Origin of the sequence: Aureimonas sp. N4 (assembly GCF_001463925.1) — a bacterium.
Taxonomy (GTDB): Bacteria; Pseudomonadota; Alphaproteobacteria; order Rhizobiales; family Rhizobiaceae; genus Aureimonas; species Aureimonas ureilytica_A.
Window position 1 is genome coordinate 1 of the sequence record NZ_BBWS01000051.1, and the last position, 57,255, is coordinate 57,255.

At 61.1% G+C, this 57,255-nt stretch carries 51 protein-coding genes, 3 pseudogenes and 1 riboswitch (1 of these 55 only partly in view); of the genes and pseudogenes, 19 read left to right on the top strand and 35 right to left on the bottom strand.

Annotation, left to right across the window (positions count from 1 at the left end; translation table 11 throughout):
* Both AUL28_RS16785 and AUL28_RS16790 read left to right on the top strand, forming a co-directional pair.
* The coding region (locus tag AUL28_RS16785; RefSeq protein ID WP_156420042.1) for an HAD-IC family P-type ATPase at positions 1-446 on the top strand (446 nt) is incomplete at its 5' end.
* 499 nt (positions 447-945) lie between these two features.
* A complete protein-coding gene (locus tag AUL28_RS16790) occupies positions 946-3,066 on the top strand; it encodes a diguanylate cyclase (protein ID WP_192843480.1) in 2,121 nt (706 codons plus the stop codon).
* 138 nt (positions 3,067-3,204) lie between these two features.
* On the opposite strand, the gene AUL28_RS16795 is transcribed toward AUL28_RS16790, so the two are convergent.
* From AUL28_RS16795 to AUL28_RS16810, 4 genes are all read right to left on the bottom strand, one after another.
* Positions 3,205-3,582, bottom strand: a complete 378-nt coding sequence (locus tag AUL28_RS16795) for a response regulator (protein ID WP_062234770.1) — start codon at positions 3,580-3,582, stop codon at positions 3,205-3,207.
* Positions 3,579-5,027, bottom strand: a complete 1,449-nt coding sequence (locus AUL28_RS16800) for a sensor histidine kinase (protein ID WP_062234774.1) — start codon at positions 5,025-5,027, stop codon at positions 3,579-3,581. The genes AUL28_RS16795 and AUL28_RS16800 overlap by 4 nt, the downstream gene beginning before the upstream one ends.
* A gap of 444 nt (positions 5,028-5,471) precedes the next feature.
* Positions 5,472-5,915, bottom strand: coding sequence for a GNAT family N-acetyltransferase (locus tag AUL28_RS16805; protein ID WP_062234776.1), 444 nt, complete (start codon positions 5,913-5,915; stop codon positions 5,472-5,474).
* Positions 5,912-6,313 carry a rhodanese-like domain-containing protein gene (locus AUL28_RS16810; protein WP_062234779.1) on the bottom strand — a complete coding sequence of 134 codons (402 nt, stop codon included), beginning with the start codon at positions 6,311-6,313 and terminating at the stop codon, positions 5,912-5,914. Before AUL28_RS16810 ends, AUL28_RS16805 begins: the two co-directional genes overlap by 4 nt.
* An 87-nt stretch (positions 6,314-6,400) precedes the next feature.
* Here AUL28_RS16810 and ftrA point away from each other — a divergent pair, with 87 nt between their 5' ends.
* Complete coding sequence (gene ftrA, locus AUL28_RS16815) at positions 6,401-7,387, top strand: transcriptional regulator FtrA (RefSeq protein ID WP_062234780.1); 987 nt, start codon at positions 6,401-6,403, stop codon at positions 7,385-7,387.
* Between the two features lie 18 nt (positions 7,388-7,405).
* Here the strand turns inward: ftrA and AUL28_RS16820 are convergent, their stop codons facing one another.
* The 6 genes and pseudogenes from AUL28_RS16820 to AUL28_RS22765 all read right to left on the bottom strand — a co-directional run.
* Positions 7,406-7,639 (bottom strand): hypothetical protein, encoded by a 234-nt coding sequence (locus AUL28_RS16820; protein WP_062234783.1) that lies wholly within the window; start codon positions 7,637-7,639, stop codon positions 7,406-7,408.
* The gene (locus AUL28_RS22760) at positions 7,636-7,806 is read right to left on the bottom strand and encodes a hypothetical protein (RefSeq protein WP_156420044.1); all 171 of its coding nucleotides are present in this window, start codon (positions 7,804-7,806) and stop codon (positions 7,636-7,638) included. The genes AUL28_RS16820 and AUL28_RS22760 overlap by 4 nt, the downstream gene beginning before the upstream one ends.
* Positions 7,803-8,003 (bottom strand): hypothetical protein, encoded by a 201-nt coding sequence (locus AUL28_RS16825; RefSeq protein WP_062234786.1) that lies wholly within the window; start codon positions 8,001-8,003, stop codon positions 7,803-7,805. Before AUL28_RS16825 ends, AUL28_RS22760 begins: the two co-directional genes overlap by 4 nt.
* 48 nt (positions 8,004-8,051) lie before the next feature.
* Positions 8,052-8,270, bottom strand: coding sequence for a hypothetical protein (locus AUL28_RS16830; RefSeq protein ID WP_062234789.1), 219 nt, complete (start codon positions 8,268-8,270; stop codon positions 8,052-8,054).
* A gap of 392 nt (positions 8,271-8,662) precedes the next feature.
* Complete coding sequence (locus AUL28_RS16835; RefSeq protein ID WP_062234791.1) at positions 8,663-9,301, bottom strand: LysE family transporter; 639 nt, start codon at positions 9,299-9,301, stop codon at positions 8,663-8,665.
* Positions 9,302-9,321: 20 nt separating this feature from the next.
* A riboswitch (ZMP/ZTP riboswitch) is annotated at positions 9,322-9,406 on the bottom strand.
* 252 nt (positions 9,407-9,658) lie between these two features.
* Positions 9,659-10,284 (bottom strand): annotated as a pseudogene (locus tag AUL28_RS22765) (IS5 family transposase); the annotation flags it as partial.
* A 203-nt stretch (positions 10,285-10,487) separates the two neighbouring features.
* Between AUL28_RS22765 and AUL28_RS16845 the strand changes: the two are divergent.
* Together AUL28_RS16845 and AUL28_RS16850 are read left to right on the top strand one after the other, a co-directional pair.
* Positions 10,488-11,363, top strand: a complete 876-nt coding sequence (locus AUL28_RS16845; protein WP_062234796.1) for an SDR family oxidoreductase — start codon at positions 10,488-10,490, stop codon at positions 11,361-11,363.
* 192 nt (positions 11,364-11,555) lie between these two features.
* Positions 11,556-12,044 (top strand): CreA family protein, encoded by a 489-nt coding sequence (locus AUL28_RS16850; RefSeq protein WP_058601720.1) that lies wholly within the window; start codon positions 11,556-11,558, stop codon positions 12,042-12,044.
* Between the two features lie 171 nt (positions 12,045-12,215).
* On the opposite strand, the gene AUL28_RS16855 is transcribed toward AUL28_RS16850, so the two are convergent.
* A complete protein-coding gene (locus AUL28_RS16855; RefSeq protein ID WP_062234798.1) occupies positions 12,216-13,001 on the bottom strand; it encodes an NAD(P)H-dependent oxidoreductase in 786 nt (261 codons plus the stop codon).
* Between the two features lie 123 nt (positions 13,002-13,124).
* On the opposite strand from AUL28_RS16855, the gene AUL28_RS16860 reads away from it, so the two are divergent.
* Positions 13,125-14,012, top strand: a complete 888-nt coding sequence (locus AUL28_RS16860) for a LysR family transcriptional regulator (protein ID WP_306302767.1) — start codon at positions 13,125-13,127, stop codon at positions 14,010-14,012.
* A 415-nt stretch (positions 14,013-14,427) separates the two neighbouring features.
* Here the strand turns inward: AUL28_RS16860 and AUL28_RS16870 are convergent, their stop codons facing one another.
* Both AUL28_RS16870 and AUL28_RS23055 read right to left on the bottom strand, forming a co-directional pair.
* Positions 14,428-15,063, bottom strand: a complete 636-nt coding sequence (locus tag AUL28_RS16870; protein WP_062234804.1) for a GIY-YIG nuclease family protein — start codon at positions 15,061-15,063, stop codon at positions 14,428-14,430.
* Between the two features lie 156 nt (positions 15,064-15,219).
* Positions 15,220-15,564, bottom strand: a pseudogene (locus AUL28_RS23055) (integrase core domain-containing protein); the annotation flags it as partial.
* Between the two features lie 348 nt (positions 15,565-15,912).
* Here AUL28_RS23055 and AUL28_RS16880 point away from each other — a divergent pair.
* Together AUL28_RS16880 and AUL28_RS16885 are read left to right on the top strand one after the other, a co-directional pair.
* Positions 15,913-16,194: a type II toxin-antitoxin system RelE/ParE family toxin gene (locus tag AUL28_RS16880; protein WP_062234810.1), complete on the top strand. Its 282-nt coding sequence runs from the start codon at positions 15,913-15,915 to the stop codon at positions 16,192-16,194.
* Between the two features lie 47 nt (positions 16,195-16,241).
* Positions 16,242-16,544: a HigA family addiction module antitoxin gene (locus tag AUL28_RS16885; protein ID WP_062224266.1), complete on the top strand. Its 303-nt coding sequence runs from the start codon at positions 16,242-16,244 to the stop codon at positions 16,542-16,544.
* A gap of 705 nt (positions 16,545-17,249) precedes the next feature.
* Here AUL28_RS16885 and AUL28_RS22225 read toward each other — a convergent pair.
* The 4 genes and pseudogenes from AUL28_RS22225 to AUL28_RS16900 all read right to left on the bottom strand — a co-directional run.
* Positions 17,250-17,354, bottom strand: a pseudogene (locus tag AUL28_RS22225) (DUF1127 domain-containing protein); the annotation flags it as partial.
* Positions 17,355-17,655: 301 nt separating this feature from the next.
* Positions 17,656-17,952 carry a type II toxin-antitoxin system RelE/ParE family toxin gene (locus tag AUL28_RS16890; RefSeq protein ID WP_062234813.1) on the bottom strand — a complete coding sequence of 99 codons (297 nt, stop codon included), beginning with the start codon at positions 17,950-17,952 and terminating at the stop codon, positions 17,656-17,658.
* A gap of 4 nt (positions 17,953-17,956) precedes the next feature.
* Positions 17,957-18,214 carry a type II toxin-antitoxin system ParD family antitoxin gene (locus AUL28_RS16895; protein ID WP_062234816.1) on the bottom strand — a complete coding sequence of 86 codons (258 nt, stop codon included), beginning with the start codon at positions 18,212-18,214 and terminating at the stop codon, positions 17,957-17,959.
* Between the two features lie 293 nt (positions 18,215-18,507).
* Complete coding sequence (locus tag AUL28_RS16900; protein ID WP_062234819.1) at positions 18,508-19,581, bottom strand: SDR family oxidoreductase; 1,074 nt, start codon at positions 19,579-19,581, stop codon at positions 18,508-18,510.
* Positions 19,582-19,678: 97 nt separating this feature from the next.
* Here AUL28_RS16900 and AUL28_RS16905 point away from each other — a divergent pair, with 97 nt between their 5' ends.
* Together AUL28_RS16905 and AUL28_RS16910 are read left to right on the top strand one after the other, a co-directional pair.
* The gene (locus AUL28_RS16905) at positions 19,679-20,059 is read left to right on the top strand and encodes a winged helix-turn-helix transcriptional regulator (RefSeq protein WP_062234821.1); all 381 of its coding nucleotides are present in this window, start codon (positions 19,679-19,681) and stop codon (positions 20,057-20,059) included.
* A 476-nt stretch (positions 20,060-20,535) separates the two neighbouring features.
* Positions 20,536-20,814 (top strand): hypothetical protein, encoded by a 279-nt coding sequence (locus AUL28_RS16910; protein ID WP_153003903.1) that lies wholly within the window; start codon positions 20,536-20,538, stop codon positions 20,812-20,814.
* Positions 20,815-21,155: 341 nt separating this feature from the next.
* On the opposite strand, the gene AUL28_RS16915 is transcribed toward AUL28_RS16910, so the two are convergent.
* Both AUL28_RS16915 and traA read right to left on the bottom strand, forming a co-directional pair.
* Entirely contained in the window at positions 21,156-21,374 is a 219-nt protein-coding gene (locus tag AUL28_RS16915) for a hypothetical protein (RefSeq protein WP_062234823.1), read from the bottom strand.
* 330 nt (positions 21,375-21,704) lie between these two features.
* Positions 21,705-25,664, bottom strand: a complete 3,960-nt coding sequence (gene traA / locus AUL28_RS16920; protein ID WP_082640527.1) for a Ti-type conjugative transfer relaxase TraA — start codon at positions 25,662-25,664, stop codon at positions 21,705-21,707.
* Between the two features lie 668 nt (positions 25,665-26,332).
* On the opposite strand from traA, the gene AUL28_RS16925 reads away from it, so the two are divergent.
* Positions 26,333-26,620, top strand: a complete 288-nt coding sequence (locus tag AUL28_RS16925) for a hypothetical protein (protein WP_156420045.1) — start codon at positions 26,333-26,335, stop codon at positions 26,618-26,620.
* Positions 26,621-26,867: 247 nt separating this feature from the next.
* Here the strand turns inward: AUL28_RS16925 and AUL28_RS16930 are convergent, their stop codons facing one another.
* Complete coding sequence (locus AUL28_RS16930; RefSeq protein ID WP_062234830.1) at positions 26,868-27,470, bottom strand: GIY-YIG nuclease family protein; 603 nt, start codon at positions 27,468-27,470, stop codon at positions 26,868-26,870.
* A gap of 131 nt (positions 27,471-27,601) precedes the next feature.
* Here AUL28_RS16930 and AUL28_RS22775 point away from each other — a divergent pair, with 131 nt between their 5' ends.
* From AUL28_RS22775 to AUL28_RS16940, 3 genes are all read left to right on the top strand, one after another.
* Positions 27,602-27,766, top strand: coding sequence for a hypothetical protein (locus AUL28_RS22775; protein ID WP_192843482.1), 165 nt, complete (start codon positions 27,602-27,604; stop codon positions 27,764-27,766).
* Between the two features lie 206 nt (positions 27,767-27,972).
* Positions 27,973-28,239, top strand: a complete 267-nt coding sequence (locus tag AUL28_RS16935) for a hypothetical protein (RefSeq protein WP_062234832.1) — start codon at positions 27,973-27,975, stop codon at positions 28,237-28,239.
* A gap of 24 nt (positions 28,240-28,263) precedes the next feature.
* Positions 28,264-28,812: a GGDEF domain-containing protein gene (locus tag AUL28_RS16940; RefSeq protein ID WP_062234834.1), complete on the top strand. Its 549-nt coding sequence runs from the start codon at positions 28,264-28,266 to the stop codon at positions 28,810-28,812.
* A 43-nt stretch (positions 28,813-28,855) separates the two neighbouring features.
* Here AUL28_RS16940 and hydA read toward each other — a convergent pair whose 3' ends face one another.
* From hydA to AUL28_RS16975, 7 genes are all read right to left on the bottom strand, one after another.
* The gene (gene hydA / locus AUL28_RS16945; protein WP_062234842.1) at positions 28,856-30,256 is read right to left on the bottom strand and encodes a dihydropyrimidinase; all 1,401 of its coding nucleotides are present in this window, start codon (positions 30,254-30,256) and stop codon (positions 28,856-28,858) included.
* Entirely contained in the window at positions 30,253-31,470 is a 1,218-nt protein-coding gene (locus tag AUL28_RS16950; RefSeq protein ID WP_062234845.1) for a cysteine desulfurase-like protein, read from the bottom strand. The genes hydA and AUL28_RS16950 overlap by 4 nt, the downstream gene beginning before the upstream one ends.
* A gap of 56 nt (positions 31,471-31,526) precedes the next feature.
* On the bottom strand, positions 31,527-32,276 hold the full coding sequence (locus AUL28_RS16955; protein WP_062234848.1) for an amino acid ABC transporter ATP-binding protein: 750 nt from the start codon (positions 32,274-32,276) through the stop codon (positions 31,527-31,529).
* Between the two features lies 1 nt (position 32,277).
* A complete protein-coding gene (locus AUL28_RS16960) occupies positions 32,278-32,952 on the bottom strand; it encodes an amino acid ABC transporter permease (protein WP_058601708.1) in 675 nt (224 codons plus the stop codon).
* 75 nt (positions 32,953-33,027) lie between these two features.
* Complete coding sequence (locus tag AUL28_RS16965) at positions 33,028-33,813, bottom strand: transporter substrate-binding domain-containing protein (RefSeq protein WP_058634985.1); 786 nt, start codon at positions 33,811-33,813, stop codon at positions 33,028-33,030.
* Positions 33,814-34,254: 441 nt separating this feature from the next.
* Positions 34,255-34,971 carry a GntR family transcriptional regulator gene (locus tag AUL28_RS16970; RefSeq protein WP_062235060.1) on the bottom strand — a complete coding sequence of 239 codons (717 nt, stop codon included), beginning with the start codon at positions 34,969-34,971 and terminating at the stop codon, positions 34,255-34,257.
* A gap of 529 nt (positions 34,972-35,500) precedes the next feature.
* Positions 35,501-35,893, bottom strand: coding sequence for a winged helix-turn-helix transcriptional regulator (locus AUL28_RS16975; protein WP_062234860.1), 393 nt, complete (start codon positions 35,891-35,893; stop codon positions 35,501-35,503).
* Between the two features lie 82 nt (positions 35,894-35,975).
* Between AUL28_RS16975 and AUL28_RS16980 the strand changes: the two genes are divergently transcribed.
* Entirely contained in the window at positions 35,976-36,707 is a 732-nt protein-coding gene (locus tag AUL28_RS16980) for an SDR family NAD(P)-dependent oxidoreductase (protein WP_062234863.1), read from the top strand.
* 1,092 nt (positions 36,708-37,799) lie between these two features.
* Here the strand turns inward: AUL28_RS16980 and AUL28_RS16985 are convergent.
* The gene (locus AUL28_RS16985) at positions 37,800-39,005 is read right to left on the bottom strand and encodes a replication initiator protein A (RefSeq protein ID WP_062224268.1); all 1,206 of its coding nucleotides are present in this window, start codon (positions 39,003-39,005) and stop codon (positions 37,800-37,802) included.
* Between the two features lie 140 nt (positions 39,006-39,145).
* Positions 39,146-39,961 (bottom strand): SapC family protein, encoded by an 816-nt coding sequence (locus tag AUL28_RS16990; protein WP_062234865.1) that lies wholly within the window; start codon positions 39,959-39,961, stop codon positions 39,146-39,148.
* Positions 39,962-40,718: 757 nt separating this feature from the next.
* Here AUL28_RS16990 and AUL28_RS17005 point away from each other — a divergent pair.
* Positions 40,719-44,933: a rhamnan synthesis F family protein gene (locus AUL28_RS17005; RefSeq protein WP_082640529.1), complete on the top strand. Its 4,215-nt coding sequence runs from the start codon at positions 40,719-40,721 to the stop codon at positions 44,931-44,933.
* Positions 44,934-45,277: 344 nt separating this feature from the next.
* Here AUL28_RS17005 and AUL28_RS17010 read toward each other — a convergent pair whose 3' ends face one another.
* Together AUL28_RS17010 and AUL28_RS22230 are read right to left on the bottom strand one after the other, a co-directional pair.
* A complete protein-coding gene (locus AUL28_RS17010) occupies positions 45,278-46,951 on the bottom strand; it encodes a beta strand repeat-containing protein (protein ID WP_156420048.1) in 1,674 nt (557 codons plus the stop codon).
* A gap of 347 nt (positions 46,952-47,298) precedes the next feature.
* Positions 47,299-47,595 carry a helix-turn-helix domain-containing protein gene (locus tag AUL28_RS22230; protein ID WP_082640530.1) on the bottom strand — a complete coding sequence of 99 codons (297 nt, stop codon included), beginning with the start codon at positions 47,593-47,595 and terminating at the stop codon, positions 47,299-47,301.
* Positions 47,596-48,431: 836 nt separating this feature from the next.
* Between AUL28_RS22230 and AUL28_RS17020 the strand changes: the two genes are divergently transcribed.
* A protein-coding gene (locus AUL28_RS17020; RefSeq protein ID WP_156420049.1) for an IS3 family transposase occupies positions 48,432-49,531 on the top strand; the annotation gives its coding sequence in 2 pieces (ribosomal slippage) (positions 48,432-48,693 and positions 48,693-49,531; 1,101 coding nt in all).
* A gap of 179 nt (positions 49,532-49,710) precedes the next feature.
* Here the strand turns inward: AUL28_RS17020 and AUL28_RS22780 are convergent.
* Positions 49,711-50,826, bottom strand: a complete 1,116-nt coding sequence (locus AUL28_RS22780; RefSeq protein WP_156420050.1) for a hypothetical protein — start codon at positions 50,824-50,826, stop codon at positions 49,711-49,713.
* A 126-nt stretch (positions 50,827-50,952) separates the two neighbouring features.
* On the opposite strand from AUL28_RS22780, the gene AUL28_RS17030 reads away from it, so the two are divergent.
* Together AUL28_RS17030 and AUL28_RS17035 are read left to right on the top strand one after the other, a co-directional pair.
* On the top strand, positions 50,953-51,288 hold the full coding sequence (locus tag AUL28_RS17030) for a GtrA family protein (RefSeq protein ID WP_062234888.1): 336 nt from the start codon (positions 50,953-50,955) through the stop codon (positions 51,286-51,288).
* The gene (locus AUL28_RS17035; protein WP_062234890.1) at positions 51,285-52,220 is read left to right on the top strand and encodes a glycosyltransferase family 2 protein; all 936 of its coding nucleotides are present in this window, start codon (positions 51,285-51,287) and stop codon (positions 52,218-52,220) included. The genes AUL28_RS17030 and AUL28_RS17035 overlap by 4 nt, the downstream gene beginning before the upstream one ends.
* An 8-nt stretch (positions 52,221-52,228) precedes the next feature.
* Here the strand turns inward: AUL28_RS17035 and AUL28_RS17040 are convergent, their stop codons facing one another.
* From AUL28_RS17040 to AUL28_RS17050, 3 genes are all read right to left on the bottom strand, one after another.
* Positions 52,229-54,271, bottom strand: coding sequence for a DUF6311 domain-containing protein (locus AUL28_RS17040; RefSeq protein WP_280137286.1), 2,043 nt, complete (start codon positions 54,269-54,271; stop codon positions 52,229-52,231).
* Positions 54,272-54,532: 261 nt separating this feature from the next.
* The gene (locus AUL28_RS17045) at positions 54,533-56,884 is read right to left on the bottom strand and encodes a beta strand repeat-containing protein (protein ID WP_062234896.1); all 2,352 of its coding nucleotides are present in this window, start codon (positions 56,882-56,884) and stop codon (positions 54,533-54,535) included.
* 360 nt (positions 56,885-57,244) lie between these two features.
* Positions 57,245-57,255: the 3' end of a hypothetical protein gene (locus AUL28_RS17050; RefSeq protein WP_062234900.1), read on the bottom strand. It continues 1,948 nt past the right edge of the window; 11 of the gene's 1,959 nt are visible here — the last part of the coding sequence; its start codon lies beyond the right edge, outside the window — the gene reads right to left on this strand; its stop codon occupies positions 57,245-57,247.

Sequence of the window (57,255 nt, forward strand, 5' to 3'; positions counted from 1 at the left end):
CGACCGCCGATGCGGTCGCGGCGGGCCTCGGCATCGAGGCGCGAGCGGAACTCCTGCCGCAGGACAAGCAGCGCATCGTGCGCGAGCTCCAGGCCGAGGGGCTCACCGTCGCCAAGGTCGGCGACGGCATCAACGACGCCCCGGCGCTGGCAGCGGCCGACATCGGCATCGCCATGGGCGGCGGCACCGACGTAGCGCTGGAGACGGCGGACGCGGCGGCGCTGCACGGACGGGTGCGCGACATGCCGGACATGATCGCGCTGTCGAAGGCGACCATGGGCAACATCCGCGCGAACATCGCCATCGCCCTCGGCCTGAAGGCGGTGTTCCTCGTGACCACCGTCCTCGGCATCACGGGCCTCTGGCCAGCGATCCTCGCCGACACGGGCGCGACCGTGCTCGTGACCGCCAACGCCATGCGGCTCCTCAGGTGGAGGCCGCGGTGAGCGCCGCCGTCGAACGACATCCTACGCTTCGGGCCTCGAAGCCGTCGGCATCCAGAGAACGCCGACCTTCTTCGTCAACGGGAAGGAGCCGTCCGCGTTTGATCCACAACTTCTCTACGAAGAGACCGTCGCCAAGATCGAACGGACTGCCAAGGAAAGTTGAGGACCTGCACCTCGCGCCCGATGTCCGCTTCCAGGCCTACGAAAACGCAGGCTAGAGGTCTCGGAAGGGTCGATAGCGGATGGACCTCTTCCAAATGTCTATTTCCTCGGCCTCAACGGCTCGGTTGGGCGGAAGGTGGATCGACCGTCTCCGGCTAACTGCTTCCTAGCTTCGCATGGGTTCGGTCGACCGCGGGCGAACAGCTAATTGTCAACCTCTCCAAACTATCGTTCGCCTTACGATCGGCCATTGGCGCCGTGGCTTCTCCTCGGGTCCAGAGAGCTAAGAATGCCGCTCTCGGCCTCGATCACAGGCGTTTGTAGGATGGGGACTAACGTGGCCTTCACACGTATCCTGACAGCGCAACGATGGATGCGCGCCGCCGTCATCCGCACGATGCTACGTCACAGCGGCCTTCTCGTTACACTCCTGCTTGTCGGCTTCGCCGTCCTCTATGGAACCATGGTGCTGACGATGCGCATGGAAGCGTGGAACCGAGCGATCGTGTCCTCGGACAACCTGTTGCGGTCCCTGGATAGCAATCTCGAGCGGAGTCTCGGGGAATACCGTGACACGTTCGAGATTCTCGCGACAGAATTGGACACAGCCGAGCACAACAAGCTGGCAGGGGGACATGAGAGGGTTGCGGTGCGTGCTCATGGCGCCCTGATCAAGTCGACAGGCGACCTCTTCCTGTTCGACGAGACCGGAACGATCCAGGAGCGCTCCCATAACCTCCTGGCACGCGAAGCCCTCAAGCATCGTGACTTCCTCGAATTCCACCGACGTGACCCATCATTGGAGGTTCGCATCGGCGCACCTTTCCGGGATCGCGTCAGCGGCAACACGGTGCTGTGGATCAGCCGCCGGCTGAACGGTCCTGGCGGCCGTTTCGCCGGCGTCCTTGCCGGTACGCTCGACACGGGCCGCTGGCGGCAGGCGTTCGAAAGCTTCTCGATCGGCCTCAGGAGCTCGATCAACCTGTTCCATGCCGATGGCACCCTGATGATGCGCGCTCCCTTCGTTGCGGACCGTATCGGATCCAACCTGGCCGGAACCGACAACTTCAAGCGCTTTGCGGCCTCGCCGTCCGGGACTTTCGTCGGGGCGTCGGCGATCGATGGCGAGGAGCGCGCCTATCATTTCGCCCACATCGGCAACACGCCGCTCATTCTCAATGTCGCGACTTCGACTGCCGAGATATACGCGGGGTGGTGGCGGGGCACGTTCGTCAGCGGTGTGATCGTTGCAGTACTTGCCGTGATGGCAGTCGTGCTCCGGCTAGTTCTGTCCCGGGAGTTGCGCCTGCGCCGGGAAAGCGAGACTCGCTACCGCGCCCTCTCGGATGTGGACGGTCTCACGGGCATCGCCAACCGTCGTCGGTTTGACGAGGTGCTCGCCCTCGAATGGTCGAACGCGACCGCTTCGGGAAAGCCTGTGTCGGTGATCATGCTCGACGTCGACCACTTCAAGCTGTTCAACGACCAATACGGCCACCAAGCCGGCGACGCGTGTCTGTGTGATGTCGCCGCGGCATTGCGGAAGGCGGTCGGGCGGTCGGAGGACTTGGTTGCTCGTTATGGCGGGGAGGAGTTCGTGGTTCTGCTTCCCGGCACGGACGCAGCGGGCAGCGCCGTCTTAGCCGAACGTATCCGCAGAGCGGTCCAGGAAACCGCCATCGCGCATGCAGGCAATCCGGAAGCGGGCGTCGTCACGGTGAGCCTCGGCATATCGACTGCGGAACCGTTCGAGGACCGACGTACCGTGCCCTCGTTTCTGGTCTCGTGCGCCGACCAAGCGCTCTACCGAGCCAAGCGGGCCGGTAGGAACAGAGCCGAACAACAGCCATGCCTGTCAACGGAGACGAAGGCACCTGCGCGCGAAAACGAGAATGCACGCCTTGCTGTGGTGGAGCGGAGGCGCTCGCGTCTCATGCACCGGCCCTCCGCGAACTTCGACGACTTGGCAAGGATCGCCGCGACCGCCCTCGAGGCTCAGGTGGCCTTCGTTTCCCTACTGGGCTCGGAGCGACAGGTCTTCATTGGTAAGAAGGGCTCGGACGCCGACGGCATTCCTCGCGAGCAATCATTCTGCGCCCACGCGATCGCCGGCAACGGCGTGCTTGTCGTGGCGGACGCGGGAAGCGATCCTCGTTTCCACGACAACCCACTTGTGACGGGTGAGATGGGAGTTCGCTTCTATGCCGGAGCCCCCGTCGTCGATCCTCAGACAGGGCATGGTCTCGGTGCCGTTTGCGTTGTCGACACTGCGCCGCGGATAGGGCTGACTCCGTTTCAGGAGAGCCTCCTTGCAAGCCTCGCGGACGTCGCGGCGCAACGACTGGCCTCTCCATATGCGTCGACCTTGCCTGCCGAGACTCTGAAGGCCAGCGCAAGTCCGGTCACGACCACCACGACGCGAGAGGGACAGGTATACAAGTCGAAGTCGTCACAGTAGCAGCGATCTTCGGCATGGGGTTCGTCCGCTTTGGGGTGACAGCCAAGATGTCATGAGCGTCTCGGAAGAGGTCGTGAGCGGATGACCTACTTCCGAGCGTATGCGCCCTTCAAACCCAGTCGATCCGATGAGGCGGAATCAGACGGTGGCTTTGGTAGCGGAGGCGATGGCGGCCAGCACTTCCCGTTCCGAGTACGGCTTGCCCACAAAACCGATCGGCTTCCACTCGAGCGCCATGGCCCGGGTCTTCTCGTCGAGGTTGCCGCTGACGAAGAGTGAGGGGATGTTCCATCGCTGGCGCAGCGCCGCAGCCGTCTCCACCCCGTTGGACCCACGGGCGAGATTGACGTCCATGATGGCGACGTCCATCCGCCCCTCGCAACGCTCGGCGAGTATAATCGCTTCGCTCATGTCTGAGGCCTGCCCGGCCACCATGTGCCCGGCTTCCAACAGGATATCCTCGAGATCCAGCGCGAGCAGCATTTCGTCCTCGACGATCATGATGCAAAGGCTCATGCTGCGGCTTCATTGGGAAAGATCACCGCCGATCGGTAACCGTGCTCAGCCGGGAGGGTCTCGACGCGCCCGCCGATCTGTGCGGCCATCGTCTTCACCAGCCGCGTGCCCAAACCCTGCGACGTCGTCACGCCGGAGAAACCGACGCCTTCGTCGGAGACGCTGAGTTCCAGCATGCCGTTCTCGACCTTCTTCAAAGACAGGACGATCGGGCCGGAAGTTCCTTCCGGGTAGGCATACTTCATCGCGTTGGTCACAAGCTCGTTGACGATGAGGGCGATTGGGATCGCCCGTTCCGTCTTCATGAGGAGACGCTCGACGTCAACTTGAAGGAGGTCGCGAAGTTTTGAGTTCGTTGCAAGATCGGCGCAGAGGCCCGCGAGGTAGTCGCCCATCTCCACGACGAGCGGGTTGTCGGTCCGGTAGAGGCGCTCATGAACGGACGTGATGGCCCGGACTCGCGAAATCGCCTGTTCGAAGGCTTCCTTCGTCGAGGGATCCGTCAGGCGCCGTGCTTGCAGGCTGAGAGCGCTGACCACGAGCTGGAGGCTGTTCTTGACGCGGTGATTCACTTCGGCAAGCAGCACATCCTTCTGCGCGAGCAGGCTCTCCTGCTCCTTCAAGGCATCGGATAGTGCGGCCTCGCGGAGCCGATCGGTGGAAACGTCCATCATGACGCCGATCAGCCGCGGCTTGCCCGTCGAGGTCCGCAGGACTTCGCCGCGCGACGTGATGTACTTGATGGCGCCGGTCGCGGGATCGACGACCCGGTAGTCGAAGTGAAGCACCGTCTGGTCGGGGCTCTCGAGTGCGCTCTGTACGGCACTCAAGACCTTCGGCAGGTCGTCGGGATGCATCCTGGCGAAGAAGGGCGCGGCGACGGGGCCACCTTCTCCGGGGCCAAAGCCGAAGATCGCGTCGACCGTCGCGCTGCGCCGCCAGATGTCGGTGTCCGGTTCGTACTCCCACGACCCAAGGTCGGCAGCGTGAAGCGCGACCCGGAGGCGGGCGTCGGCTTCCCGCGTTCGCCTGACGCTCTCCGTCACGTCCATCGGGTTCTGGACGATGTAGCGGACCGATCCGTCAGTGTCCTTCACGGGCGTATGAACCGGGGTCCAGAACCGTTGATAGAAGCCGCCGCCCTCGCTTGCGGGGCGCGGAATGTCATACTGGATGACCGCCATCTCATGCGGCTCGCCGGTCCTCAGGACGTGACGGAGCGACACCTCCAGGGGACCCTGTTCGACGGTTCCAACCGCTTCGGGGTTCTCGGGAAACGCTTCGAGGATGTGCCGGCCGACGATGTCCTCGCGCGTCCGGTCCGTGGTTCTCAGATAGGAGTTCGTCGCGGCCACGATCGTCAGATCGGCGTCGAGCACGAGGTAGGGCTGCGGAATGCCCGCCAGTATTGCAGCATGATCGCTGCTGGCGTCGGTTGCTGTCATGCGTTGCGGCACCTTCGCCTCTCGGACTGCCGGCACTCGGCAATCGCTCAACGCCGTCCAATCACATGGTTCAAAGAGTGTCGATGGCCTCGAGCATCCAATTCAAGTGACGCGACGAGATAGTGGCTATCCCTCCGAGCGTAGACGTGCTGCTCGAAGCCGGCCCCAAGCTAGCCCTTGCGACCATTTTTGATGATGCAGGGTGGCGTGTCCGCAATCGAGCAGTGTATCGCGTATTTGCCGTCCGCATTCGGGCGAACCTGTTGTAGCCTGCAACGGCGGAGAAGGGTCGATAGCGGATGGACCGCTTGCGGGCGTCTGCTTCTCTGCCGCCATAGACCGGACAGGGTGGTTTACCGACTGTCCGCTGTCGGTTGGAATTCGGGGAAAGCTACCCATTGCTGGGGCACGATGGGTCAAGCCCGATTGCTAGGGATGCATACGCTACAGATGCAGGGTGAAACGCGTTTTTGCTTCAGTCTCAGCTCCCTTCCGGCTGTAAAAGCGACTCGCATCCACATTCCACGCAGGCGTCTGCCATTCCATCCGATCGGCGCCCTCTGCTAGGGCGACAGCCTGCGCGCTGGCGAGGAGACGCGCGCCGTGGCCCTGGCCGCGACTGGCTTCGGCTACGAAGAGACATTCGAGATGCGCATAGCGCCGCGCGCGCCAGACAGACCAGTCGAAGGTAACGGCCGCGTAGCCTGCAAGCTCGTCCTCACGCTTGGCGACCAGGAAGCGGATCGGCCGAGACGAGCCAAGGACGAGGGCTGAGAGTTCGCCTTGCGTCAGTGTCGCGGCGCTACGTTCGAAAGCGGCATGTGCCCGGATCAGGTCGTGGAGGTGAGGCACATCCTCCTGCGTGGGCTCGTGGATGGCGCTGCTCACTCCGCAGCGTCCGTCGCCAACTCGAACCCTTCGTCGAGCCATCCCGTGATCCCGCCAGCCATGATCTTCACCGGGCGGCCGAGTTCGGCGAGTCGAAGGGCACCGCGCGCCGCGCCGTTGCAATGGGGGCCGGCGCAGTAGGTGACGAAGAGCGTCTCCGCCGGCCACTGTTCCAGCTTGGAGCGGACGATCTTGCCGTGGGGCAGGTTGATCGCGCCGGGGATATGGCCCGCAGCAAAGAGGGCGGGGCTTCGTACGTCGAGAAGCACGAAGTCGGCCCCGCGCGAGAGCGTGTCGTGGACATCCCAGCAGTCCGTCTCGAACGTGAACTCGGAGGCGAAGTGCTCGCGGGCGATCGGGCTGGGGGCGGCGGGAACGGCGGTGACGGCGCTGGGCATGGCATGCTCCTGATCTGGACACGCGCCCATGTCGCCGTACTCTCCCATCCCTTGCAATTGGCCGAAAGGTCAGAGTACGGGAAGATCATGCCAAACACGTCCGGCCCCCTCGTCGTCGCCCTCCTCTACGACGGCCTCTGCACCTTCGAGTTCGGGATCGTCGCCGAGGTCTTCGGCCTCGCCCGCCCTGAGATGGGCGAGGGCTGGTATCGTTTCGCCAGTTGCGCGGTCGAGGACGGGCCGCTGCGTGCCCATGGCGGGTTCTTGGTGACGCCCGAGTACGGCATCGACCTTCTCGACCAAGCCGACATCATCGTCGTCCCCGGCTGGAAGGGTGAGAACAAGCCCGTACCCGTCGATCTGGTCGATCGCCTCCGCCAAGCCCATGACCGTGGTGCGCGGCTTGCGTCCATCTGTTCGGGCGCGTTCGTTCTGGCTGCGACGGGCCTCCTCGACGGTGGCACGGCAACGACGCACTGGCGCTACGCGAAGGCGCTGCGAACGAGGTTTCCCGCCGTTGCGGTGGACGATGCCTCGCTCTACCGCTCGCACGGGCGCATCCTCACCTCGGCGGGGAGCGCTGCCGGCATCGACCTCCTGATCGAGATCGTCCGACAGGATTTCGGCATGGAGGCCGCCAACTCCGTGGCGCGGCGGCTGGTGATGCCGGCCCACCGCACCGGCGGGCAGGCGCAGTTCCTGGAACGTCCTGTTCCCGCGCGCCACCAGTCAGAGATCGCGCCGCTGCTCGACCGGATGCGGGCCGATCTCGGTGCATCCTGGATGCTGACGCGCATGGCGTCCGAGTGCCATATGAGCCTACGCACGTTCGTACGGCGCTTCACCGAGGCGACAGGCTCGCCGCCGGGCGAATGGCTCATTGCCGAACGGGTGGAGCAGGCCAAACGCCTGCTCGTTGAACGCAGGCACAGCATCGATGAGATCGCAGCCGCCGTCGGCATGGGGTCTGCCGATACGCTGCGGCATCATTTCCGGCGGCGTGCGGGCGTGAGCCCGCAATCCTACCGGGATCAGTTCAGCGCACCGCAGCCTGCCAAGGTGCTGGGTCAATGACCGCTTTCAGAGAATCGCTTACGGCGCTTGAAGGACTGACGAGGGTCGTATCACGGTCTCGACCGATCCGCCGGCCATAGCGGTCTCCAGTGCGCCGCCGAAGGCTTCTACCTTCTCCCGCACCATGAGGTCCGCTTCATCGATCGCAGTCGCACCACCAAGTCCAAGGCGCTGAAGCCTGAGGTGCATCGCCTGTTGCGATTCCATCGCGAGCAGCATGGCATGGGCCGCGGACGCGAACACGGAATTCATGTCGACGATGCGCCCGTCTCGCGGAGGGTTGCGAGGTCCGCCATGGCGCGCCACGTCGCCTCCGCATCGCTGTGTTTCTTCTGCACGTTCGCCAGCAGCGCATCGGCTGCGGCCAATCGGGACTCGTCCGCTCGATCGAGATAGAACTGCGCGAGCGAGGGCTTCATGACGGCACCCCGACGGATGGGGTGGGCATGCGGATCGCGTTCACCTGATCCTCGATCTCCATACGGATCCTGCGCAGACGCTTCTCGACCATCGAGGCAACGATGGTCCGCATCTCGAGGCTTTGCAGCCCGGGGAAGAGTTCGGTGACGAGCCACAGATGCGTGGCCTTCGTAGGAGTGAAGCGGGAAACGGACATGAGAAACCTCGATGGAATGGAGGGGATGAGCGGAATGCCGGTCGTGGCTCAGAAAGTCTTGCCGATCATCCAGCGATGCACGGCATCGTCGGCCTGCTCCTTCGGCAGACCCGTGCGGTCGCGAACCATGGTCGCGAGCTGGGGCTCGTTGTGGATGGTCGTCAGGTCGAACTTCGTCAGAAACGGCCACTGCCTTTGGGCATCGGCCATGTAGCCACGCTTGCGTGCGAGCGTCTCGCCGCTTTCGCCGCCTTTGTATCCGAACATGGGACTGGCTCCGTAGGGCGGAAGCGCCAGAGGCGGGGGCAGCAACCACATCACTAGCCCGTATTCTTCGACACCCTCACGATGAACGTAGTCCAATCACCAGCAATAGCAAATTTAATCGGCCTATCTCCCTTTTATTATTTAAGATCGCGCGAGTATAGGCTTTGGAGGAAGGCGTTTCCTACGCAGAAAAGCGAATCTATCCAAACGACGACGCCGTTTGCCACGGGGTCTACCGTGCGGGTGGACGGTGGCGGCGTCATCGGCTGAAGCGGATGGACCGCTTGCGGGCGCCTGCTTCTCTGCCGCCATAGACCGGACAGGGTGGAAAGACGATGGTCCGCTTCCCGCCGTAAGTTCAGGGAAGCGGACGTTTTTGGATCGCGTATAGGTCAGCTTCTCGACGCGAGTGTTTCCGACACCAGCCGCGCTCCGAGAACGCCAATCACGGCGCCCGCGGCGCGGTCCAGCCATTCCTTCGAGCGCAGATAGGCGGCGCGCGGCCGCTGCGCCGAGAACGCGACAGCCACGACGGCATACCACGAGGACTCCAGCGCCAGGACGAGCGGCGGCAGCGCGAGGTACAGCCAAGCGGGTGCGGGAGCCGGCAGGAGAGCGGCAAAGATGCTGGCGTAGACGATGGCCGTCTTCGGATTGCTGAGTTGCGTGACGAGGCCGAGCGCGAAAGACCGATGCACCGTTGATGGGCGAACTGCATCCGCGTCCGGCAGATCAAGCGGCTCGGTCGACCCGCGCCAGATCCGGATGCCGAGATAGACGAGGTACAATCCGCCGAGCACGCGCAGCACAAGGTACAGCCACTCCACCTGGAGAAGCAGCGTCACGAGGCCGAGCAGCGCGAGCGTGGCGAAGATTGCACCGCCAACGCCCATGCCGAGCGCTGCCGCCAATCCGTCCGGGCGGGACGACTTCAACGAGATGCGGGATACGAGGACGAAGCTTGGACCGGGACTGACGGCGCCGAGGAGAAGGGCGCCGAGGATACCGAGTAGGGCAAGGGACGCGGACATGGGCAAGCTCCTTCGATCGAGTGGAGTGCCCAGGCGAGCGGCGTCGCGAACGATCCGCGCTCCCCGATGGTAATCCATCTATCGTCGCCAGTCACGCGAATTGCGTCACTATGCACTCAACTCCAGCACCACGCAATATGGTCGCAGACAACGAGCGCGAACGTCAGCTTTACGGCAGACTCCATCGGCATCGCGGCGTCTCCGATGGGTCGAAAGCGGATGGACCGCTTGCGGGCGTCTGCTTCTCTGCCGCCATAGACCGGACAGGGTGGAAAGGCGATGGTCTGCTTCGAAGCCAGCGCTGATCAAAGCCGACCTTCCGGTACCGTCCAAGCCAACGCCGCCCTCATTATACACCTGGTAGAGCCGCCAATCGATGGCGGGCCCGATGGAGCGGCTGGGATTGGCCTTGATCTGCGCGGCGGCGCCGAGGTTGTCGGCAATGAAGGCGCGCAACGGGTCGGCATCATAGGCGGCATCGGCGATGACGTGACGAACGCCCTGCAAACCGGCCAGGAGGGTTTCGGCCTGCGGGCGGTCGCCATGCTGGCCCGGTGTCGGGTGGATGCGGATGGGCAAGCCGAGCGCGTCGACGGCGGCGTGCAGCTTGGTCGTCAGGCCTCCACGGGAGCGACCGATACAGGCAGCCTGAGCCCCCCTTTTGCCCCGCTCGCATCGGCGTGGACCTTCGAGATCGTGCTGTCGATCAAGACGTATTCGAAGTCCGGTGTGTCGGCCAGGCTATGGAATAGCCTCTCCCACACGCCCGCATGTGACCAGCGCCGGAACCTGGCATGAACCGCCGTCCACTTGCCGAACACGTCCGGCAGGTCGCGCCAGCGTGCCGCGTTGCCGGCCATCCACAGGATCGCGTCCACAAACAGCCGATTGTCCACCCTGCTACGCCCAGGCGTTCCAACCCGCCCTGGAAGATGACCCTTGATCCCCTGCCTTTGCTCGTCCGTCAGTGTTCGTCTGCTCAAGGCCGGCTCCCTTCGCAAGCCTTGAATCAGAACCACCACTTAACCGGAAGCCATGAATGCAGACGAGACCTAGGGCATCCGGGCCAGCACCTTCGAATCCGGAGGGCGCGTTGTGCGTTGAGACGACGCATCGTCCATGACGGCGGATCGATCCGGATCACAGGCCGTTCCGCTCGCATCTTTAACAGATCGAGAGCCACAGCATGAGCGATGATCCGCGCACCAGCCAGCCGACGAGCTTTCCGGGCGAAGAGCCGCAGGCGAAGCCAGGCTTCGAGACGAAGATGCGCGCCAAGCCGGACCATGGCGAGGAGAGCTATGTCGGCAAGGGACTGCTCGAGGGCCAAGTGGCGCTGATAACGGGCGGGGATTCGGGCATCGGCAAGGCGGTGGCGATCGCCTATGCCCGGGAAGGAGCTGATGTCGCGATCTCCTATCTGGCGGAGGAGCACGCAGACGCGGAGGAGACCAAGGCTTTCGTCGAGAAGGCCGGACGCCGCTGTCTGCTGCTGCCGGGCGACATCCGCGACCGCGACCTTTGCGCCTCCCTTGTTGAGCAGACGGTCGCCGAGTTCGGTGGGATCGACATCCTCGTGAACAACGCCGCGGCCCAGACCACCAACAAAGATCTTGCCGACATCGATGACGACGAGATGCAGGCCGCTTTCCAGGCCAACGTCTTCGCCATGATCCGCCTCACCAAGGCAGCCGTGCCGAACATGAAGCCGGGTTCGGCTATCATCAACACAACGAGCATTCAGGCGAAGGTCGCGACCGAGAGCATGATCGTCTACGCCGCCACCAAGGGCGCCATCTCCAGCCTGACGATCGGCCTCTCGAACCTTCTGGCCCCGAAAGGGATTCGCGTCAACGCAGTGGCGCCCGGCCCGGTCTGGACGCCGATCCAGCCGATCGCCAAGGACGCGGAGACGCTGGAGACGCTCGGTCAGAATACGCCGCTCGGCCGAGCCGGCCAGCCCGGCGAACTCGCCGCAGCCTATGTGCTGCTCGCCTCGCGCGAGGGAAGCTACATGTCCGGCGCGGTCATCCCGATCACCGGCGGCATGCCGATGTACTGACGGGACCGGAGCGCCAGCGGCTTCTTCCGATGGTTCCAGCGGCGAACCGTCGGAAGAGGCCAGGACGCTTGCACCTCATCGCGCAACGCCCGAACGCGCTTCGATTTCGCGAACGAGGCGTGGCGAAGCTCCCGACAATCTTGCGGCGTGACCTAAGTTCTCGGTTCAGTCCGAACCCCTGGGCGGTCCCTCGTGAAGCGTCTCCTTGTCCTCCTTGCCTTGTCTGTCCCAGTCCAGGCCTCCGCCCGCGACATCGGCGAGGTCTCGACAGCCTTCAAGCTGATCGGGCCGAACCACAAGATCGTCGTGACCGCGTTCGAGGACCCGAAGATCGGCGGGATCAGTTGCTATGTCGCCCGTCCGCGAACGGGGGGCATCAAGGGTGCGGTCGGGCTCGCTGAGGACCCGTCCGTCGCCAGTGTGTCCTGTGTTCAGACAGGCCCGATCGTCTTCAACGATCCTATCAGCGGCGACGAGGAGGGCGAGCAGGTGTTCGACGAAAGCCGTTCTCTGATCTTCAAGTCGCTCGAGATCGACCGTCTCTTCGACAAGACGAACGGCAGCCTGGTCTATGTCGCGCGAACGACCCGCCTGATCGATGGCTCGCCGGCGACTTCCCTTTCGGTCGTCGCGCCAATGGCATGGAACGGCACGCAGCCGGACGCTGCAAAAGTTCGCTGACGGAAGACATCCTCACAAGGTTTCCATGGATTTTGCTGGCTTATAGCCGGCGTGATCGCAGACGATGTCCGGTTTCCGTCTTCCGAGTATCCTGATGGCTGTCGCCAAACGTCTCGTTTGGGTGGAACCGGCCCGTTAGGGGTCGGGCAGACATCTAGCGGAATCGGGCATTCAACTCGGTACGAGGTGAGCACCGAACCCGGTGATGTGTTCCGGCGCGGCCTCGGGGCGCAGTTCCATCGACGGGATCTCGTAGTCGCCCCCGTTTTGTCGGCGGAAGGGGATGGGCGGTTCAGCGAACAGGCCACGCATTCGCTCGCGTAGCGCCTGCGCGGTCGCCTCGAAACCCATCTCGTCCATCCGGTCGGCGCGGTACGTCACGAAGGGCGGCAAAACCTCGTAGCCGGGATAGAACAGGACCCCGTGCTGGATCGGGAACAGAAGGTCGTCGATCGGTCCGTTGATGCCGCGCGGTCCATAATGCGACGCCCATCCGCCGGCATTGACGATCAGCATGGCCCGCTTTCCGGCGAGGCGTCCCTCTCCGTAGCGGTCGCCCCAACGCGTGTCGCTGTGCTCGCCGACACCGTAGGCGAAACCATAGGCATAGACCCGGTCGATCCACCCCTTCAGGATCGCGGGCATCGAGAACCACCAGAGCGGAAAGGCCAGGATTAGGGCGTCGGCCCAGAGCAGACCTTCCTGCTCCTGCACGACGTCGTCCGTCAACGTGCCGGTGGCAAAGGCCTCGCCGGAGGCTTGCGGGACCCGCAGGGGCTGCGCCGGGGCAAGGGTTGGAAAGTCCGCACGATCGGCCGCGCTCTTCCAATTGATCGCGTAGAGATCGGTGACGCGCACGGTGTGACCGTCGGCGCTGAGTTGCGCCGCCGCCGTATCGCGCAGGGCGTTCGTCAGCGAGCGGGGTTCGGGATGTGCGGAGACGATCAAGACGTTCATGCAACGATACCTCTTCCGGTTTGAGGCCATCAGAGCTAGACGCAGGTCGGTTCCGTCGGAAGTTGGCGCCAACGCATAGGATTGTTCCGTTCTGTGGATAGGTCTGACGTCACGCTGGAGCGTATGCGCAGCTTCGTTCGAGTTGCGGAGCGAGGCAGCTTCTCGGCAGTCGCGCGCGAGATGGGTGTCGGGCAGGCGACAGTCAGCCGGCACGTGGCGGAACTCGAGCAGGCGCTTGGCACCACTTTAATCAACCGCACAACGCGCCGGCTCAGCCTTACACCCGAAGGCGGGCGCTACCACGAGGACGCTCGCGCCGTCCTGCGACTAGTGGAGGAGGCTGCCGAAGGCTTGTATCGGGCGAGCGATGCGCTCTCAGGCTCGGTTCGCGTTTCCTGCACCGCCGCGCTGGGCGTCCGCCAAGTCGCGCGGGCCCTGTTCGCGTTTCAGGACCGCCATCCTCGCGTCGAGATCGATCTCAAGCTGACCGACACGCGGATCGACCTCGTCCAAGAGGCCGCCGACATCGCGATCCGGCTCGGGACGCTCACGGATAGCTCGATGCAGCGCAAGCATGTCGGCTTGTCGCGCCGCATCCTCGTCGCTTCGCGGGACTATCTCGAACGGCACGGAACGCCAACATCTCCCGACGACCTGCGGCAACACCGAACGATCCGTATGAGCAACGTGGCCGACAGCGGAACGTTGGTGCTGCAAGGGCCGGACCGGAGCATGGCGACCGTGCCGTTCGGCGACCGGCTTCTCTTGGATCATGGGCTGGCGGCGCGCGAGGCGATTGTGCAAGGGCGCGGCATCGCGCCCGCACACCTCTGGCTGATCGACGATCTCTTGGATATTGGCGCTATCGTGAAAGTCCTTCCGGACCACCGACTTGAGCCCGTTCCGCTGTCAATCCTCGCCGCGCCGGGGCGGCTGCGCATCCAACGCGTCCGGCTGCTGGTCGACAGTCTGACTGCCTTCTTGCGAGGGCTGCCGGGCGTCGCCAACTAGGATCGGTTCTTTCGATGCGAGGTCTATGGCCCAAGACGGCGATAAGGGATCGATCGCAGAAGAGAGCTACTCCGTCGATGGCGGTGCGCCTCGCCCGGGCCTTCGCCATCATCGACCCGTTCGGCCCTTTCCCACCTCGAGAAGCTGGCGCATACAATCGCACCATGGGCGAGATGTGGGGCGAGAGCGACTGACCTCGAAACGGAGACAAACATAACCGACCCAAACGACATCCGGAAACAGATCGAGGCCGACACAGCGAGGTTTAACGCCTCCATCAGGACGACCCTTAGGCTCCAGACCATGCTAATGGCGTCCGCGTTCATCCTGTCCGGCATTTTGGTGATCGCTTTCGCGCGCTGAGGCGATCGATCACTCCCACCTCGGTCAGCTGATCCGCGCCGCGCCGTTTCTCCTATGCCGATGTCTGGCCATCCCCATCTGCCAGATCGCAGCACGTTCCATCTGCTCGCGGATCGTCCGCTTGGGGTGGTTTGGGTTTGACGTCCCGGATCTCGTGCCGCGCAAAGCCCTTCCAGGCTTGGCGAACCCTCGTCTTGTGCGGTCCCAGGTTGAACAGCTTGTCCCCGCGATCGGCGAACCGGTAGATCCAGTCAGTTTCACGCGCCATAACGTCTTGGCGGGTCTCCGCCCGGTCCAGGATCGCCAGCTTCGGCATCAAGGGTAGTCCGCTGTAGAGGTGGAGGTGCGATGCGATCCAAGGGTCCGGTTGGATCAGCTTGTGCCCTCGCCGACCGGGAACCTTCGGCTGCGGCATGGAAAGCGTCGACCGGTCGATGAACGGTGAGGAGCCGAGCGTTGCCAGCCAACGGGAGATCGACGGATGTCGCTGCGGCCGCTGATCGCCTGTCCAGCAGCGCATGTGGCTCCCGAAGCGAGAGACGATGTTTTGGGTCTGCCCGACATAGACCGGGAGATTGGTGACCGGATCGCAAATCGCGTAGACCACGAAGGGCGCTCGCTGGAGGCAAACCATGGCTTCGGTGAGGGGTGTGCTGAGGACACGGCGGGGATCGATGAAGGACGCCATCTCGGCTCTCCTCTCCAAGGGTGTATGAACACCCTCCCCTCCCTTTCTCTGCCTTTTGAGCCGCCCGATGGGCTTTTCCCCTCAAGCTCGCGGACGGGCAGCCCACGCCTCACGGTCTTCGCCGCTGTAGTGCCCCCGTTTGATCGGACACTTCGGCTACGAAGATTGAGCTCGAATGAACTCGCGGAGCGAGTGCATTCTGAGCGCGGAACGGGGATGGACCTCAGTATAGTCCTCGATCCATCCGTCGATCTGTCGGAGCGCGGTTGCGGCGTTCGGCAAAGGGTTCACGCGAACATAGTCGCCTTTGAAGGTCTTCACGAAGGCCTCGGACATGCCGTTCGGCTCCGGGCTGCGAACCGGCGTGAAGCAGGGTACGAGGTTGAGCGCTAGAGCGAAGGCGCGCGTTTCCCGGGCGATGTCAGGACTGCCAATGTTGAACAGGTGCTCCACTGTGGTAGGCGTTCGCGTCGATCCGAAGCGCTTCTCAACCGCCTCGACGCCGACCCAGCTGCCGATATGGCGGCTGCCAAGCTGACGCGGTGGCTTCGAGCTTTGCCTCGGGATCTCCAGAACGCGATCGTTCGAGATCGGCCCAATGGCGCAAAAGACTGGAACGACGTCCTCATAGCGGAACCCCAGCCCATTCCCGTCAAGTCGACAAAGGCAGAACCCCAATACGATTGGGACGATGATCCGTCATCCTCCCCGGGGCTTCTGAAAGCCAGCTTATTGCGATGAGAGGGACGGCAACGCCGGAAGAGCATGAGATGCTCCAAATCTGATATCCATACGAGCCCTTGCAGCGAAATATGTATCACCATATGATACACACGCGAAGGGGCGCTTATGATCGTTTCGAACAAAGGCAAGTTTGTGGAAACGATCGTGTCGGGCAAGAACCCGAAGGGCTTTCCGGCCGACCTATTCAAGACGGCCAACCGCCGCCTTCAAGCTGTTCACAATGCGGCGGTGCTGGACGACCTTCGCTCTCCTCCGGGTAATCGGCTGGAGGCACTCAGAGGGGATCGGCAGGGGCAGCATTCCATTCGGATCAACGACCACTGGCGCATCTGCTTCCGTTGGACAGAGCAAGGCGCGGAGGACGTGGAAATCTTAGACTATCACTGATGGACGTCACCCAAGCGATCCTGCGCCATACAGCCAAGGAGGGCATCATGGCACTCACTTTCGCAGACCCGGTACATCCGGGTGAGTATCTTCGTGAAGAGTACCTCATTCCGCTCGGTCTCAGCGCCGGAGCGTTGGCGAAGGCGCTTCATCTGCCGCGCACCCGTATCGAGCGCATCGTGAAGGAAGAGGTGGGTGTCTCGGCCGATACGGCCCTTCGCCTATCCCGGTATTTCGGAACGTCGCCGGATATCTGGCTGAACTTCCAGCGCGCTTGGGACCTGCGCAAGGAAGCGGAGGCGCTGAAAGACGAGTTGGAGCGGATCGTACCGCGTTCTATTGCGGCTTAACGAGCCGCACTGGGTTTTCCCGAAGCTCCAACATTCCCTGGTCATCCTCGCGCAAAACTTTAGCGCTGATGGCTTTCGCCAATACGACGAACGGGTGGTTGCGTGCGTTCGCTTCGCTTCAATTATTGGCTGTGCATCCTCCATCGAAACGGAGGATCAGATGGCTGCTCCAAACAATCAGCGACCAGGGTTCTGCGACGTGGGCCTGCAATCTTCGTAGCCCTCGTTTTTGGTGTGCCGTTCATCCTGTGGAACGCTATCGGCTTCGCTCAGTGCAAGAGTGCTGGCGGGCAGGTGCGGATAGTAGGGCTGGAGCCCCGGTGCTTCATAAACTGGAGCAGCGAGCGCTAACCAGATACGCGTGGCTGAACCACTCGGTATCGGCATTCCCATCGCTGTCAGGCCCCGCAGATTGTCCGACCGCGGATGTACTGGCGAGTTGAGATGCAGAGCCGATCCCCTCGGGAGACACTGGAGCCGTTGGGTGAAATCCCCAGCGGCTTTTTCGTATCCAGGCTTTGCTTTGGATGAGGCCTGCCCTCTGAGGTCTCTACCCCTCCACGCCAATTTGTGACTCCCCAAACGAAAACACCCCTGCCGGGGGAGGACCGGCAAGGGCGTTGGAGAGAAGCCGAAAGGTGGGAGGAACCGCTCGGCTGGTTCGCTTCAGATGGGGGAGGACCAGCTGAAGCGAAATGGGGAAACTTAAGAGCGGACCGCCTGACGGGCGATGGCCGGGATGTCGGAGCGGGCGATGCCGAGGTCGGCGAGTTCGCGCTGCGAGAGACGGTTCAGTTCGGCAGCCGTGTTGCGATACTGGCGCTATGTGCTGAAGGAGCGAGCGAGGGACATGATGTCTTGCCTTTCGTGCCCGGCCTCTCATCGGTGGTGGCCGGCGTGTTCCTGTTTTTCCGATGGGCAGAAACTACGCCTCTCGCTCATTGGGCAGTAGCGCAAAGCTCGAAGAGGAGCTTTGCAACCCTTCGCTATCGAGTACCCGCACGTCCGACATGCGAGGGACGCATGGATCGCCACCGTCTTGACGCCATAAATGCGCAAAAAACGGCCTAACTCGACCAAGTCACATGACGTTTTCGCATCAAATCAGCGCTTACGAGAAGTCGGTGGCAGGAATATCTTGAAAGCCGTTGAGCACGCGGATGACGGCCACGGCGTCAGGCATGACTCGATAAAACACCACATAGTTGCCAACGACGAAGCTACGCAGGCCCTCGGCCACTTCCGGTCGCGCCCGACCGGCGAGCGGACTATCCGCCAGCATGGCAAAGGTCCGCTCGAAGCGGTCGAGCATGGCGTCGGCGGCCTTCTCGTTGTCGTCGGCAATGTAGGACCAGACGCGCAGCAGATCGGCGCGTGCCTTCGGGGTCCGAATGATAGGCAGGCTCAACCGATCAAGCTTCCTTGGCACGCTGACGGCGGGCTTCGGCTTTCAGCTCAGCCGCGCTCTCCATCGGCTCAAGAGTTCCGCTGGCGTCACCTTCGGCAATCAGGGTGCGCAGGGCTTCCAGCTTGGCCTCCCGCGCCTGCTCACGTTCCTCGATCAGGCGCAAGCCTTCCCGGTGAACCTCGCTTACGCTGGCATACCGCCCGCTCTGCACCATGCGTTGCACCATATTCTCGTAGTGCTTACCGACCGTCACGTTCGCCATGTCGATCCCTCCTGATGCCGTAGAATAGCATTTTATGACATAATGCCCTAGAGAAAACCGACGCCGGGGAGCTAGCGGCAGCCCTTCCGCATCTTTTCATGATGTAGCCTACCCGTGGTCAAAGCACTCCCGCCCACCGCCAGGAGAAGGTCGAAGCCGTCGCAGCTGAGATCATACGACAGGATACAACTTACGAAGGACGGGAACGGGAGGATGCGCCGAATGCTTACAGGCGAACTCACGCCGCAAGGGAGCGCGATGAAGAGTGTCGGTTCGCTGGAACTCCCGCGGCATCATCCCTCTCTTCGAGGGATCAGACGGTCGGCGAGCAGGCGCTCGAACAGGTCGACGAAGGCATCGTCGGTGGCCTGATAGTCCAGGAACCCGAGGCGGCGGCTCTTGCTCATGTCGGTCACGACCTCGATCGGCCGCCCGAGATCGGCATCCGTGTGCCAGGGCGAGGCCAGGCGGGAGAGGTTGGGTTCGACGAGGCCCTCGCGCTCGGCGATCCGGCGCCAGATCGGCGCGTCGCCCTGCATCTGCTCCTCGAGCGGCTGGACGGTCCCGTCGAATGGTGCGGGCACAAGGCCAAACCAGTCCGCGATGCGCCCCCACATCCAACTCCACCGAAACACATCGCCATTGACGATGTTGAACGCCTCGTTGGCGGCTTCAGGCGTGGTGGCTGCCCAGAGAAGCTGCTGGGCGAGTTGGCGCGCGTCGGTCATGTCGGTGAGGCCGTTCCACTGGGCCTGCGATCCCGGGAACCGGAACGGACGCCCCGTCTCGCGGCAGATCGTGGCATAGACCGCGAGCGTCGTGCCCATGTTCATGGCGTTGCCAACCGCCTTGCCGATCACCGTGTGCGGGCGGTGAACGCTCCAGGAGAAACCATCGCGCGCGGCGGCGGCGAAAACTTCGTCCTCCTGAGCGTAGTAGAAGTTTGCCACGTCGAGCCGCCCTTGTTCCTCGCGGAATGGGGTCTGCGGCAGCTTCCCTTGTCCATAGGCTTCGAAGGGGCCGAGATAGTGTTTGAGGCCGGTGACCAGCGCGACGTGCCGCACCGATCCGCTTGGCCGCAGACCGTCGAGGAGGTTTCGCACCATGGCGGAATTGACGCGGATGTTCTCCGCTTCGCTGTCCTGACGGGCCCAGGTCGTGATGAACACCGCGTCCGGTTTGAGGTCGCGCAATGCGGTTGCGGTCGTAGCCGCGTCCTGAAGATCGGCCACGACAGGCCGGACACCCGCTTGATCGACAGGGCGCCGCGCGAGCCCGTGGACGACCCAGCCCCTGTCCAGAAGGAGCGTTGCAGTCGCGCTGCCGACGATGCCGCTCGCGCCTACCACCAATGCCGTTCGTGTCATGCTGCTGTCCTTCTCGTTGGAGCACGAGCTAGGAAGGCTTGCAGATCGCGTCCAGACGGCACCATTTGGGGACCTAGGCACCAAGAGGTATCCACCCATGAGACCTGGAACGCCCGATGAGGATTGGCGCGAGGACTGCGCACCGCGACGCGTGCTTGAGCTTTTCGCCACGAAATGGACGAGCATGATCCTGCATACGCTGCATGTACGCCACGGCGGCGCGGCGCGCGCCGGCGTCCTGTTGAGAAGCCTTTCCGGCATCTCCAAAAAGATGCTGACGCAGACGCTACGCGAGATGGAAGACAGCGGACTCGTCTCGCGCCACGTTCGGGGCACCATCCCGCCCGCCGTCGAATATCGCCTAACCGATCTCGGGTCCCGCTTCGTGGAACCCGTTGAGATGCTCTACGGCTGGGGGCGCGCCAACGCCGACGCGCTGGATCGGCTTGGCGCGCGGCAGTCGTCACGCCGGAAATAAGGAGCTGGCGCAGCGAAGATCCGTGGCGGCCAGCTGCGTGCGCCGACGCGAGAGGATGTCCGCTGTTACCGATTGAGAATGTCGGACGCATGTGTGCATAGCGGTGACCAACCAGGCCATTGGAGTGCTGTCCTGATGGCGAGCGCGGCGGAGTCAAATCCGGCCGATAGTTAGGCTGTTCTCTTTTGCGGGCAACGGCCGGGAACGTTTGCGCCCTGGCCATGCCTGTTCGATGCAGGCTCAGCGCTGTGCCATTCCGAGCTCGCCCTCCCACCGCCATCGCGGTCGAGCTTGCCGAACCGAGCCCATGAAGCAGCCGACCCTAGCCGAGGCAGAGCTGCCCGCAACCACTGCGCGGTCCTCCTCTTCGTTTCGGCCCCCGACTGCGCCGGCGATGCTGGCCAGCCCCGTCCCGACTGATCGGGTGGCTGCGGGGATTGGCTCCGCAAGCTCGAACACCTAGATTGGAGGCGAACGTGAAGATCGACGGACTCCAGATCGCCAAGGCCCTCAAGACTGCCGGCATCGACCAAGACAAGGCCGACGACCTCGCACAGGAACTCGCCGACGCCGACGACAACGCGGAGAAAGACATGGCCTCTCTCGAAGATCTCGATGCCATCAACGCCCGCTCCGATGCGCGCATCGAGGCCAGCTATGCACGCATCGAGGCCGCCATCAATCGCCAGATCGTCTGGACCGTCGCTACGTACGCGGCAGCAGCTGCCATCATCATTGCCGCTATGAAGCTCTAACGAGGACCGGAAGCCGGCTTCGGCGGGCTTCCCTGTTCGCCACGCCTTCCTTCAGCTCGGCGCCACACGCGCGGAAGTGATCATGGTCGTCGCCGTCTGCGCTTCCGTAAAGCTCTACCGTGCATCCGGGCCTTCATACACGCCAGTGCCTGTTGGTGCTTGATCCAATCGAGTGTTGCGGCGAGGCAGAGGACGCCCAGGAAGCCGAAGGCGGTTTTCTCTTATCGGGTGGCGCTAGCCATGCGCGTGAAGGATTGCGATCCCAAGAGTTGAGAGCCCTTCAGGGGCGTAGAGGAGCAGCAACCAAAGCTCGGCCCGAAGGGCTACACCTATATCGCTTGTCAGAGCTTTACGATGGCAACAATCGCGATCGTAAAGAGGAAGGCGATACCGGCGATCCAGACTCTCTGACGGTGAAGGGCGGCCTTGATGCGTGCATCGGAGCGGGCGCTGATGGCATCGAGGTCCTTGAGCGAGACCATGTCTTTCTCCGCGTTGTCGTAGGCGTCTGCGAACTCTGGCGCGAGATCGTCGGGGTTTCCATCGGCCGATGCCGGCACGGTCGATTGCCTTGGCGATCCTGAGCCCGTCGATCTTTGCGTTTGCCTCCAATCTACAGGCACCACAAGGCGAGAGGCGAGTGCTTTGCTACATGCCCATTCCAAGGTCGCGATCCGGGGTCTTGGCCGCTTCCCTTTCGCGGTCGCGGCTTCTCTCCACGCTCTGAGAGATATCTACCGTCTGCACCGCCTGATCAACGGTTGCGACGATCGAGCGAACCTCTTCTCGCTTTTCGAGTGTCATGCCCGGTGGGAAAGGGATGCCAGCAGCACGGGGATCGGCAGTCCGAAGACCTTTGAGCTGCGAACTCGTATGTCATCTGGCTTCCCCTACCACTCGTACTGGTGACCGTCTTCACGTCCATAGGTGCGTTCGTATTCGATCTTCCAAGCAAGGGAACGCTCATGTGACTGCGTGGCCTGAACCTGACGTTCCGCGACGCTCACAGCCTGGAAGGCTTGAGACACCATGGAGCGATCTTCGCGGGACAGGCCGGGAATTCGGTCAACGGCGTCCGGAGTGGGGAGGCGGCTGGAGAGGTCGCGAGTCCAGCTCTGTAGCTCATCCCACGCGCGCTTGTTCGCTAGCGCCTTCAGAGACAGTTCGTGAGACTGCTCCATCGTGGCAGGCTTCCTCAGCGCATGAGCCCGGTTGAGGTCATTCACAAAAGAGCGAGCTTCGAGCGAGAGGATCGGAAGCGGCTGCTTCAAAGCTGCGCGCCACGCGATCTCTTTCTCGCGCAAGACAGGCTCCATCCTGGCGAGCGAGTCCGCGTATTCATAAACGATGGAGCCAAGCCGAGGGACGTGAGCAATCGCTTCTTGGCGTTCCGCGTCAGGGCGAAGCAGTAAAGTGCGCCCGCCCAAAAGCTCGCCATAGCTGTGGGGCTCACGTTCGATCCGCTGAATGACCGGCATTACGTTGTTTGGAGAGGCGACAATTTCCGCTTTGACCTGAGCCCAGGCGCTTTCAACGTCGCGCCAGACATGGCTCGCTGATGCGCGAACCTGTTTGTCGAACTGGCTGACCATAGGACTGCGTTCCACCGCCTGAGCGACGGCTTCATCGATACTCAACGACCACGACGTCACAGCGGGAATGAAGTCGCGCTTGGGCTGGGCGGTAGAGGCGACTTCGCGAGCCGGATCGTTCGATCGAACCGGAACGGGTTCGCGCTGCATGATGCTGACAGCAGGGATCGCCCTTGTTGGCTCCAAAACGGGTTCAGGAGCGCGTTCGGGTGTCTTGAGCTGGTTTGCCACCATCTTCTCGTAGTCTCGCAGCACAGAGCGATCCTCTCGTTCCTGACGGTAGCTCATATCGATCGATCGAACTGTTCCTAGAAGGCCGAGCTCCCAGGATGCGCGCGACACTGCATGGATGTCCCGCCAGTTCGCCTCAAGCGCCTCCAGTACGGGGGCCGGCAGATGCGCCAGCCGGGGCTCGTAGTTCGCCTCCGCAAGGCTGGGGCCGATCGCGACCGCCAGCCTCGGCGGGATGATCGCCGCGACGGTTTCCGCGTAGGCCCGCAGCGGTTCGGCCGTGACCGATCGTGTCAGCTCGTTCTCAGCGGTGAAGAAGGCGGAGCGGCGGGCCAGGCCCTCGTGGTTCATCGCAGCCGAATGGGACTGCACATGCTCGAGCCGGTTCAGCGCTTGTCGCAAGTCCTCGTGGGAAATGAGTGCGTGCGCTGGATCGCGCTCCGGCGCACTCCGTTCCATCGGAATGCGGATTTGCTCGTGAGCGGGAATGGCGCGCCGCCGTTCGAAGAATTCGTTGGCGAACTCGCGTACGGATTGGAGAACGTCGGTCGGATGCGGCAAGCCCCGCTGTTCGAGGAAGGCATCGAAGCGACCGGCCAGACTTTGCTCGTAGGCTCGACGCTCTTCCAACGCTTTGCGCGCCTGGATGTAGTCGAGCGTCTTGGCGTAATCGAGAGAGGTGTCCTTCAGCCGGTCCATGGCCAGGCGGTTCAGGGCATAGTCGGGGGTCGCAAGCTCCTGCCGCAAGGGATGGGTGAAGGCGTCCAGCGGAACGTGCATCGTGACCTCCTCACGATGGCGCGACAGCGCGACATAGGTGAGCTGGGCGTCCATCATGCCGCTGGCCACGACATGGACGCGATCGTGCGTAGCGCCCTGCGACTTGTGGATCGTCGTGGCATAGCCATGGTCGATGTTGTTGTAGCCGTCCCGCGAGACCGTGACGGGCTCAGCACGATCGGGGACGGACACGCTGAGACGGCCTTCCACGATCTCTTCCACGACCCCGACCGTGCCGTTGCGCACGCCAAGTTGACGGTCGTTCTCGAGGAACAGCACGCGGTCGCCAACGGCGAACTCGCGAACGCCTCGAGCCGTCACGAACCGCTTACCATCGGCCAAACCGCCATCGAGCTTGATGGCTTCACGGGCCAAGGCATTCAGGGCCAGGACGTCACGGTTCGTATGGGCCAACATCACGACATCGGTGCCGGCGGTCCAATCGTGCTTCCAGCCCTCAATGGCGGATTGATAGGCGCTGCTGGCGGTCTCGTGGAACTGGAACGCATCGTTGCCGTGATAGATGCTTAGCGCGGAGCGCGTCTGGCCCGCACCGAACAGGACGCTGGCCTCGGCATGATCGTCGCGTTCCTGACGGCGCACTTCGGTCAGTTCGACATAGCCGACATCGTGAGCGATCGACCGGAACGCGGCTCCCGCTTCGATCGGCTGGAGCTGACGCGCGTCGCCGACGAGAATGGCTTTGGCGCCGAACTCGTCGAGGCGTTCCATGACGCGCAGCATCTGTGCGGACGCGACCATTCCGGCCTCGTCGATGACGAACACATCGCCCTTCTTCAGTTGATCGTAGCCCCGCGACCAAGCGCTTTCCCAAGAGGCGAGCGTTCGGCTTGCGATGCCGGAGGATTGCTGGAGATTGTCGGCCGCTTTGCCGGCCAGAGCCGCACCCCAGACATGGGTTTCCTCGGACCGATACATCTCGTTGACCGCGCGCATGACGGTGGATTTGCCAGCGCCCGCAATGCCGACCATGACGGCCACGCCTTCGGCCTGCGTCAGGCGTTCGATGGCCGCCCTTTGCTCGGGGCTATAGGCGAAGCCCTGAGCCTCCTCCGATCGCAGCGAGGCTGCGTCGCGAAGCTCCGGCGCAATCGCGAAGCTCTGGTCGTGGTGGCGCGAATGGATGCGCTCGTGAAGGAGGGCTTCGCGTTCCAGAACAGCCGTGGTGGTGAAGCGCTCGCGCTGGACGATCTTGTCGCTTTCGGGATCGTGGATTTGCGCCTGAACCGTCACCAGTTCGGGGAGCATTCCGATCTCGTGCATGAGAGCCTGAATATCGTGACCTCGACCAGCATAGCGGTGAAGCATCTTGGCGATATCGCGCGTGTCGAAGGTCGACTGCTCGCGGGTGATGTGCTTCAGGACGAGCGAGGGGTTCTGGCGGAACGCCTCGAAGTTCGCAGCCCGATCCGCCCGATCCAACGTGGGAACCTCGAGCTCCGATGTGACCTCCCGCATATGCTGGGTTTTGCCACGATGGATCGTCGGTCCGATCTCGTGGATGTCGCGATCCACGAAGGATCGGTGGTCGACGGTGATGTCGTAGCCCGCTTCCAAGAGGGCGTGGTTCACCTCATCGGCCCAGGAAGCCCGCATCTGGCGAAGCTCGTCCTTGGAGCCGCACCATTTCTCGTAGACCACATCGCCCTTGGCGGTGCGAAGCGGCTCACCGGCCTCGTCATAGGCGATCGTCGCTTTCGGCCCGAAGCCATGTTCCGCTAGGGGTCGAACGGTCGAAAGGATATGAACATGGGGATTGTGTTCGCGCCCTTCGGGCAGGTGAAAGGCCCAATCCGCGACACGGCCCTTGGCGGTGTAGTTCTGCTCGATGAAGGCCCGAACGAGTTCGATGTTCTCCTCGCGGGTCAGCTCGATCGGGAGAGCTAGAACCAGCTCCGTGGCGTAGCGGGCGTCGCGTCGCTTCTCCCCGGTCTCAACTGCATTCCAGAGCACTTCGGAGGCGGCCACCGCCTCATGGCCTTCCATGCGGATACTGGAGGAGTTTGAGTCATAATCCCCGACGCGAAGCGCCTCCAGAAGCCAGGCTGGAGCTTCGGGGGGCAGAGTGATTTCTGAATGAATGGTTCCCTTTTTATGGGAATAATCTTCGATCTGATTACCCCGCTCTCGTTCCATGCGAACGGAGTGACGATAAGCAGCCGCAGCGACGGCCGATTGGCCGGTGCCACCCGAGATCACAGATTGGCGGAAGCTGTAGATCGCCAAATCAAACCCAAACGCGAAAAGGCCGCGTCAGCGGCTTGTTTCGAAGTCTAGCAGAGCCCTGTTGCGAAAAGCAACAGGTAAGTGCGCTATTAGCTTCGCTTATAGACAAAGGCGCGACCGCAGAGCGGTCACCGTTTAGAGCCGGTCGCTACGCTCTAGGGAGGCCGATAGGAGGGGCGCGGGAGGCAAACGCAGCGGGTCGCGGGCAACGCTGCGGAGGTCACCCACACAGGGAGTGCCGCTCGCGACGGAGCCCCAAACTCGACATCCGAGTTCGGACGGCACCGGGCGCCCGATCGAGCCATCGATCGCGCCGGATGTGCCCGAAACCGCGCAGCGGTGAGGCACGGGAGAGGTGATAGGGGTTTGGGGAAAGAGGAGGAGGGAACCGTCCCTCTTTCCCCAAAAGCAAGCGTCGAGGAGAGGATGCCTCCTCTCCTCAAGTGTCCCGTGTTCAGGAGTTGCGGTCTCGCCCCAGCGGCGCCGACGAGCAGGTTGGGTCGGATCGTCAAAACGGTCCCGTCAGGCTCGGCCCGAAGATGGGCCGAACGCTTCGTCTGGCTCACACATGAGCGTGGTTCCGACAGCCCTCGTTGCCTGCCTGGAAGACGAAGCCTTGCGGCAAGCGACGCATCGGACTCGATGCCTTCAGCCAAAACGCCATCGACGTGTCAGATCCCGCGATCCTGCAGGCGGCTTTCGAGATCGACGCTAAGCGGATGGCCAGCATTCTGGCCCTTGCCCCCGACGCCGACGGCCGCGTCCGTTTGAACGAGTTGGGATCCCTGTTCCCGCATCTACGCTTTCTGCTGGAGCGCTGGATGAAGGAGGGGTCGCTCCCTTTGCGGGACGTCGTGGAGCGCATGCTCCACACCGCTGGCCGAGACGACGATCGGGAAGCGGCGGAACGCCTCGCCACGCAGATGCTGGCCGCCCTTGGTCACGCCCTTGGCTAGGACAGAGATGGTCCCGCAACGACGCTGGTTCCAGAAGACGAGAAGGCTGCGTTACGCGGGGTGGCAGAGCGTTGGATGGAGGCGAGAATGCGCACCCGGCAATGGCGCCTAGCGGCACAACAGAGCGAGCCTCGTCTGGCCGCCGGACTGGCAGCGGCCGCCGAGGTTTTAGCCCGTTCCAGCCGCTGCGACACTGAACGCGCTTCCTCGTCATGATTCGCCTGAGAAGGCGACCGGCCGGGATCGCTCACCGTGGCCCGACTGGGGCCGCTTCGCGATGATACTTCAGCTCGTAGCGGCGATGGCTGCGGTACTGCTTCTTGATCGCGCGGTGCTCGCCGGGGTTCAGAAGTTCGTAGCCCCTGGCCGTCATCCGGTGCACCCAGGTCGTCTCCAGGGCCAGCGCTTCCTCGCGCGAGAACGCCTCGCCCAGCTGCTTGAACCTCGGTCCTGTGCCTTGGTTCAGATACGTCGCGATCCTCTTGATCCTGCGAAACATCAGCTGCGTATCGGCGGGACGATCGGAGGGATCGGCCAGACGCGCTTCCAGCTTCGGTAGCAGACTGACGCTCGAACGGTGCTGCTGCCAGCGGCGCTCCAGACAGTTCGTCATGCCGACATAGAACGGCGTCCCATCCGGATTGCAGATGGCATAGACCCAGTGTGTCGGCGCATAGGGATCGGGGGCGTCGCGGAACGTGCTCAGCTGGCTCTCAAGACCCATCGCAGAGGCGCACAGACGCGCATGGCGCAGCGAGCGCAGATCCTCCTCATCGAACAACAAGCCGGCATCCACCGACAGATCCTCGATCGCGAGTTCGCAGGTTTCCGCAAAGGGCAAACGGGGCATGGCTCTCTCTCCTCGTGGACGAAGTCCCCCTCCCCTTCCCTTCCTCGTCCTCTGGGCCACAGCGCTCCGATACGGGCGCAAACCTCGGCCTCGACGACAGGGTCGATGCACCGGATCACAGCTGGATGCCGATGGTGCCAGCCTTGGCGGCGACGCAGATCGTCACCCGGCACGATCGCTCGGCTCTGGGTTTGTCCGGTCTTCAACTGGAAAGCGCCACCGACGCCGATGCCTTCGCACCCGGGCCGCTCAAGTTCGACATTCTGAAGCGTAGGTTCTCCCTATCGGAAGAATAGACACACCCCGGCCACCACTGATGAGAGGCTGGACACGAAAGGAGGCTCCCATGTCCCTCGCTTTCTCCTTCAGCACCTGGCGCCAGTATCGCATCGTCCATGTGAGGTGCTATCTGCCGTGTCAGGCTCGCTCTCGCCCTGAAAAACGCGCTTCAAGTCCTCCCTAACAAAAAATTGATAATGCGGCTCTGGCAACGGAGCAACCTATGACGAGCGTAGACATTGATCTGATCGGCGTTCCTGTGTTCGTGATCGATGTCGAGCCGGATGGAGGCTTTCGGCTTATCGGCATCAACGCTGCCGATGCCAGGATCGTCGGCGTCGACGCTTGCGTGGTTGCAGGGCGGCGCATTGAGGAATGCGTACCACCCGATCTGGCCGCCCGGATCACCGAGCGGTTCTCTACCTGTGTCGCGACGGCTGACCTTGTCGAATACGACGAGCAGATGGGTTTCGACATTCCTCCGAAATGATGGCGGACGACGCTGACGCCGGTCTTGGAACGCAGCTCAGGGGAGGTCGTTCGGATCGTCGGCGTTTGTGTGGAGATCACCGCCTGTAGGGCGATCGAGGCCGAGCTTGCGCTGGCGGTCATCGTCGACCCACTGACAGGGACGATGAACCGCCGCGGATTGGAGCGCTCGGTTGCGGCAGCGATCGATCGCGGATTGGTCGCCACGGAAGCCTTCGGCATCGCGCTCATCGACGTCGACGAATTCAAGTCGATCAACGAAACCTATGGACACCGGATCGGTGATGCCGTCCTTCGGCACGTTGCGAATGTGCTGCAGGCAGCGATCTTGGAAGGAGAAACCGTTTCGCGCATCGGTGGCGATGAGTTTGCGGTTTTGCTCCGCGTATCCTCGCGCGACGAGTTCCATAGAAGGCTCGCGATCCTACGCCAGTTGATGGACTGCGACGTTCTTCTGGTTGATCGGACCATCCGTGTCAGAGCGAGCCTTGGAGGCGCGATCTGGAAGCAGCCGTGGACCCTGGACGATATCCTGGCAGCTTCGGACAACGAAATGTATCGTCACAAAACTTAGCGACGAACGGCGGCCTAGCGGTGGATGATCCCTTGAGCCTTCCTCAGAGGCCCGTTCGGGATCGACTCCGGTAGCGGCCGTCGCCCTTGCGGCCGACCAGCGCGCTGTCGCGGACCATGACCTTTCCTCCCAGGAGAACGGTGGTCGGCCAGCCCTCGACCTCCAATCCTTCATAAGGCGTGTAATCCGCGCCATCGTGAAGGTCGGCGTGACGGATGGTGCGGCGTTCGGTCGGGTCCCAGATTGCAATGTCGGCATCCATGCCGACCGCGACCCGGCCCTTGCGCTCCAATCCATAGACCTTGGCATGGTTGGTCGCGGTCAGCGCCACAAACCGAGAAAGGTCGATCCGCCCCTTCATCACACCTTCCGAGAAGAGGATCGGCAGCCGCGTCTCGACGCCCGGAATGCCGTTCGGGATGTGCCGGAAGCTTGTCTTGCCCTTCGGGTTCAGCTTGCCTTCGGGGTCGTCGTAGCGGAAAGGGCAATGGTCGGAGGAGAAGAGGTCGAAGACGCCGGTTTCCAGGCCGTTCCAGCAGGCTTTCTGGGCGTCTGCGTCGCGCGGAGGCGGCGAGCAGACGAACTTCGCGCCCTCCCAGTCCATGCCGTCGAGATCGTCGGCGGTCAGCATGAGATATTGCGGGCAAGTTTCGCCGATTACCTTGCGGCCGCGCGCGCGCGCGGCGCGGATCTCGTCAATCGCTGGCCCGTTGGAGACGTGGACGATGACGACCGGCACGTCCACCACCTCGGCGAGCGATAAGGCACGGTGGGTTGCCTCGCGCTCGACAGCCACCGGCCGCGTCGAGGCATGGGCGCGCGGCGCGAGGTTTCCCTCCGCCTCGTGGCGGCCGATGAGGTAGCGGATCGCGTCCTCGTTCTCGCAGTGGACCATGACGAGCGCGCCCGTGCGACGGGCCACATCCATCGTCTCCAGGATCTGCGCATCGTTCAGCCGAAGGCCCTCATAGGTCATGAAGACCTTGAAGGAGGTGTAGCCGTCTTCCACCAGCGCCGGCAGTTCTTGGCCGAGTACGGACGCGCTCGGGTCGGCGACGATGAGGTGAAAGGAATGGTCGGTGTAGCAGTTGCCCTCGGCGAGCGCGTGATAGCCTTGCAGCGCCGCGCGCAAGCTCTGTCCCTTCTCCTGCAGGCAGAAGGGCAGGATGGTGGTGTTGCCGCCCATCAGCGCCGAGCGCGTGCCGCTTTCGAAATCGTCCGCCATGACGATCCCGTCGCCGGAGGCTTGAGCGATATGAACATGGCTGTCGATGCCGCCGGGCAGGACATAGCGTCCTGTGGCGTCGATCTCCTCCGTGCCCAGCCCCAGCGCCTCTCCGATCTGGACGATGCGTCCCTCACGGATGCCGATGTCGGCCTGGAAGACGTCCGAGGCGGTGGCGACCGTGCCGCCCCGGATCACGAGATCGAACCCCTCGCTCACAGCGCGGGCTCCAGGGCGGCGATCAGGCGATCGACCTCTTCCAGCGTGTTGTAATGGACCATGGAGACGCGCACGGTGCCATCGGTTCTGGTCAGCCCGTGCTCTTCCACAATGCGCTTGGCGTAGAAGTCGCCGTAGCGGATGCCGATCTTGGCCTTGTCCACGCCTTCGACGACCTCGCGGGAGCTGGTGTCGCCGACCGTGAAGGAGACGGTGGAGACGCGGTCCGCGATGGCCGAGGACGTCCGCCCGATGACGCGGACCGAGTTGCGGCTCCCGAGGAAGTCGAGGAGGCGCGCGGTGATCGCGCGTTCCTGTTCGGCGATCGCGGCAAAGCCCGCCTCGATCGCGGCACGCCCCTCGCCGGCCCCGGCGCGGGTGCCGAGTTCCTCGACATAATCGACCGAGCCGATCGAGCCGTAAGCGCATTCGTAGTTGATGTTGCCGGGCTCCAGCTTATGCGGCACGCGGCTTTTGTCGAAGAAGTAGTGGTAGATGTTATCGAGCGCCAAGAGCTTGTCGCGCTTACCGAACATCACCGCATGGTGCGGGCCGAACACCTTGTAGACGCTGAAGATGTAGTAGTCGGCATCGAGCGCCTTGACGTCGATGGCCCGGTGCGGGGCATAGGCGACGGCATCGACGCAGAGCTCAGCCCCGCCGGCATGGGCAATATCGGCGATCTCCCGGATCGGATTGATCGTGCCGAGGATGTTGGAGGCGTGCGTGACGCAGACGAGCTTGGTGCGCTCGCTCATCAGGCTTTTCAGGTCTTCGAGATCAAGTTCGAAGGTTTCCGGGTCGCAGCGCCACCAGCGGATTTTGACCCCGCGCGCCTCGTGTTTCAGCCAAGGGCCGATATTGGCCTCGTGGTCCGTGTTGGTGAGGATGATCTCGTCGCCCGGCTGAAGACGGCCCGTCATGGCCTCCGACAGAAAGCGGATGAGGATCGTCGTCGAGGGCCCTTCCACGATCTCGCCCGGCTCGCAATTCATGAAGCGGGCGAAGGCCTCGCGCGATTGGGAGACGCGCGCCGTCGAGATGCGGCTCGGCTCGTAGCTCGCGCCCGTCTGCACGTTGCTGGTGAGAAGATAGTCCGAGACGCGCGAGGCGACGCGCGCCAGCACTTGGGAGCCTCCGGCATTGTCCATGAAAGTCCATTCGCCCGACAGGGCGGGGAACTGGGCTCTGGCGAAGTCGAGATCGAGGGTCATGTCTGCTGGACCTTGCCGGCGCGCGTAGGCTTTTCCCCGGCGCCTGTCTGGAGAAATCAGTGGTTGAGAACCGCGTCGAGAAAGGCGCGAGCGCGCTCGTTGCGGGTGGAGGAGAAGAAGACGTCGGGCGCGGAGACCTCGCGGATTTCGCCATCCTCCATGAAGACGATGCGGTCGGCGACCTGCCGCGCGAAGCCCATTTCATGGGTCACGAGGACGAGCGTGACGCCGGAATGCGCAAGGCCCTTGATGACGTCCAGAACCTCGCCCACCATCTCGGGGTCGAGCGCGGAGGTTGGTTCGTCGAACAGGAGGATGCGCGGCTCCATGGCGAGCGCGCGGGCGATGCCGACGCGCTGCTGCTGGCCGCCCGAAAGCTGCGTCGGGAACTTGGCCCCTTGCGCGCCGATGCCGACGCGGTCGAGCAGCGCCTGCGCCTTGGCGCGGCTCGCCTCCCAGGTGAGCTTCTTCACCCGAACCGGACCGAGCGCCACGTTATCGAGCACCGACAGGTTGGGGAACAGGTTGAAGGCCTGGAACACCATGCCGGTCTGCTGGCGCACCTTGAGGAGGTTGCGCCCCCGCTCGACCCGCACGCCGCCGACGAAGACCTCGCCCGCGTCGTATTCTTCCAGATGGTTGATGCAGCGGATCAGCGTGGATTTGCCCGAGCCCGAGGGGCCGAGCAACACGACCACTTCGCCGGCGGCGACGTCGAGATCGACGCCCTTGAGGGCGGTGAATTGGCCGTAGCGCTTCACGACGCCGCGCATACGGATGATGGGCTCTGGCGATGGGGCGGTCATGTCAACGGGCCTCCCGCGCGGAGTAGCGCGTCTCGAAGCGGGCGACGAGGCGCACCAGCGGCAGAAGCAGAAGCAGGTAGAGGATCGCCGCGCCGATCAGCGGCGTCGGGTTGGCCGCGAGCGCCTGCGCCTGCGTCGCCTGCTTCAGAAGATCCGGCAGAGCGACGACCGAGGCGAGCGCCGTGTCCTTCATGACGTTGATCGAATTGTTGGTCAGCGGGGGAATGACGATCCGCACCGCTTGCGGCAGGATCACATCGCGCATCACGTCGATGGCATTAAGGCCGATCGACTGGGCGGCCTCGAACTGGCCGCGCGGGATGGCCTCGATGCCGGCGCGGTAGATTTCCGCCGTATAGGCCGCCGAAACGGTGGTGAGCGCGAGACACGCCGAGGCGAAAGGCGAGAGACGAATGCCGATGAAGGGAAAGGCGTAGTAGACGATCACCAGCCAGACGAGGACGGGCAGCGCGCGGAACACGTCGATATAGGCAATGGACAACCAACGCAGCGGGCGCGGCGCATAAAGGCGCACCAGCGCCAAGGCGAGACCGCCCAGAAGACCCAGCACGATCGACAGGCCGCCGAGCAGGATCGTGCGCCAGAGGCCCTGAAGGAGCTGAGGCATCGAGCGCCAAAGCACGTCGATATTGAAGAAGGTGGTGACGATATCCATGCCTGTCCCTGCGACCGGGGGAGGGCGGGCGCCGCGCGTCCTGCGGGCCCGCCGGGAGTGTCGGGCGCCCGGAGGTCAGAGCTTGGGTGCGCCCAGAACCTTCACGGTCGAGGTTTCGGCGTCCGGCTTCGTGCCGAACCACTTCTCATGGAGCCCCGCCAAGGACCCATCCCCCTTCATCTCCGTAATGGCCTTGGTTGCCTCCGCCACGAGAGGCGAGTCTTTTGCGAACATCACCGAATACTGCTCGCCGGTCGGGATGCGCTCGACCACAGCGTATTGCGGCTTGTCCTTGATGTAATAGGCGACCGCCGGAATGTCGGAGATATAGCCATCGATCCGGCCTGCCGCGAGGTCGAGCATGGCGGGCGAAAGCCCCTCGAAGCGGCGGATTTCGGAAAGACCCAAGTCCTTCTCGTGCTGAGTGGCGTAGATGTCTCCGGTCGAACCGGTATCGACGCCGACGACCTTTCCTTTGAGACCGGACAGGCCACCGATGCCGGAATCCTTCAGGACCGAAAGGGACTGGTCGCTGTCGTAATAGGGTTGGGCGAAGGAGACCGACTCCAGCCGCTTCTTGGTGATGGTGATGGAGGAGACCGCTGCGTCGATCCGGCCGGACTGGACGGCGGAGAACAGGCCGTTGAACGGGATGTTCTCGAACTGCACCTCGTCATAGCCCATGCGCTTGGCGGCTTCGCGCACCAGATCGATCTCGAAGCCGACGATCTCGCCCTTCTCGTTCTGGAACTCCCAGGGCACGTTGCCGACATTGGCGCCGACGGTCAGCGTCTTGGCGCTCGCGGGGCCGGCGAGCGCCAGAAGGGCGGCGGCCAGAGCGGCCAGTTTGAAGCGGGTCATGTCGGCTCCTCGGAAAGATGGAGGGAACGGCGGATCGACGGATCGGGCAAACCTGTTCAGAAAATAGACAGTAAGGGTGAATTGCCCTCCGGTGGTCAATTGGTACGGACTGCGTGCGATTTTGAAAAGAGGGAAAAACAAAAATCAAAAGAATCGCATGCACTTTATTTCATGCCTGCGAATGAACGGGATGCCCCGAAGGAGCAGGTGTTGGTCCAATCGAGATCGTCCGACTTTTTGAGGAGGGGAAGCCGATTGGGCGCGATCTGCCGACACAGCCGTCTAGGCTGTCTGAGAGACCTGGGGTCGGTCGGCCGCGTCGCTTCTCTAGCCGTTTGTCGGAGGCTTACCGGTATGCCGTCGGCATCGGTTCTGTTTCGCTCGCAGGAACGGGCGACAATCGCTCGTCAGCCCTTTGCCTGCCGGTTCCCCGACAAGTCCTTAGACCTCGTCCGCGATCCGGCGGCGGCCGCGCGCGGATGGCGCTTCCATCTCGGCATAGGGCGCGAGAATATCCATGAGGTCCCCGCGAGCGTCCGGTGCCTTCAGAAGCGCGCGCTGGGCGACCTGCTCGAGATGATGAGCCATCAACCGACTGGCACGGGCCGCATCCCCTGACTCGAGAGCGGACAAAACCTCACGATGTTCCGAGATGGCGCATTCGCTGGAATGAGGGCGTCCGAAGGCGGCGAGCGAGAGGCAGGATCGATAGGCCGTCTCACGGACGTAGCGCGACAGGGTTGGGCGTCCGGTCATCTCGGCAAGCCGCACGTGAAATTCCGTCGCAAGTCGCAGCGAGGCCGCTTCCGGCCCGTTTCGCGCCTGCTCTTCGGCTTCCACGTGGCTCGAAAGTTCGGCGAGTTGGCGAGGCGACAAACGCCCAGCCAGATGCTTGACCACCAGCCGCTCCAGCTCGACGCGAATATCGAACTCGTCGCGCGCATCCTCGAAGGACGGGGTGGCGACCACGGCGATCCGGTTGCGCCGAAGCTCCACGAGCCCCTCGGATGCCAACTGCCCGAGCGCATGTCTGGCAAGCGTTCGGCTGACGCCGAAACGCTCGCCCAGTTGATCTTCCGGCAGCTTGTCGCCGGGCATCAAGGCGCGTTCCAGAATGGCGCGGCGAATGGCTCGGCAAATCATCGATGCCCGGTCCATGGCCTTCGACTGGCCCTCCTCAACCGTTTCGCTCGTCACTCGGCGCTACCTTCCATCCCGCAATCCTGCGGCTTTAGCACCCATCAACGGGACGTTGAAGCGTCCGATGGTCATGGCATGCAATAACGAGTTCAACTGCATGCATTTCGATTCCAACGCGGTGCGTCTAAACTGCCTCTGCAGCCCGGAACGGACCATGGAAATGACCCGCACGACGGTCCGGTTGGAAGTATGTCATAGCTTCGGCGTGCCGCCGTAGCGAAACAAAGCGCAAGGACGCCTATCCATATCGAATCTGCGGCAACCGCAACCGAGCCGAGCGTGTCATGGACCGGCAGACCTGCACATCGTCGCATGCGTCTACGCCATGCGCAAAACAGGCCGCTCCGCTCGCTGAGAGGTTCGAACAGCTTCTGGACAAACCATGGGGGTTGCGGCCCCGTCGGAAGCGGTCCGTCGCAAACGTCCGCGAGTGTCCGACCCTACCGTGAAGCGAACATGAATTGGCCCTCGAGGCTGCAGGTTGCCGTTATCGGTCTGCCTTTGTCTGATCGAAGCGAGCTCCTGCTCGCTCGATATCGGGCCCGTATGCGAGTGCCCAAGCACACAATGCCTCGAATGGCTGGCGCAGGGAGTGACCGAGCGGCGTGATCGCGTACTCCACACCAATCGGGGCGGTCGGCAGGACGGTCCGCGTGACGAGGCCGTTGCGTTCCAACCGCTTCAAAGCGTCCGCGAGCGCCTTGTGCGTGATGCCGTTCAGCCGTCGTTTGATCTCGTTGAATCGGGCTGGCTTGGGGCACAGCACGGTCAGGATCAGGATCGTCCACTTGTCGGCGATCCGATCCAGAACCGGTCGGATGCGAACCATGTCCGCGCATGCCTCCTCCGACAAAAGCTCAAGCTCGGTATCATCAGGCATATCTAGGCTCTTCGAAGTGCGTTCTTGCGACTAGATACCTGTCGTATATCTGGAGGCCATCGCTGAGCAAGGAGCATGTGCGATGGCAAGAGTTGAGAACAAGACCGCTCTCGTGGTCGGAGGCGCCAAAGGGATCGGTCTGGCGATTGCCGAACGTCTCTCGCGCGAAGGAGCCACCGTCTTTTTGACCGGGCGACGGGCCGACGAGGTGGAGGACGCCGCCCGCAAGCTCGGCGGAGATGTTCGTGGTCTCGTGGCCGATGCCGCCTCTCCGAAGGATTTGGAGCGCGTCGTTGCGGACGTGATCAAAGCGCGAGGGCACCTGGACCTCCTCGTTCTGAATGCCGGTCTCTCCGAGCCTGCCTTGATTGCGGATCAGACTCTGGAGCACTTCGATCGCCATTTCGCGGTGAACGTGCGTGGCATGGTGTTCGGCCTCAAGGCGGCTTTGCCCGCGCTCAGTGAAGGCGCTTCGGTGGTCCTGATGGGATCGATTGCAGACACTATGGGCATTCCGCCCTACAGCACCTATGCGGCCACGAAGGCGGCGGTGCGATCCTATGCTCGTTCCTGGGCCGCTGAACTTGCACCGCGCGGTATCCGCGTTAATGTCGTGGCACCCGGCCCAACCGATACGGACATGATGGCGGCCGTATCGGAAGAAGGGCGCGCGGCGCTGATCGCACCGATCCCGCTGGGTCGCATGGCACGCCCCGAAGAGGTGGCCTCCGCGACGCTGTTCCTCCTCAGTGACGAAGCAAGCTTCATCACCGGCGCGGAACTCTGCGTCGATGGAGGTATGCAGCAGGTCTGAACCTCGCATCCCATGGCTGATCATGCCCGCTTCCAACCTCCCAACGTTGGAAGCGGGCAGTCGCACCTTCACCGAACCAGTATGCATCTGCTTGTTGCGTAAGGCCGAATGGGTGCCGTTTCGCCATCAGTTCGTTTTGAATCTGAGTTGGCTCGAGGCATGGTTCCCTGTCTTGTTGTCGAACGGCTCGCAGGTCGTTTGTATGCTCAGTCGAGAACCTAGCACCTGTGCGCCCGCTCTTTTGAGTGCTGCCGCGGTGTCGTTGGCAAACGCTCACGCCAGTCCCCGGACCGACACCGCCTCACGGCGATCCTGATCGCGGCTAGGAGTTGGTTGGATCGCGCCTGTCTCCCCCTCGTTCATGAGATCGAGTCGTCCGTTGGGTGAAGCAGCGTCGCTCGAGGAACGACAAGGTCTTCGTTATTCCAATCGAGGTCGAGCAGATACGCGCGTTGGTTTTGGCTTTTCCTGCGCGAAACTCGTTCGCCTTTCAGCTTCAGTCGAAATGGACCAGGTCGACTGCAAGCGGACCTGCGTCTGGGAACAAGGTTCGGTGCTAATGCGAATGACCGTCCGTGCCACCACCTAGCCATCGCTCTCTAGGCAACGCCGTTCCAGCGTCTCGGATATGCCTTATCCGCTATCTCACCTGCCCGGTCGAAACGAGATGTGCTCCACCGTTTTTGGCAAAATCTCGCGCGCTTGGAGTTTTTGGACGTTTTTCTAGTTTTTATCTAGTTTTAGAGAAAATTCCTTACCAAGAACAACGGCTTAAGCCCTGTTTTTGGAATGATGTACGGTTTTGACGGAATGATGTACGGCGTTGACGGAATGATGTACGGTTTTTTTGGCAGTGATGTACGGTTTTGCTCCTCGTTTCGAGCGCTGGAAATCACCTGCCGGAGATCCGATTTTTGTCAAAACTGGACGGACTGATGTACGGTGTTTTGGCAATTCCCAACACGGCGTACCTGAAGCGGTTCTCGTGATTTTGTCAAAACCGGGCGGACTGATGTACGGCATTTTGACATAGGCCTTGCGCCTGGAAAGCTCTTTTTGTCAAAACCGGACGGACTGAAGTACGGTGTTTTGTCATTCCGGACTGTCAGATTCATTGGCGAGTTCCAACCGCTTCCGCATGTGAAGCACCTGCCCTCTCTCGCCTTGTCGCAACTCCAGATTATAATCTGGGAGCGGGTCTTCCTTTGTTCCTTCGACCAATCGCTCTAGGGCCTGAGCGAATTTATGCGCCGGTAGACGCGAGCCGCTGCGCACATGGACGTCATTGACGCGATAGAAAGCCTCACCTTCCCCTGCCGTTTTGCGGGCGAGGCGATAGATGAATTTCGCGAGCGGTCGCGCGATCAGAAAATAGTCGGGGTTGAGGGTCAGGATCGAGGGCTTGCCACTGGGCGTGACGACGCCCTCGTAAACCCAGCCCGGTATCTCGATCTCCACCTGATCGATCTTGTCCTGCACCGTGCGCGACACGACCTTGAAATGGCCGATGAGCGGAAACGCTTCCGTTTCGCGACGTTTGCCGTCGCTGAGATTGGTGATTTTGATGCGTGTCGCCTGCAGGCGATCGAGAGCCTTTTCCAGTTCCAGATATTGCTTGCCTCCCAGATCGCGCCGGCAGAACTTCAAAAGCTCGGCTGCGGCAGGTCGATAGATGCGAGCGGGAATGTCGGGTCGCAGCCCCTTCTTCTGGGCGATCCCATATTCGCGCATCTCGGCCGCGAGATGCGACACCATGTTGATGAAGATGTCGTAGTCGTAGGCCGTTGCCAGACCCACTTCGGCACCGCCTTCGATCGTGACGATGCTGTCCTTCAGCTCATAGCGCAGAACCCCGCCCTTGACCGTCTTCGACAAGGAGAAGGGTGCGATATCCATGAGGTTGAGATCGTCCTTGACCGGTGCGTCATGAACCGTCGGGACGAAGAAGGAGAGTTGGTCGTCATCGAGAGGAGCGGCCCGCTTGGTGGGGCGGGGCTGGCTCGGTGCCTCATGGGTGATGGCCTTCTGGACTTCGCCCAGATGAATGGCCTCACCCCATTTGCCCATAGCGGCCCGTAGGCGCTCGTTGCTGATCTTTTCGAGCTGGAGGTCGGCAAAGCTGCGACGCGAGTAGAAACGGCGCAGGCGGCTCAGCGCGTCCTTCTCTAGAGGTTCGAACACTTCGCCGCGCGCGGTCTGGATTTCTTTGACCACGCCTTGCAGATAGGCGTTCTTCTCATGCAGCGAGAGGGCTGCGAACGCGTCGCGTGCCAAAAGATCGAGTTTATGCCTGCTCATGACCAAGACCGTGACCGGTAGACCGGTGCCAATGATGTCCAAGGTTTAGGCATAGCGCAGATAATGAGGCGACGTCGAATGGGGTGATGGACGAGTGGAGTTCCATCCATCAGCCGCGCAATCCAGCTTCGCCGGTTTGATCAGAATTTGACCTTGGACCAATCGATATCGATGTTCTGCCCAAAGGGCAGTCCCGATGGTTCAGCTCTTTGAGGGGATGAAGGCGTGTGTGCCGGCCTACTGACCGGTTTGGGCCGTGATGCGGCCAGTTCTACGAGCTTGTCGATATGGCCTGTCGAGAAGAGCTGTGCATAGGCTATCGACAGGGCTCCATTCCGACGGATTGCTGCGAACGCGGCGTCATCGAGCCCGTTCAGTTTGGTTTCGCTTAGCCGAAACAGACCGTCGACTTGTTGCACGTCCTCGCCGTTTCGAATGGTGAGGGGCCACGGCTCAAGGAGGCCCAATTCGCCCAAATGACCGCAGATGGTCGAAAGGCGCATTTCTCCTCGTGCGACCTCGACGATGAACGACCAGACATCAAGGGCCGCCTGTGTCAATTGCCCTGCAGCATCGAACAAGGCCTCGCCGCCCTGACGCACCAGAAGACCGCTCGATTCATCGATGCAGAACACGGCATCGTTGCTGCCTTCCGCCCGTCCGATGCGAAACGGATAGGACCGTAGATGAGCAGGTATATAGCCGGCGATCCAATGCCCTTGGGGGGCCACGAAAAGGTTCTGTCCTGGCACAAGCCCGAACAGCGCCACGAGCTGCCAAGTCGGTCCCTGTTGGATGAAAGCCAGAGGCAAATGGATGGCGGCTTTGGCGAATTCCCCATCGGCCAAGGGTGCAAAGGTCGTCCCTGCTGCGAAATTGTAGTCGCTAAAACGCCGCCAGCCGAAGTCCTTGTGACGCTCGCGAGAGACCGGAAAAATGGTAGACGCGTCGCTCATGGAACGCCTCATTTCGTATTCAGGAAAGGCAGTGCCTGCCAAGAAAGCACGTCGGGGTCAATTGCTCGCGGGCGGTGGTGGCACGGGCGGAAGCGACGGCTGAGTTCCCTGTGTTGCGGAAGGGGCGCGCGTGGCACCTGATGCGCTTCCACTGTTGGCGAGGCTGTTTCGGACCTCCTGCACATCGATCACATGAAGCGGCGAGGCGGACGGCAGGATCATGCTGCCATCCGCGCGTCGTGGCAAATCCTGAAGCCGCTCGACCCGCATCGGCGGTGCTTCTTGGACATATTCATCCGTCACCGGCCGGGGAGACGATGCCCCCGTCTGGATATGGTTGGGCGTTAGTGGTGCGGCAGATGGATTGGAAGATGGGCCCGGAGGAGGAAGGGGAGTCGGTGCGCGCGAGGGAGTGGACAACCCAACAGATCCCAAAAGATCGTCCGGTCCGCTCATCGTCGTACAAGCCGCTAGAACACACGCAGCAGAGACGGCAGCGATACGGAGGAGGGTTGAACGAAGCTGCATGGGCGAGAATGGCTCAATGGGACGGACGATTTGGGAAAGCCCAAATGCTCCAGTCAGAAATGATATGGGATGGTAAAGATCGTGGATCTTACGTTCGAACGGCAAGCGTTTAACCCGCATGGAGTTGACAAGCGAACACACCCACGCCCTTTGCACGGCATAACAGCACAAGTGAGCCTATCTCAGAGATTTCACTGATGAGGGCCTTCGGTGCCAACGGAGTTAGGGAATGGTCGATAGCACTCTTCGGACGGATTGGGAACTTGTTGATTTCGGTGGAGAAATTGACTGGGAACCCCGTCGCCTTGTGTTTCCGGGACCTTGGGCTGGCCACATCCCTTTTGCGTTTTGGCTCGTAAAAGCGACCAGGCCCGAACTGCTCGTCGAACTTGGAACCCATACGGGCAACTCTTATTCGGCTTTCTGTCAAGCGATCGATATATGCCAGACTCCGACGGAGGCTTACGCCGTCGATACCTGGATGGGCGACGAGCATGCCGGACTTTACGGCAACGAGGTGTTTGAAGACGTCTCGCGTTATAATCAGACGAATTTCTCTGCCTTCTCGACGCTTGTACGCAAGACGTTCGATGAGGCCCGGGAGTATTTCCAAAGCCGAAAAATCGACATCCTTCACATTGACGGGATGCATACATACGAAGCTGTCCGCCATGATTTCGAGACTTGGAAGGATCGGGTCTCGGATCGAGGTGTCGTTCTCTTCCATGACACGAATGTGCGCGAACGCGAGTTCGGTGTCTGGAAGCTTTGGCAGGAAGTTTCCTCCCAGTATCCAGCGTTCGAATTCCTTCATTCGAACGGGCTAGGCGTTTTGGGAGTCGGTACTGATCTGCCAGCTCCTATCCAGGCCTTTTTCCGTCTTGGTCAAAACTCGGAAGCTGCGGCTGCGATCCGGCAGCGTTTTTCGAGACGCGGAGATACGCTTTTCCAGCGAACCGAGGTGATCGCCCGCGACCGCATCATCGCAGATTGCCGCAAAGCCATATCGTCTCTTGAAGACGGGTTTCAGAAGACTCATGCAGCGCTCGCGGAGCGCGACTTGTTGGTCGCACGACAAGACCAGGAATTTAATGAGCGCCTCAAACAACAAGAGAGCGAACTCTCGGACCAGCTTCGTGTGAGCGAGCGGACGGCCAATGATCGGATCGCCCATCTCGAAAGCGCCCTCAACGCGGCGCGTGATAGCGCAAGGCGGCTTTCCGAGGAGTTGGTTTCGGCCAAAGCCGATGCCTTACGGATTCACGACACATATCTGCGCTCAACATCTTGGCGCGTGACCGCCCCTCTTCGCAAATCCGTTTCTTTGCTCAAGGGAAACACTCGACAGCCGTCAGTTTCAACACCTTCATCCGCATCAGCTCTTGATGCCGGCAAGGAGGATGAACGACGACTTTCAAGTCTCGCTTCCACACAGGACATGAAATCCATTACGCGCAGGATGTTTGCCGAGCGCTTGGATATCTTCCTGCAAACGGGCGCCAAGCTACGCTTGCCGAGGGCGGAAGAGCCTGACGTCTCGATCGTTCTCGTCCTCTACAATCAGGCTGAGCTGACGTTTGGCTGCTTGGCCTCGATCAACGAATGTCTCGCCGCCAGTGAGTTGAAAGTCGAGGTGGTGATCCTCGACAATGGTTCGAAGGATGAGACCACACGGCTTCTCGACCGGATCGAGGGTGCGACTATCGTTCGTTCCGAACAGAACCTGCATTTTCTGCGAGGCGTCAATCGTGCTCTGGACGAGGCTCGTGGACGCCATGTCCTACTGCTCAACAATGACGCACAGCTGATTGCCGGCTCGCTCGAAACGGCAGTCCGCCTGCTGGACGAAGATCCCTCGATTGGCGCTGTCGGCGGACGCATCATCTTGCCGGATGGGACGCTGCAGGAGGCAGGTTCGATCATCTGGAATGATGGGACCTGCGTTGGCTACGCACGTGGACGCGCGCCGGACACATCGGAGGCTATGTTCCGTCGCGACGTTGACTATTGCTCTGGCGCGTTTCTCCTGACCCCGCGCACAGTGTTCGAACGCCTTGGTCGCTTCGACGAAACCTATGTACCGGCCTACTACGAGGAAACGGACTATTGTCTGCGTCTTCGTGAGGCTGGTCTGCGGATCGTTTTCGATCCTGACATCGTCATCCTGCACTACGAATTCGGTAGTTCCGCTCAGAGTTCTGATGCTTTTGACCTGCAGCGTCGCAACCACGAGCTTTTCAAGCAACGCCATAGCCAGTGGCTGCTTCATCAACCCGCCCCTGACCAGAACCTGCATCAAGCTCGCATGGCTCATTCCACCGCCAAGCGCATTCTGTTCGTGGACGACCGCGTTCCCAAACCTGAACTGGGGGCTGGCTATCCCCGCTCCAACGACATGATTGTAGCTCTGGATAGGCAAGGCGCCAAGGTCACGCTGTTCCCCATGTTCCGCCACAAGGAGGATTGGGAAGGCATTCGGCGCTGCGTTCCCATTGGCGTCGAAGTCATCCGCGAAGGAGAAGCGGCACGTCTCGGAGCGTTCCTGCGGGAAAGGAAGGGCTGCTTCGAGGCCATTCTCGTCAGCCGTCCGCATAATATGAAAGTGCTGCGCGAACTCCTCGACAAGGAGCCCGAACTGCAGGGCAGCGCAGAGCTCATCTATGATGCTGAAGCTCTTTTCTCCCAGCGTGACATTCTTCGAGGCGAGGTATTGGGCGAACATATCGACGAAAGTCGTGCTCGCGCCCTTGTCCAGGAGGAGCTAGGCCTCGTACGCGGCAGCCGCGCCGTTCTTTCGGTGTCGAGCCAGGAACGCGACCTCTTCGTCCGGCATGGTGTCGAGAACGTGCGACTTCTCGGCCATGCGGTCGACATCGACCCAACGCGGAACGGATTCGACGAGCGGAGCGACATTCTCTTTCTTGGGGCCGTTCATTCCGACATTTCACCCAATGCCGACTCCATCCTCTGGTTCACGCGAGAAGTCCTTCCGCTGATCCGCCGCGAATTCGGCCAGGATCTTCGTCTGAAGGTCGTCGGCATGGTCGAGGCGCCCAGTGTGGCGGCGCTGGATGGGATCGATATTGAAATGCTGGGGCGGGTCGAGGACCTGCGTCCGGTTTTCGAGACGGCGCGCATCGTCGTCATCCCGACGCGCTTTGCGGCAGGCATTCCTCATAAGGCTCATCACGCTGCGTCGCTGGGCGTGCCGATTGTCGCGACGGAGCTGATCCGCGCCCAGCTGGGCTGGGCCGATGGTCGGGATCTCCTGACGAGCGCCAGCGCGGAAGGCTTCGCCAAAGCCTGCATACGGCTCTACACCGACCCGGTGCTCTGGGCATCGATCCGGCAGGAAGCACTTGCCCGTGTGGAGGAGGATTGCGCGCCTCCCGCTTTCGAGAAAAGCATCGCGGAAGTCCTGGATCTTGTTCCGGCGCCTGCCAGTTCACGCAACGTGGAGGGAGATTATGGTGTCGCCCTCCACGTTGGGCGTGAGCCGAAATACGATCTAGCTGCCCGCGTTCCTTTCGACTTCGCCGATGCGACCGACACTGGCTCTGCGAAGGTCGCGGCCGTGGTCCATATGTTCTACGAGGACCAGGCGCCGTCCTTCTTCAAATATCTGTCGCACCTCCCGGATGGTGCTGACCTCTTCATCTCGACGGATGCGGAGGAGAAGAAGGCGAAGATCGAGGAGGCCTTCAGCGGCTTCCCACGCGGCAAGGTGACGGTCCGTGTCACGCCCAACCGGGGGCGTGACATCGCCCCCAAGCTCGTCGGCTTTCGGGATGTTTACGATCGCTACGATTTCGTTCTGCATCTTCATTCGAAGGCCTCGCGTCATGACGAGAACCTATCGATCTGGCGGTTCTATCTCTTGGAAAGCCTCGTCGGCACGCCGGAGATCGCGCGCAACTGCATCTGGGCGCTCCAGCATTCGCCCGAGCTCGGAATGGTCTTCCCGCAGCATTTCGATTATGTGCGCCGCTGGATCGACTGGGGTCGCAATCTCTCGATCTCGCAGGAACTGGCGGGGCGGCTGGGCTTCCGCATCCGGCCCGAGCGGGCGCTGGACTTCCCGTCCGGCTCCATGTTCTGGGCGCGCTCGGCGGCGCTGAAGCCTCTGCTCGATCTGAACCTGTCGTTCGACGACTTCCCGCCCGAAGTCGGCCAGACGGACTATACGCTGGCCCATGCGGTGGAGCGGCTCTATGCTATGGTCTGCGAACGAGCAGGCTATCGCTGGATGAAGATCGCGCGGCCCGCGATGATGGTGGATCATGTCGGCGTGACACCGCTTCATTCGCTGCCCGAGTTCGAGCGCTTCGTCGCCGAGCATACGGTGAACATGACGGGTTTCGACCCGATCCCCGTCGCCCAGCATCCCTTCCCCTATAACGGGGAAACCCCTCCGGCGCTTCTCCAGGCCGCCAAGGGCGTATGACGAGCCGGCGGGAGGCAGAAATGCCTCCCGTTTTCGTAGGCGATCACGCTTGAGGGCGCGTCCCCTGTTGGTGCTTATCCGAGCAGGGCAACGTCTCGCTGGATGATAAGACATGCCGCGACGTGGCGGCGAAGTCTCGTATGCGATCACGAGATCCATCGCACCAAAGGTGCATCACTCATATCGAAGTGAATGATCGGCTCCGACCTTGCGTAGAAGCATTTGAGCGATGCTCGAGCGTGTTCACGTATTGGCGCAACGAGAACACGAAGAATGCAAAAGGCCCCCGCCAGCATTTGCTGACGGGGGCCTTTTGCCTCGTGATCTCAGATCAATGAGTTAGATTAGGCAACAACCAGGTTCTGCGCCGTGAGGTCAGCAACCTGAACGCCCGTGAGCTTCATCAAGCCATCACCCGCATCAAAGTCTGCGGTAGAAGTGCCAGCATTGTTGAAGACGTATGCATCGCCACCATAGTTGAAGATGGAATAGTCACCAGCATCTGTAGCAGTTGCCACTAGCACCAGCGCGTCCGCCAGATCCGTTGCAGCGGAGATGCTCGCCTGCTCGGCGTTCGTGATGATGTCACGAGTGCCAAGAGAGGACAGATTGAGAACGTCAGAGCCAGCCGTGAAATCTGTGATAGTAATCAAGTCAGCAGAGATCTTGGTGATATCCGAGATGTTCGACAGCCCGGAAACCACGAGAGTGTCGTTGCCAGCGCCGAGCGTGATCGACACGGCCGTCGCATCCGTGGTGTTGGCGCCCGTGAACGTCAGAGTGTCGTTGCCAGCGCCGAGGTTGATTGAGATTGCGGAAGCGGTCGTGCCCAGCGCGGTGGAGAACGTGACCGTGTCAGCGCCCGCACCGGTCGTGAGCGACGTCAAAGCCGTATAGGTTGCGTCCAGATCCAGGGTCAAATCACCCGTCGAGTTTGCCGCGTTGAGCGTCGTCAAGACATCGGCGTCAGCCGCTACCGTGATCTCGCCGTCGCTGCTGAGGTTGAGGTTGATGGTCTCAACCGCAGTGGTGCCGGTCTTAGTGTCGATGGTCAGAGCGCCAGCGCCCGCAACATCACCCGAAACGCTGACGGAAGTCAGGTCATTATCGGTGGTTTCAGCGAAAGTAAGTGTGCCGCCCGTGGTGACCTTCTCGAGAGCTGCGGTGGCCGAGGTCACGCTGTCCTGAACAGTGATCGTGCCGCCAAGATCGCCACCACGGAAACCGGCGGTGACGCCAGCGCCGACTTCAATGGAGCCAATAGCGTCGCCGACCTGCCAGATCTGCTGAACGCCTTGGAACGAGTCCGAGCTCAGGTTTGTAATCGCCGAGGTCGTGGCAATGTTGACGATTTCGACGCCCTGAATAGTAGCGTTTGCGTTGATATCGACGTTGCCCGTGCCGACGAGATTCAGCGTATCGGTTCCAGCAAGGCCATTGATCGAGTCAAAAGCGCCCAAGTTAGCGATATCGCCACGGAACGTGTCGTTGCCGCTTGTGCCAACCAGATTGTCGAGGTCGGAGGTCAGGGTGAACGTTCCGCCGGTACCGACCGGGATACCTGTGTTCGTGAACGGACCATTGGCCGGAACGCCGGTGCGCGTCTCGAACTGGCCGAACAGGACATAGTGCTCGTAAGCGGTGGCGTAAGCCTTGCCGGGGCCGACATTGGCGGCCACGTCTTCGTTGGCCGCGAGATAGGCAGCAGCGTCGAACTCATTCGCAAGATTGTTGCCGTCGGTGTCGATCGCAGCGTCGGCGGCAGCGTTGGCGAAGCGGCCTTCTTCGGCGCCGAAGGTCAGGAAGTGCTCGAGCGGGTTGACGCGTGCTGCGGCAACATCCGGGTTTGCCGTCAGATAGTAGGTGACGTCGAAATAGGCGTTCGGATTGCGGCCTTCGAAGCGGCCGTAGGTGTTGAAATGCTCCTCGGCGCTGGCGATCACGCCGCGCGAGATCGCGAAAGCAACATCAGGGTTCTGCTGAAGATAAAAAGACGCGTTAAAGTCAAGCATTGCCATTTGGAGTCTCCGTTGGCGAGTTTAGGACCGGCGCCGGCCCCTTGACGTGTCGAATACTTCGAACGCCATTTCATCGCTCCCGTCATGAAACGAGCGATGACATAGCATCCGATCGCGCGGAGCTCTCCAGAGAGCTCCTCCCGAATATAACCTATAGGTGTCCCCCAAGGCTCGAATCAGCTGTAAAGCATTTGCTGTACGCTGACAATCCCTAATCCAGACTTAGCAACTATAGGTATCACTGTAGCGATGACATGGAAGGTTAGCGGGCAGCACATGAATGGGTATCTGACCCTGCGGAAAAAATGCTCTTCTGAGCTGCCGGAGCTTTTCCGCTTACGAAACGACTATTTTTTTGAAATAAATAATTCGTATATTGATGGTTCGTAGTAGTATAAGATCTTTTTTGCGAATTCGTACTCGTCTAAACCTAAAGCTTTTGCCCATTCCTTATATCTATCGGACGGTATTTTTCCTCGGCCCAACTCGATCTGTGAGATAAATGTATAAATTTTTAGATCAAGAATCTCGGATAGATCTTTTTGAGTGAGGCCGGCCTCCTCTCTTTGCTTCTTTAGCCATGCACCTCCTTCCTCTCGGAGACGCTGCCGCTTGGCGTCTTTGAGAATGGTTTGAACTGCCATTGATGTCGCCTTTGAAGGAATGAGCTTTCGGGTATGTCGATCTCTAAGTGTCGATAAGGTAGACTGACAACACCATAGGTAGAGAATGTTTGTTGGCTGCCACAACAAGTTCCCGGGCAAAACGCCCGGCGATCACAAACAGTTTACAACTTGGGATTCGGTCTTTGCTGGAGCTGGATCGTTCTCTCTCAGGCGGCAAAGGGGGATATCCAACCGGAGCGGCAGCTTCGTTCAGACGCTTCCATAGCGTACGCAAAGGCAATTATTACTTTCTGTATCGAGAAATATTAATGGAAGTGCTGGGAATCTGTTTCCCCACCTGACGTTGAGAGAGGCGAATGGAAACCAGTGGAATTTTGATTCTACTTTCATCGAGCACGCAAAGGTGGAGTTAAATGCCAGAGTGAGATCGCTGTCCTCTAGGATCTATCTCGATCACACGACTTGCGCTGACTGGCATGGAAGTCTTGCGCTTCCATCGCAGCTCGTTGGCTTCTCGCGCATGCGATGTGCCCAAGGATTGGTTCCACATAAAGCTGACCGAAGCGCCAGCATCGCGGTTTAGATTTTCGCCGCGGGGGGAGCTGGGTTCGGGGAGGCTCAAAGGAGCCTCCTTCAATTTGAAGGTCACCCGAGGGTCAGCAGCTACTGATGGTAGGATGAAGCTCTGATCAGCAGGCAGGGTGTGAAGAAGCCGAGCTGAGCCGACGAATGCAGTCAATCCAAATGGATCTCATGCTGGGTGAGCAAGCCCGGTGACGTGCCTCCAAAAAATCGGACCGTTTTGAGCTGGAATTTTCCACTTATGATCCCGGAGCCGGGACGAGGAGAATTCTATGAAGAAGTCGAAGTTCACCGAGTCGCAGATCGCGTTTGTCCTCAAGCAGGCTGACGAGGGAACGGCGGTCGCTGAGGTCTGCCGAAAGGCGGGGATCTCGGAGGCGACGTTCTACAACTGGCGCAAGCGGTACGGGGGTATGATGCCGTCCGAGGTGAGGAAGCTGCGCCAGATCGAGGAGGAGAACGCGAAGCTGAAGCGGCTTGTCGCGGATCTGTCGCTGGACAAGGCCATGCTGCAGGACGTTCTGTCAAAAAAGCTCTGAGGCCTGCTCGCCGGCGCCAGTTGGTGGACGAGGTTCGAGCGTCCTGGAAGGTGTCGATCAGACGGGCCTGTTCGGCCCTGAAGGTCGGACGCTCGCTCTACACCTACAAGTCCCGGCGCGGCGACCAAGCCGACCTGAAGACCCGGATCCAGGAGATCACCCGGACGCGGGTGCGATACGGATATCGGCGTGTCCATGTCTTGCTTCGGCGGGAGGGATGGGCTGTGAACCCGAAGCGGATCTATCGACTTTACAAGGAGATGGACCTGCAGCTCAGGAACAAGGTGCCGAAGCGTCGCGTGAAGGCCAAGCTGCGGGACGACCGGACGGTGGCGACCCATGTGAACCAGACGTGGGCGATGGACTTCGTTCACGACCAGCTCGTAACGGGTCGCAAGCTGCGCATCCTGACGGTCGTCGACACCTTCTCGCGGTTCTCACCAGCGATCGATCCGCGCTTCAGCTACCGAGGCGAGGATAAAGTGCGGGCGCTGGAGCGCATCTGCGGCGAGGTCGGCTACCCCCAGGCCATCCGGGTCGACCAGGGATCGGAGTTCATCTCGCGAGACCTCGATCTCTGGGCCTACCAGAAGGACGTCGTGCTCGACTTCTCGCGGCCTGAAAAGCCAACTGACAACGCCTTTATCGAGAGCTTCAATGGCAAGTTCCGAGCCGAGTGCCGGAACACCCACTGGTTCATGAGCCTTGACGACGCGAAGGCCAAGATGGAGGCTTGGCGTAGAGACTACAACGAAGTCCGCCCTCACAGCGCGATCGGCCACAAGACCCCGATCGAGCTGATGAAACGCTCGGACGGAGGCCCGCCCGCCTGAGCAATCACCCCCGGAAATCCTCCAGCCGGGCGGTCCAAAGTCGGGGGGCACGTCAAAAGAGCCCGAGAGCTCTCATGACGCCTGGGCCAAAGTCCGGGTCAGGACCAGTCGTTGGGCGGACTCTAGCCATCCGTGGATGAATTTCAGGGGGTCACGTCAACCAATCCATCACCGTAGGATCAGGCGTAATTGACGTAATACGCAATTCCTTCGTATTTAAATTGCGGAATGGTCGTTTCTATATTTATCTTTTCACTCTCGTCTACTGTGTAAAAGTGAGTTCCCGTCTGAGTGTTGTAGAATCTGAAAAGAGGATGAACGTCATATCTTTCATTGTTTCCGTATGCATCGTATGCTTTTCCTTCAAAAACATATTGCGGGAGATTCTTTTGAATCTGATCTCTTTCTTCCGCGCTTGCTGTATAGAAGTGAGTGTTGGTATCTTTATTATAAAAACGCCATACCTCAACATATCGATCTCTGAGCGGATGAAAGTCATCCTTGCCGTCGAAAGCATTGCCTTCGTATTTGTAGTTCGGGAGGTGACTCAGGATGCTATCCCGCTCCTCAGCTGATTGAGTATAAAAGTGCGAGCCCGTTTTCTCATCGTAAAAACGAAAAATATCTGGCCTCTGTTTCGTAGGCAGAAGACCGGAAGAGTCATAACCCAATGTGTCTGACGCCTTGGAGGCGTTCAGAGATGTGTCGTATGCTTTGACATAGAACTGCTTATAATCGGTTTTAGAAATTTCGAAGGATGTACTATTTTTAATTCCAGAATACACTTCTTGGTACGAGCTTGGATCCCGAGAGTCACCTGCAAATAACTTGTAGGACGCTAAATCGGATTCAACGTTCCGATCCCAAGAGAATGTTAATAAGGAAAACCCTTCGCGCCCGGCTACACTCGAGTAGCTGAAGCCTGTCGGTTTTGCGGGAGGTGTTGAGTCTGTAGCCAGCCCTGCTGAGAAGCTTGTTATATCGATAACATGCTGAGGCTCTGACATGATGGGCTTACTCCAAGGCTTCGTATTGCTCTCATTGGTGACATAGGAATTGGCGTGGAGCAACTCCATCGTGTATTCAGCGTAATGCGAAGTTGCGTCCTTGATGCGAAGTGTCCTTCGAGCATTCATCGGCTTGGCGAGATCTATGGTCTTTGAGGTAGCCGGAGCACTCCCGTATACGCGGGAAGAAACCGCGGGAAGATGATCGGATTTTGAAAATGCCGCTGCCTGTAAGCGATCTGCGGCAAAGTGTGAAGACGTTGATCGGTCGTCTTCAAAATCTTTCACCTGGGTTTTATAGCAAGCTATAAACTCACTCAGGTAAGATCGCGCCATTGTGACAGATGATGTAAGGTTGTATCGTTTGCACCATCCTAGCAGTCGTGTCTGAGGTCCATCTTGTTTCTGAGATTCATGTCGGTGGGGGTCGTGAATACGGCCATTCACTGGCTGTCGTTCGCCCTGTTCGTCTGGTTCGGCTGCTCGCAAGCTCTTGCCAATCTGATGGCCTTTTGCCTGGCAGTGACGTTTTCCTTCTTTGTCAATGCGCGTTGGACGTTTGGATCGCAGGCGTCAGCATTCCGCTACATGCTCTATGTCGGTTTCATGGGCACGCTGGCAACCACGGTCGGATGGGCAGCGGACACGACGCACCTTCCTGCGCTCATCACTCTGATTGGCTTTTCCGCCATCAGTCTCGTATGCGGATACGCCTATTCCCGCTTCGTGGTGTTCAAGGATCGGACATGAAAATCAGCCTCGTCGTGCCGGTCTTCAATGAGGAAGAGACGGTGGGCATGTTCCACCGAACGGTGCGGGACTTTTTCAGATCGTCCGATTTCGCTGTGGAAATCGTCTTCGTGGACGACGGAAGCCAGGACCAGACCTATCCGATCATTTCAGGCTTGTCTGCTAATGATCCACTCGTCGTTCCAATCCGCTTCACGCGCAATTTCGGCAAGGAAACCGCGTTGATTGCCGGCATCGAACATGCGAGCGGCGACGCGGTCATTCCGATCGATGTCGATCTCCAGGACCCGATCGACGTCGTGCCCCGCTTGATCGAGAAATGGCAGGAGGGCGCGGACGTTGTCCTCGCCAAGCGCGTGGATCGCTCTTCTGATACGCATCTCAAGCGTCGGACGGCGGAGATGTTCTACCGGCTGCACAATCAGATCAGCCGCCCGAAGATCGAGGAGAATGTCGGCGATTTTCGTCTGATGTCGCGCGAGGTCGTTGAAACGATCAAGCTCATGAAGGAACGCAATCTCTTCATGAAGGGCATTCTCAGCTGGGTCGGCGGCGAGGTCGCGGTCATTGAATATGTGCGGGCCGAGCGCACAGCGGGACGCTCGAAGTTCAACGGCTGGGCCCTGTGGAACCTGGCGCTTGAGGGGATTACGTCCTTTTCAACCGTCCCTTTGCGGATCTGGACCTATATCGGCCTGACCGTTGCCAGCTTCGCCTTCCTTTATGGCGTCTGGATGATTCTGGACAAGTTGATCTGGGGCAACGCCGTGCCGGGCTACCCTTCGCTTCTCGTCTCGGTCTTGTTCCTCGGAGGTATCCAGCTCATCGGCATCGGTGTTCTCGGAGAATATATCGGCCGGATCTATATCGAAACCAAGCAGCGGCCTCGCTATGTGATCCGGCGCGAACCGGGAAGTCGCTCCTTGTCCTGAGGGGAGCCTCAGGGGTCGAGCGGCGTTATGCGCAACGACTCCAATCCCATGCCAAGCCGTCGAATGTCGGAATTGATGCCCAATTCCCAAGGCGACTTAGCCATGGGAATGCGAAATTCGAGATGGCTGACCGGGTGACCTGTCTGTAGTTCGACGCTGATCTCGCCTCGATCGCCCGCCAGCACGAAGGGAACGGCCGCGTCCCCGGCCACCACTTCGAACAGCTGCCCGACATTCGGCCCGAATGCCTGAGCGCGCAGCGTAAGGCGGAAATGCTGCGGCAGAACCTCAGCGAAATCGATCCGCGCGACATCCGCGCCGGTCCAGACGCCCCAATCCTCCGGCTCGCCCCAACCGGCGCCGAGATAGATTTCGCCGCCGCTGCCTTTGCCGAGGCGCAGCGTCTCGTTGAGGCGTGTCGGGCCGTAAAGCCGGCTGAGATCAAGGGAATAGGTCTTGGTGCAGCTCTCGCATCCCATCCAACCGGGAGCAAGAACCGTGAAACCGTCGATCGTCGCGAGCATGTCGCCGGCCTTCAAGGACTCGCGCGCGAGCTTGGCGCTTCCGTCGTCGAGGAGATAGAGCGAATCCGGCTCGTAAGTGCCCGTCGCCAGGGCCTCGCGCGCCTTCTCGACCGCCGCGATCAAACCATCCGGGCTGATGCGCGCAAGATAGACGGCGTCCGTCGAGAGCCCGTTCTGCGCGGCATAGGCGGCGACCATGGCCCAATGCGGCGAGTTGTTCATCGGAATCACCCAGCGCACTTTGGAATAGCGGCGCGCGGCGTCGGCCCAGAACGGGTCCTTCATCGGGAGAGCGATTGCGGAGGAGGCCGGCGAGATCAGACGCGGCCGGAAGACCCAGCCGGCGCTCGTATCCACCAGCTGAACGCAGAGCGCGAGGCCGAGAAACCAGCGCCCCCGCGCCGCGCCCCAATGCTTCAGGGTCGCGATGAGAATGGCGAGCGTGATGAGATAATAGACCGGCCAGAACATGCGGCCGGACGAGCGGAAGGTGCTGGTGATCCCATCGAGCTGCTGGGGGAGGGGAAGCCTCAGGTTCCACGGCCCGAGGCCGACGATATTGCTGACCGCGAAAATCGTGAGGCCAAGCGCAGCCAGAAACAGAACCGGCGAGCGACGGATGCGATGGAGCAGGCGCTCGAACTCCGCTCCCGCGAAAGGCAGGTTGAGGACGAGGAGGATGAGAACGCCGAGGCCGAGATAGTTGAACCCTTCATAATCCCCCCAACCGCCCGGCAGGTCGGCGACCCAATAGCTCCAGCCATCGGAATCGAAGAGGGACAGGAGGTTCATCCGGTAGATGCCATAGCCCCCGCCCGCCGCGCCGCGCCCGACGGAGAAATAGCCCGCCTGCCATGCGGCGAGGCTGGAAAGACCGACGGTGCCGACGAATTCCAGAAGGCACGTGCGCAGCCGTGCGCCCTGTGTCAGCCAGCCATCGGCGAGGCTCGCCAGCCAGATCGCGGCGACCAGCGCGGCGAGATAGGCGTGAACCAGCACGGACAGCGCGACGAGCAGTGCGAAAGCGACCGAGCGCCGGCGCTCGCGCGAGGCGAGATAAAGGTCGATCGCGGCCAGGATCAGGAAATGGGAGAAGAGGCTGATATGGCCATGCAAACGCCAGATCATCGGCGGCGCGACAACCATGAAGCCGGTCATGGCGGCCCGCGCCCATCGGTCCTCCGTGAAGCGGCTGGCGATCCGCCAGGCGAAAAAGCCTTGCGCCAGAAAGCAGACGAGAACCCAGAGACCGAAATATTGGAAGGTCGGCGTCAGCCAAGCGGAGAGCGCCTTGAAGGGAATGGCCAGAAGCGGCAGCGAGTCGGAAAAGGTGATGGCGCTGCTGATCTCGAGGCCGAAGCGTGGATTGAGGCCAAGAGGCCATTGCCATCCATCGGCGCGAAAGAAGGCCCAGCCGAGATAGTGCTGCAAGGGATCGCCTGTCCCCAGCCAAGCGATATTGCTCGGCCAGATCAAGACGCCGCCCGTCACTAAAAAGAAGGCTGCGATGCCAATTATAATCGGCACTGTTTTATCGCTCTTACAGATTATTACTTGTGCTTTGATCAATTTATATTCCAAGCAAATCTAAGTAAAATCTCAAAATGCAAGAGTTTTCACTTCAAGTGCGCGAAGGATGCGCTATGGCAGCGTCGCATTCAAGGGTAGAAGCATAAATCATAATTTTACAAGTTAATCCCTTATCAAATATCATTCATCCAATACAAAAAGGCAGGCGGCTTGTCAGCCGCCTGCCACATTGAGTCTAGATAACGGATCTAGCGATAGTTACGCGAGCGTAACCGTACCCGAAGCGTATGTGGACGTCGAAAGGTCGTGGAGACCGGTAAGCTTCACGACCGTATCCGCTCCATTTACGAACGAAGTTGCGGTGCTGTTGTCTTCCACGACGTAGGTGTCGCCACCATACTGGAACCAGCTGACCTGGTGACCGCCGGAGGTGCCGGAAGCCGCAGCATTCACATAATCCTGGAAAACTGCCGTATTCGCCAAGGTAACTTTGCCGGTTGCGAACGACGAGGCAGCGGTCGAGAAGGAGATGGTGTCCCCTGCATTCGCGTCGGTAATCGTCGAGTAGGTGTTCGCGTTAGCCGTAACACCGATGACGAAAGCATCATTGCCGCCGTGACCGGCAACAGTCGCATGGTTGCCGAGGGTGAATGTATCAGCCGTCGTCGTACCAGTGATGTTGATCGCAGAGGAGGCAGCGGTAGCCGCACTCACGTTGATCGTCACGCCAGCAGTGTTGCTTGAAGCGTCGATCGAAGCAAGGCTCGTCTGCGTCGCAGCGGACGTGAAGGCCAGCTTGTCGTTACCCGTGATGTTCAGGTTCTTCAGAGCATCATCGGTAAGCGTCAAAGTGAACGTCGAAACGCTCGACGCGTTCACGCCGGCAGCATTGACGTTCAGCGTTTCGATACCTGCAGTCGATGTCGTAACTGTCGCGGTCGAAGCTAGCTCCGAGCCATGGATGTTCAGGTTCAGAACGTCAGCGGTACCCGTCGATGCACCCGTCACGGTGATCGCAAGGCTACCAGTATTGGTCGACAAAGCGCCGCCGAACGTGACGGTGGAACCCGAGGTCACACCCGTTACGGTCGCCGCACCACCTGCCGCAACGCCAGCTTCAGCCGAAAACGACGTGATGCCAGCAAGCTTCGAGACGTCAACCGACGCGCCGTTAGCGAGCGTATCCGTAATAGCCAAGACTTCGAAGTTGGTGATCTTGGCGAGGTCGGTGGCCGAGTAGCCAGAAACCGTCGTATACGCGCTGCTCGTCATGGCGATGGTGTCGGTGCCAGCACCACCATCGATCATCGCACCGTTAACGGGAGCCGAAGCGAACGCAACACGATCGTCACCAGCGCCAAGGCTGATCACAGCAGTTGCGAGCGGAGCAGCCGTGAGAGCCAGCGTGTCAGCCTGCGAGCTGCCCGTGAAAGCAAAGTTCGCGACGTTGCCAGCAGCCGTCAGTGTCAGACCGCCCGTGCCGGTGAGACCGGATGCGTCAATCGTCTTCAGGCTAGCAAAGCCGCCAGCCTCGGTCAGCGTCAGCGCGTCACCGGCGCCAGCTACGACGAGCGACGAAAGGTTCGCACCACCCGTCGCGACGTTCAGAGTGGAAGCGGCACCGTTGACCTTGAGATTGAGGGTCTCGAAGGAAGTATCAGCAGCGCCCGAGGCATTAGTGATACCAACAGTTGCTGTGGAACCGTTAGAAACCGAGAGCGTGACGGCATCAGATGTTCCGCCGCGGTTTGCCACGCCAGAAATGTTGAAATTGGTCGTGCCGTGAGCGTTGTCGAGGTTCAGCGAAGCAGAGCTCGAAACGTTGTTGATCTGCGTAACAGAACCACTTGTCTGGCCGCGTGACGTGAACGACGTCGTGCCGAGCGCATTGGCGGCATTAAACGTATAAGATGCACCCGACGTGTTATTGATGATCACGTTCTCGACGCTGTTCAGGGTCGGAGCTACCGGACCACCAGCAGACGTCGCCCGCACGATCAGCGTGTCGTTGCCTGCGCCAGCGTTGATCGTCGTACCATTCGCAAGCGTCCCATCGGGAGCCACGATGACATCGCTGGTAGACGTGCCGTTAAGCACTTCCGTGGTGGCAGGCGAAACGATGCCCTTGAGCGTCAATGAACCGTCGTTCGTCAACGAAGCTGCGAGGGACTGACCAGAAAGAGTCTGCGCACCAGCGCGGGCTTCGAACTGACCGAATTCGACGAAATGCTGGTAAGCATTGGCGAACACGCCGCTCTTTACAGCCTGCGCGACGTCGGGGTTGGCATTCAGATAAGTTGTCGCGTCGAATTCATTCGCCAGACCATTACCATCCGAATCGACCAAATTCGCGATGGTCGCGTTGGTGAAGCGATCTTCTGCTGCACCGAAGGTCAGGAAATGCTGAAGCGGGTTGACGCCGGCAGCGGCAACGTCCGGATACTCCGTCAGGTAGAACGAAGTATTGAAGTAGGCGTTCGGATTGCGAGCCTCAAAACGGCCATACATGTTATAGTGATCTTCAGCACTTGCAATCAGGCCGCGCGAGATCGCAGCAGCGACGTCCGGGTTGTTCTGAAGATAATAACGGGAGTCGAATTCGAGTGCCATTAGGAGTCTCCGTTGGCTTGTTTGAGGGCCGGCGCCGGCCCTGCTGGCTTCACGATTATCTCGGCCGCCATGTCACAGCTCCGCGCCTTATCGAGCGTTGACATGGAGACCGCACCCGATTGGGGCGCCCTCAGGCTTTTAAGATTTCGAAGCTATCCCTCAGCGGCCCCCACCGCTATGTCGTTCTGGTCCGGCACGTGGAATACAGCAATCACTGTAGCCCTGCAAGCGAGGTAGGGTTGGTGAGCCCCCTTTAGCGGACCCAACCGTAACCGAAAAGACGCAATTTTAACGTCAAACCTCAGGTATCATTGATGAGAGGTTAAGCCTTGCGTCAGCTTCGCCCCTATCAGCCTGGAATCAAGCGGCTG

Bases quoted from the DNA above. Each gene is read 5' to 3' on its own strand.
- AUL28_RS16795 (WP_062234770.1), bottom strand. From the start codon at position 3,582: ATGAGCCTTTGCATCATGATCGTCGAGGACGAAATGCTGCTCGCGCTG.
- AUL28_RS16800 (WP_062234774.1), bottom strand. From the start codon at position 5,027: ATGACAGCAACCGACGCCAGCAGCGATCATGCTGCAATACTGGCGGGC.
- AUL28_RS16810 (WP_062234779.1), bottom strand. From the start codon at position 6,313: ATGCCCAGCGCCGTCACCGCCGTTCCCGCCGCCCCCAGCCCGATCGCC.
- ftrA (WP_062234780.1), top strand. From the start codon at position 6,401: ATGCCAAACACGTCCGGCCCCCTCGTCGTCGCCCTCCTCTACGACGGC.
- AUL28_RS16820 (WP_062234783.1), bottom strand. From the start codon at position 7,639: ATGAATTCCGTGTTCGCGTCCGCGGCCCATGCCATGCTGCTCGCGATG.
- AUL28_RS22760 (WP_156420044.1), bottom strand. From the start codon at position 7,806: ATGAAGCCCTCGCTCGCGCAGTTCTATCTCGATCGAGCGGACGAGTCC.
- AUL28_RS16825 (WP_062234786.1), bottom strand. From the start codon at position 8,003: ATGTCCGTTTCCCGCTTCACTCCTACGAAGGCCACGCATCTGTGGCTC.
- AUL28_RS16830 (WP_062234789.1), bottom strand. From the start codon at position 8,270: ATGTTCGGATACAAAGGCGGCGAAAGCGGCGAGACGCTCGCACGCAAG.
- AUL28_RS16835 (WP_062234791.1), bottom strand. From the start codon at position 9,301: ATGTCCGCGTCCCTTGCCCTACTCGGTATCCTCGGCGCCCTTCTCCTC.
- AUL28_RS16845 (WP_062234796.1), top strand. From the start codon at position 10,488: ATGAGCGATGATCCGCGCACCAGCCAGCCGACGAGCTTTCCGGGCGAA.
- AUL28_RS16855 (WP_062234798.1), bottom strand. From the start codon at position 13,001: ATGAACGTCTTGATCGTCTCCGCACATCCCGAACCCCGCTCGCTGACG.
- AUL28_RS16860 (WP_306302767.1), top strand. From the start codon at position 13,125: ATGCGCAGCTTCGTTCGAGTTGCGGAGCGAGGCAGCTTCTCGGCAGTC.
- AUL28_RS16870 (WP_062234804.1), bottom strand. From the start codon at position 15,063: ATGGCGTCCTTCATCGATCCCCGCCGTGTCCTCAGCACACCCCTCACC.
- AUL28_RS16880 (WP_062234810.1), top strand. From the start codon at position 15,913: ATGATCGTTTCGAACAAAGGCAAGTTTGTGGAAACGATCGTGTCGGGC.
- AUL28_RS16885 (WP_062224266.1), top strand. From the start codon at position 16,242: ATGGCACTCACTTTCGCAGACCCGGTACATCCGGGTGAGTATCTTCGT.
- AUL28_RS16895 (WP_062234816.1), bottom strand. From the start codon at position 18,214: ATGGCGAACGTGACGGTCGGTAAGCACTACGAGAATATGGTGCAACGC.
- AUL28_RS16900 (WP_062234819.1), bottom strand. From the start codon at position 19,581: ATGACACGAACGGCATTGGTGGTAGGCGCGAGCGGCATCGTCGGCAGC.
- AUL28_RS16905 (WP_062234821.1), top strand. From the start codon at position 19,679: ATGAGACCTGGAACGCCCGATGAGGATTGGCGCGAGGACTGCGCACCG.
- AUL28_RS16930 (WP_062234830.1), bottom strand. From the start codon at position 27,470: ATGCCCCGTTTGCCCTTTGCGGAAACCTGCGAACTCGCGATCGAGGAT.
- AUL28_RS22775 (WP_192843482.1), top strand. From the start codon at position 27,602: ATGGTGCCAGCCTTGGCGGCGACGCAGATCGTCACCCGGCACGATCGC.
- AUL28_RS16935 (WP_062234832.1), top strand. From the start codon at position 27,973: ATGACGAGCGTAGACATTGATCTGATCGGCGTTCCTGTGTTCGTGATC.
- AUL28_RS16950 (WP_062234845.1), bottom strand. From the start codon at position 31,470: ATGACCCTCGATCTCGACTTCGCCAGAGCCCAGTTCCCCGCCCTGTCG.
- AUL28_RS16955 (WP_062234848.1), bottom strand. From the start codon at position 32,276: ATGACCGCCCCATCGCCAGAGCCCATCATCCGTATGCGCGGCGTCGTG.
- AUL28_RS16960 (WP_058601708.1), bottom strand. From the start codon at position 32,952: ATGGATATCGTCACCACCTTCTTCAATATCGACGTGCTTTGGCGCTCG.
- AUL28_RS16965 (WP_058634985.1), bottom strand. From the start codon at position 33,813: ATGACCCGCTTCAAACTGGCCGCTCTGGCCGCCGCCCTTCTGGCGCTC.
- AUL28_RS16970 (WP_062235060.1), bottom strand. From the start codon at position 34,971: ATGGACCGGGCATCGATGATTTGCCGAGCCATTCGCCGCGCCATTCTG.
- AUL28_RS16975 (WP_062234860.1), bottom strand. From the start codon at position 35,893: ATGCCTGATGATACCGAGCTTGAGCTTTTGTCGGAGGAGGCATGCGCG.
- AUL28_RS16980 (WP_062234863.1), top strand. From the start codon at position 35,976: ATGGCAAGAGTTGAGAACAAGACCGCTCTCGTGGTCGGAGGCGCCAAA.
- AUL28_RS16985 (WP_062224268.1), bottom strand. From the start codon at position 39,005: ATGAGCAGGCATAAACTCGATCTTTTGGCACGCGACGCGTTCGCAGCC.
- AUL28_RS16990 (WP_062234865.1), bottom strand. From the start codon at position 39,961: ATGAGCGACGCGTCTACCATTTTTCCGGTCTCTCGCGAGCGTCACAAG.
- AUL28_RS17005 (WP_082640529.1), top strand. From the start codon at position 40,719: ATGGTCGATAGCACTCTTCGGACGGATTGGGAACTTGTTGATTTCGGT.
- AUL28_RS17010 (WP_156420048.1), bottom strand. From the start codon at position 46,951: ATGGCAATGCTTGACTTTAACGCGTCTTTTTATCTTCAGCAGAACCCT.
- AUL28_RS22230 (WP_082640530.1), bottom strand. From the start codon at position 47,595: ATGGCAGTTCAAACCATTCTCAAAGACGCCAAGCGGCAGCGTCTCCGA.
- AUL28_RS17030 (WP_062234888.1), top strand. From the start codon at position 50,953: ATGTCGGTGGGGGTCGTGAATACGGCCATTCACTGGCTGTCGTTCGCC.
- AUL28_RS17035 (WP_062234890.1), top strand. From the start codon at position 51,285: ATGAAAATCAGCCTCGTCGTGCCGGTCTTCAATGAGGAAGAGACGGTG.
- AUL28_RS17045 (WP_062234896.1), bottom strand. From the start codon at position 56,884: ATGGCACTCGAATTCGACTCCCGTTATTATCTTCAGAACAACCCGGAC.